This window comes from Desulfosarcina variabilis str. Montpellier (assembly GCF_048565275.1).
Taxonomy (GTDB): Bacteria; Desulfobacterota; Desulfobacteria; order Desulfobacterales; family Desulfosarcinaceae; genus Desulfosarcina; species Desulfosarcina variabilis.
Map to the genome: position 1 here is coordinate 6514838 of NZ_CP159846.1, position 57416 is coordinate 6572253.

Annotated in this window: 61 protein-coding genes and 1 tRNA gene (2 of these 62 running past the window's edge); 20 read left to right on the forward strand and 42 right to left on the reverse strand. The window is 53.9% G+C overall.

Features of this window, described 5'->3' with window-relative positions:
* Window positions 1–677, forward strand: the final stretch of a protein-coding gene (locus Dvar_RS29510; RefSeq protein ID WP_419656710.1) for an ASKHA domain-containing protein. Its footprint begins 901 nt before the window's first position; the window shows 677 of its 1578 coding nt (coding positions 902–1578); its start codon lies beyond the left edge, outside the window; its stop codon occupies window positions 675–677.
* A gap of 106 nt (window positions 678–783) precedes the next feature.
* On the opposite strand, the gene Dvar_RS29515 is transcribed toward Dvar_RS29510, so the two are convergent.
* On the reverse strand, window positions 784–927 hold the full coding sequence (locus Dvar_RS29515) for a hypothetical protein (protein WP_419656711.1): 144 nt from the start codon (window positions 925–927) through the stop codon (window positions 784–786).
* A 139-nt stretch (window positions 928–1066) separates the two neighbouring features.
* Between Dvar_RS29515 and Dvar_RS29520 the strand changes: the two genes are divergently transcribed.
* From Dvar_RS29520 to Dvar_RS29550, 7 genes are all read left to right on the forward strand, one after another.
* Window positions 1067–1513, forward strand: a complete 447-nt coding sequence (locus tag Dvar_RS29520; RefSeq protein ID WP_419656712.1) for a cytochrome c3 family protein — start codon at window positions 1067–1069, stop codon at window positions 1511–1513.
* Window positions 1514–1589: 76 nt separating this feature from the next.
* Window positions 1590–2882 carry a 4Fe-4S dicluster domain-containing protein gene (locus tag Dvar_RS29525; protein WP_419656713.1) on the forward strand — a complete coding sequence of 431 codons (1293 nt, stop codon included), beginning with the start codon at window positions 1590–1592 and terminating at the stop codon, window positions 2880–2882.
* The gene (locus tag Dvar_RS29530) at window positions 2872–3834 is read left to right on the forward strand and encodes an RnfABCDGE type electron transport complex subunit D (protein ID WP_419656714.1); all 963 of its coding nucleotides are present in this window, start codon (window positions 2872–2874) and stop codon (window positions 3832–3834) included. The genes Dvar_RS29525 and Dvar_RS29530 overlap by 11 nt, the downstream gene beginning before the upstream one ends.
* Before the next feature lies 1 nt (window position 3835).
* Window positions 3836–4429: an RnfABCDGE type electron transport complex subunit G gene (gene rnfG / locus Dvar_RS29535; RefSeq protein WP_419656715.1), complete on the forward strand. Its 594-nt coding sequence runs from the start codon at window positions 3836–3838 to the stop codon at window positions 4427–4429.
* Between the two features lie 15 nt (window positions 4430–4444).
* A complete protein-coding gene (gene rsxE / locus Dvar_RS29540) occupies window positions 4445–5068 on the forward strand; it encodes an electron transport complex subunit RsxE (RefSeq protein ID WP_419656716.1) in 624 nt (207 codons plus the stop codon).
* 18 nt (window positions 5069–5086) lie between these two features.
* On the forward strand, window positions 5087–5659 hold the full coding sequence (locus tag Dvar_RS29545; RefSeq protein ID WP_419656717.1) for an electron transport complex protein RnfA: 573 nt from the start codon (window positions 5087–5089) through the stop codon (window positions 5657–5659).
* Between the two features lie 174 nt (window positions 5660–5833).
* On the forward strand, window positions 5834–7960 hold the full coding sequence (locus Dvar_RS29550; RefSeq protein WP_419656718.1) for an FAD-dependent oxidoreductase: 2127 nt from the start codon (window positions 5834–5836) through the stop codon (window positions 7958–7960).
* 75 nt (window positions 7961–8035) lie between these two features.
* Here the strand turns inward: Dvar_RS29550 and Dvar_RS29555 are convergent, their stop codons facing one another.
* The 16 genes from Dvar_RS29555 to Dvar_RS29630 form a co-directional block, all read right to left on the reverse strand.
* Window positions 8036–8863, reverse strand: a complete 828-nt coding sequence (locus tag Dvar_RS29555; protein ID WP_419656719.1) for an MBL fold metallo-hydrolase — start codon at window positions 8861–8863, stop codon at window positions 8036–8038.
* 28 nt (window positions 8864–8891) lie between these two features.
* A complete protein-coding gene (locus tag Dvar_RS29560; RefSeq protein WP_419656720.1) occupies window positions 8892–9620 on the reverse strand; it encodes an amino acid ABC transporter ATP-binding protein in 729 nt (242 codons plus the stop codon).
* Window positions 9617–10279, reverse strand: a complete 663-nt coding sequence (locus tag Dvar_RS29565; protein WP_419656721.1) for an amino acid ABC transporter permease — start codon at window positions 10277–10279, stop codon at window positions 9617–9619. The genes Dvar_RS29560 and Dvar_RS29565 overlap by 4 nt, the downstream gene beginning before the upstream one ends.
* A complete protein-coding gene (locus Dvar_RS29570) occupies window positions 10276–11007 on the reverse strand; it encodes an amino acid ABC transporter permease (protein WP_419656722.1) in 732 nt (243 codons plus the stop codon). The genes Dvar_RS29565 and Dvar_RS29570 overlap by 4 nt, the downstream gene beginning before the upstream one ends.
* 53 nt (window positions 11008–11060) lie before the next feature.
* Window positions 11061–11942 (reverse strand): transporter substrate-binding domain-containing protein, encoded by an 882-nt coding sequence (locus Dvar_RS29575; RefSeq protein WP_419656723.1) that lies wholly within the window; start codon window positions 11940–11942, stop codon window positions 11061–11063.
* 168 nt (window positions 11943–12110) lie between these two features.
* Window positions 12111–13091 (reverse strand): RluA family pseudouridine synthase, encoded by a 981-nt coding sequence (locus Dvar_RS29580; RefSeq protein WP_419656724.1) that lies wholly within the window; start codon window positions 13089–13091, stop codon window positions 12111–12113.
* 21 nt (window positions 13092–13112) lie between these two features.
* A complete protein-coding gene (locus Dvar_RS29585; RefSeq protein ID WP_419656725.1) occupies window positions 13113–13661 on the reverse strand; it encodes a CarD family transcriptional regulator in 549 nt (182 codons plus the stop codon).
* A 270-nt stretch (window positions 13662–13931) separates the two neighbouring features.
* Window positions 13932–15929 (reverse strand): sodium-translocating pyrophosphatase, encoded by a 1998-nt coding sequence (locus Dvar_RS29590; RefSeq protein WP_419656726.1) that lies wholly within the window; start codon window positions 15927–15929, stop codon window positions 13932–13934.
* A gap of 35 nt (window positions 15930–15964) precedes the next feature.
* Window positions 15965–16555, reverse strand: coding sequence for an aminoacyl-tRNA hydrolase (pth, locus tag Dvar_RS29595; RefSeq protein WP_419656727.1), 591 nt, complete (start codon window positions 16553–16555; stop codon window positions 15965–15967).
* A gap of 117 nt (window positions 16556–16672) precedes the next feature.
* Window positions 16673–17314 carry a 50S ribosomal protein L25/general stress protein Ctc gene (locus tag Dvar_RS29600; protein ID WP_419656728.1) on the reverse strand — a complete coding sequence of 214 codons (642 nt, stop codon included), beginning with the start codon at window positions 17312–17314 and terminating at the stop codon, window positions 16673–16675.
* 32 nt (window positions 17315–17346) lie between these two features.
* Entirely contained in the window at window positions 17347–18297 is a 951-nt protein-coding gene (locus tag Dvar_RS29605; protein ID WP_419656729.1) for a ribose-phosphate diphosphokinase, read from the reverse strand.
* 29 nt (window positions 18298–18326) lie between these two features.
* A tRNA-Gln gene (locus Dvar_RS29610) sits at window positions 18327–18402 on the reverse strand.
* 35 nt (window positions 18403–18437) lie between these two features.
* Window positions 18438–19313 (reverse strand): 4-(cytidine 5'-diphospho)-2-C-methyl-D-erythritol kinase, encoded by an 876-nt coding sequence (ispE, locus tag Dvar_RS29615; protein WP_419656730.1) that lies wholly within the window; start codon window positions 19311–19313, stop codon window positions 18438–18440.
* A 23-nt stretch (window positions 19314–19336) separates the two neighbouring features.
* Window positions 19337–19633, reverse strand: a complete 297-nt coding sequence (locus Dvar_RS29620) for a DUF1844 domain-containing protein (protein WP_419656731.1) — start codon at window positions 19631–19633, stop codon at window positions 19337–19339.
* Between the two features lie 72 nt (window positions 19634–19705).
* Window positions 19706–21286: a phosphoglycerate dehydrogenase gene (gene serA, locus Dvar_RS29625; RefSeq protein ID WP_419656732.1), complete on the reverse strand. Its 1581-nt coding sequence runs from the start codon at window positions 21284–21286 to the stop codon at window positions 19706–19708.
* A 247-nt stretch (window positions 21287–21533) separates the two neighbouring features.
* Window positions 21534–21923 (reverse strand): hypothetical protein, encoded by a 390-nt coding sequence (locus Dvar_RS29630; protein ID WP_419656733.1) that lies wholly within the window; start codon window positions 21921–21923, stop codon window positions 21534–21536.
* Between the two features lie 250 nt (window positions 21924–22173).
* Between Dvar_RS29630 and rpsF the strand changes: the two genes are divergently transcribed.
* From rpsF to Dvar_RS29670, 8 genes are all read left to right on the forward strand, one after another.
* On the forward strand, window positions 22174–22608 hold the full coding sequence (rpsF, locus tag Dvar_RS29635) for a 30S ribosomal protein S6 (protein ID WP_419656734.1): 435 nt from the start codon (window positions 22174–22176) through the stop codon (window positions 22606–22608).
* A gap of 3 nt (window positions 22609–22611) precedes the next feature.
* The gene (gene rpsR, locus Dvar_RS29640; protein WP_419656735.1) at window positions 22612–22875 is read left to right on the forward strand and encodes a 30S ribosomal protein S18; all 264 of its coding nucleotides are present in this window, start codon (window positions 22612–22614) and stop codon (window positions 22873–22875) included.
* Window positions 22876–22927: 52 nt separating this feature from the next.
* A complete protein-coding gene (locus Dvar_RS29645) occupies window positions 22928–23899 on the forward strand; it encodes a YybS family protein (RefSeq protein WP_419656736.1) in 972 nt (323 codons plus the stop codon).
* A 30-nt stretch (window positions 23900–23929) separates the two neighbouring features.
* The gene (gene rplI, locus Dvar_RS29650) at window positions 23930–24379 is read left to right on the forward strand and encodes a 50S ribosomal protein L9 (protein WP_419656737.1); all 450 of its coding nucleotides are present in this window, start codon (window positions 23930–23932) and stop codon (window positions 24377–24379) included.
* 73 nt (window positions 24380–24452) lie between these two features.
* Complete coding sequence (gene dnaB, locus Dvar_RS29655; protein ID WP_419656738.1) at window positions 24453–25814, forward strand: replicative DNA helicase; 1362 nt, start codon at window positions 24453–24455, stop codon at window positions 25812–25814.
* Window positions 25811–27436 (forward strand): GTPase HflX, encoded by a 1626-nt coding sequence (gene hflX, locus Dvar_RS29660; RefSeq protein ID WP_419656739.1) that lies wholly within the window; start codon window positions 25811–25813, stop codon window positions 27434–27436. Before dnaB ends, hflX begins: the two co-directional genes overlap by 4 nt.
* 112 nt (window positions 27437–27548) lie before the next feature.
* Window positions 27549–28322, forward strand: coding sequence for an inositol monophosphatase family protein (locus Dvar_RS29665; protein WP_419656740.1), 774 nt, complete (start codon window positions 27549–27551; stop codon window positions 28320–28322).
* 3 nt (window positions 28323–28325) lie between these two features.
* A complete protein-coding gene (locus Dvar_RS29670) occupies window positions 28326–28523 on the forward strand; it encodes a hypothetical protein (protein WP_419656741.1) in 198 nt (65 codons plus the stop codon).
* 53 nt (window positions 28524–28576) lie between these two features.
* Here Dvar_RS29670 and Dvar_RS29675 read toward each other — a convergent pair whose 3' ends face one another.
* Together Dvar_RS29675 and dnaA are read right to left on the reverse strand one after the other, a co-directional pair.
* Window positions 28577–29986 (reverse strand): FAD-binding oxidoreductase, encoded by a 1410-nt coding sequence (locus Dvar_RS29675; protein ID WP_419656742.1) that lies wholly within the window; start codon window positions 29984–29986, stop codon window positions 28577–28579.
* Window positions 29987–30002: 16 nt separating this feature from the next.
* Entirely contained in the window at window positions 30003–31361 is a 1359-nt protein-coding gene (gene dnaA, locus Dvar_RS29680) for a chromosomal replication initiator protein DnaA (protein ID WP_419656743.1), read from the reverse strand.
* A gap of 608 nt (window positions 31362–31969) precedes the next feature.
* Between dnaA and pdxA the strand changes: the two genes are divergently transcribed.
* Together pdxA and uvrA are read left to right on the forward strand one after the other, a co-directional pair.
* Window positions 31970–33001, forward strand: coding sequence for a 4-hydroxythreonine-4-phosphate dehydrogenase PdxA (gene pdxA, locus Dvar_RS29685; protein ID WP_419656744.1), 1032 nt, complete (start codon window positions 31970–31972; stop codon window positions 32999–33001).
* Between the two features lie 141 nt (window positions 33002–33142).
* On the forward strand, window positions 33143–35977 hold the full coding sequence (gene uvrA, locus Dvar_RS29690) for an excinuclease ABC subunit UvrA (RefSeq protein ID WP_419656745.1): 2835 nt from the start codon (window positions 33143–33145) through the stop codon (window positions 35975–35977).
* 72 nt (window positions 35978–36049) lie between these two features.
* Here the strand turns inward: uvrA and atpE are convergent, their stop codons facing one another.
* The 17 genes from atpE to Dvar_RS29775 all read right to left on the reverse strand — a co-directional run bounded on the left by atpE (window position 36050) and on the right by Dvar_RS29775 (window position 48195).
* The gene (gene atpE / locus Dvar_RS29695) at window positions 36050–36331 is read right to left on the reverse strand and encodes an ATP synthase F0 subunit C (protein ID WP_419656746.1); all 282 of its coding nucleotides are present in this window, start codon (window positions 36329–36331) and stop codon (window positions 36050–36052) included.
* A gap of 122 nt (window positions 36332–36453) precedes the next feature.
* Window positions 36454–37143: a F0F1 ATP synthase subunit A gene (atpB, locus tag Dvar_RS29700; RefSeq protein ID WP_419656747.1), complete on the reverse strand. Its 690-nt coding sequence runs from the start codon at window positions 37141–37143 to the stop codon at window positions 36454–36456.
* Between the two features lie 2 nt (window positions 37144–37145).
* Window positions 37146–37562, reverse strand: a complete 417-nt coding sequence (locus Dvar_RS29705; RefSeq protein ID WP_419656748.1) for an ATP synthase subunit I — start codon at window positions 37560–37562, stop codon at window positions 37146–37148.
* Complete coding sequence (locus tag Dvar_RS29710; protein WP_419656749.1) at window positions 37559–37777, reverse strand: AtpZ/AtpI family protein; 219 nt, start codon at window positions 37775–37777, stop codon at window positions 37559–37561. The genes Dvar_RS29705 and Dvar_RS29710 overlap by 4 nt, the downstream gene beginning before the upstream one ends.
* Window positions 37778–37896: 119 nt before the next feature.
* Entirely contained in the window at window positions 37897–38694 is a 798-nt protein-coding gene (locus Dvar_RS29715) for a dihydroorotate dehydrogenase electron transfer subunit (RefSeq protein WP_419656750.1), read from the reverse strand.
* 13 nt (window positions 38695–38707) lie between these two features.
* A complete protein-coding gene (locus Dvar_RS29720; protein WP_419656751.1) occupies window positions 38708–39484 on the reverse strand; it encodes a polyphenol oxidase family protein in 777 nt (258 codons plus the stop codon).
* A gap of 15 nt (window positions 39485–39499) precedes the next feature.
* On the reverse strand, window positions 39500–40273 hold the full coding sequence (locus Dvar_RS29725; RefSeq protein ID WP_419656752.1) for a double zinc ribbon domain-containing protein: 774 nt from the start codon (window positions 40271–40273) through the stop codon (window positions 39500–39502).
* Between the two features lie 28 nt (window positions 40274–40301).
* Window positions 40302–41546 (reverse strand): isocitrate dehydrogenase (NADP(+)), encoded by a 1245-nt coding sequence (icd, locus tag Dvar_RS29730; RefSeq protein ID WP_419664176.1) that lies wholly within the window; start codon window positions 41544–41546, stop codon window positions 40302–40304.
* A gap of 201 nt (window positions 41547–41747) precedes the next feature.
* The gene (gene rlmB, locus Dvar_RS29735; RefSeq protein ID WP_419656753.1) at window positions 41748–42533 is read right to left on the reverse strand and encodes a 23S rRNA (guanosine(2251)-2'-O)-methyltransferase RlmB; all 786 of its coding nucleotides are present in this window, start codon (window positions 42531–42533) and stop codon (window positions 41748–41750) included.
* A gap of 1 nt (window position 42534) precedes the next feature.
* A complete protein-coding gene (gene gmk / locus Dvar_RS29740; protein WP_419656754.1) occupies window positions 42535–43125 on the reverse strand; it encodes a guanylate kinase in 591 nt (196 codons plus the stop codon).
* 18 nt (window positions 43126–43143) lie between these two features.
* Window positions 43144–43401, reverse strand: coding sequence for a DUF370 domain-containing protein (locus tag Dvar_RS29745; RefSeq protein ID WP_419656755.1), 258 nt, complete (start codon window positions 43399–43401; stop codon window positions 43144–43146).
* A gap of 15 nt (window positions 43402–43416) precedes the next feature.
* The gene (locus Dvar_RS29750) at window positions 43417–44298 is read right to left on the reverse strand and encodes a YicC/YloC family endoribonuclease (RefSeq protein ID WP_419656756.1); all 882 of its coding nucleotides are present in this window, start codon (window positions 44296–44298) and stop codon (window positions 43417–43419) included.
* A 34-nt stretch (window positions 44299–44332) separates the two neighbouring features.
* On the reverse strand, window positions 44333–44890 hold the full coding sequence (locus tag Dvar_RS29755) for a DUF4416 family protein (protein WP_419656757.1): 558 nt from the start codon (window positions 44888–44890) through the stop codon (window positions 44333–44335).
* Window positions 44891–44894: 4 nt separating this feature from the next.
* Window positions 44895–45065, reverse strand: a complete 171-nt coding sequence (locus Dvar_RS29760) for a Trm112 family protein (protein ID WP_419656758.1) — start codon at window positions 45063–45065, stop codon at window positions 44895–44897.
* Window positions 45066–45085: 20 nt separating this feature from the next.
* Window positions 45086–46567: a bifunctional D-glycero-beta-D-manno-heptose-7-phosphate kinase/D-glycero-beta-D-manno-heptose 1-phosphate adenylyltransferase HldE gene (gene hldE, locus Dvar_RS29765; protein ID WP_419656759.1), complete on the reverse strand. Its 1482-nt coding sequence runs from the start codon at window positions 46565–46567 to the stop codon at window positions 45086–45088.
* The gene (locus Dvar_RS29770; protein WP_419656760.1) at window positions 46567–47139 is read right to left on the reverse strand and encodes a D-sedoheptulose-7-phosphate isomerase; all 573 of its coding nucleotides are present in this window, start codon (window positions 47137–47139) and stop codon (window positions 46567–46569) included. The genes hldE and Dvar_RS29770 overlap by 1 nt, the downstream gene beginning before the upstream one ends.
* 102 nt (window positions 47140–47241) lie before the next feature.
* On the reverse strand, window positions 47242–48195 hold the full coding sequence (locus Dvar_RS29775) for a hypothetical protein (protein WP_419656761.1): 954 nt from the start codon (window positions 48193–48195) through the stop codon (window positions 47242–47244).
* 391 nt (window positions 48196–48586) lie between these two features.
* Here Dvar_RS29775 and Dvar_RS29780 point away from each other — a divergent pair, with 391 nt between their 5' ends.
* Window positions 48587–50338, forward strand: coding sequence for an ABC transporter ATP-binding protein (locus tag Dvar_RS29780; RefSeq protein ID WP_419656762.1), 1752 nt, complete (start codon window positions 48587–48589; stop codon window positions 50336–50338).
* Between the two features lie 51 nt (window positions 50339–50389).
* Here the strand turns inward: Dvar_RS29780 and Dvar_RS29785 are convergent, their stop codons facing one another.
* Window positions 50390–51565, reverse strand: a complete 1176-nt coding sequence (locus Dvar_RS29785) for a glycosyltransferase family 4 protein (protein ID WP_419656763.1) — start codon at window positions 51563–51565, stop codon at window positions 50390–50392.
* A 442-nt stretch (window positions 51566–52007) separates the two neighbouring features.
* Window positions 52008–53168, reverse strand: coding sequence for a glycosyltransferase family 4 protein (locus Dvar_RS29790; protein WP_419656764.1), 1161 nt, complete (start codon window positions 53166–53168; stop codon window positions 52008–52010).
* 200 nt (window positions 53169–53368) lie between these two features.
* Here Dvar_RS29790 and Dvar_RS29795 point away from each other — a divergent pair, with 200 nt between their 5' ends.
* Window positions 53369–54547 (forward strand): glycosyltransferase, encoded by a 1179-nt coding sequence (locus Dvar_RS29795; RefSeq protein WP_419656765.1) that lies wholly within the window; start codon window positions 53369–53371, stop codon window positions 54545–54547.
* A 58-nt stretch (window positions 54548–54605) separates the two neighbouring features.
* Here the strand turns inward: Dvar_RS29795 and Dvar_RS29800 are convergent, their stop codons facing one another.
* The 4 genes in view from Dvar_RS29800 to Dvar_RS29815 are tightly spaced (at most 45 nt apart) and all read right to left on the reverse strand, a layout consistent with a single transcriptional unit that may run on beyond the window.
* Entirely contained in the window at window positions 54606–55424 is an 819-nt protein-coding gene (locus Dvar_RS29800; RefSeq protein WP_419656766.1) for a glycosyltransferase family 2 protein, read from the reverse strand.
* Between the two features lie 5 nt (window positions 55425–55429).
* The gene (gene waaF / locus Dvar_RS29805; protein ID WP_419656767.1) at window positions 55430–56542 is read right to left on the reverse strand and encodes a lipopolysaccharide heptosyltransferase II; all 1113 of its coding nucleotides are present in this window, start codon (window positions 56540–56542) and stop codon (window positions 55430–55432) included.
* A complete protein-coding gene (locus tag Dvar_RS29810) occupies window positions 56539–56817 on the reverse strand; it encodes a glycosyltransferase family 9 protein (protein ID WP_419656768.1) in 279 nt (92 codons plus the stop codon). Before Dvar_RS29810 ends, waaF begins: the two co-directional genes overlap by 4 nt.
* A 45-nt stretch (window positions 56818–56862) precedes the next feature.
* Window positions 56863–57416, reverse strand: partial view of a lysophospholipid acyltransferase family protein gene (locus Dvar_RS29815; RefSeq protein WP_419656769.1) — the 3' portion only. The gene runs 367 nt beyond the window's last position; only the last 554 of its 921 coding nucleotides appear in the window; its start codon lies off the right edge, out of view; the stop codon is at window positions 56863–56865.

The following is a 57416-nucleotide window of genomic DNA, read 5'->3' on the forward strand; positions in this document are numbered from 1 at the left end:
TCATCGACCGGATTACCATTGACCCCAAGTCACTTCATTTTGACATCCACACCATTGCGGATCAGCCGGCAAGGGGGATCTGCGGCTCCGGCGTGATTGACCTGGCGGCCGCCCTGTTTCGGTCGGCCATGATCGACATCCGTGGCAAACTGCTGCCTGAACGCTGCGGCGAGCGGTTTTCAATGCGCAACGGTTTAGGCCATCTGACCATCGTCCCGGCCGACCAGTCGGGGACCGGCCTGGACCTGTGCATCACCCAGGCCGACCTGGACAGCCTGATCCGCTCCAAAGCCGCCATGTATACGATCCTGGAAACCATCACGGGTACGGTCGGCATGCAACAATCGGATCTGGAAACATTTTTCGTTGCCGGCACCTTCGGTGCCTATATCGATCCGAAATCCGCCATCACCATCGGCATGATTCCGGACCTGGCCCTGGATTGCTACCAAAGTCTGGGGAACAGCTCACTGGGCGGCACCACCCGGGTATTGACCGATCCCGGATGCGTTGAGCGCGTACGACATATTCGCGATAGCATCACCTATCTGGAATTAAACGTAAACCAGGATTTTATGAACCGCTTTTCCGCGGCCAAATTTCTGCCCCATACGGATACCCGCCGGTTCCCGTCCGTTCAGGTACCGGGCAATGGGTCGGCCACCAATCCCCCGTAGCCTGATAAACACATTCCAGGGCCTCTGGCCCGTTCCTGAAAAGATGGCCGTTCTGGCGGCTCTCAATCGAACTTAGCTACAGACAAGTAGCATTGGACGAGTCCCTTCAGCATAAAACCGGTATCTGCGCGGGCCAGGTTTGATCAATTGTGAGCAGACAATACCGTGCATTGACAAGGACAACGGCCACGCTTGATCGGCCAAGCGCTGTCAGCGCAGCAATGTTCTCATCGTCCGATCCTGTACTCATTTTTTTTCCGGTTAGGTTTCAAGCGGTTGCGGACGATCGAAATAAAACCTTGAAAGGAATTGTGCATTATGATAGTCGAAGTTCTGACTTTTTTACACCCACATTTTTTACAACCCAACCTACAAAGGATCGAGACCATATGACGTCTAAGAAACAGCTGTTGTTTGCTTACGGTCTGGCAATCCACCTGTTACTCGTCGGTATCATCTGTTATGCCGCCTTTCCGGCCCGAGCGCCCGACCAGCCCTTACGAAAAATGTATCAAACCAATGCAGGAAAAGTTCTTTTTGATCACTTCACGCACACGGATGCATCCGGTTATGGTGCAAGCTGTTTTGACTGTCATCACCATCCCAGTGATGATGACAGTGCGCTGATCGCCTGTGGTGAATGTCATCAAGCACCGGCAGAAGACGGGTCCAAACCGGAACGCTGTCTCGATTGCCATGATGAGAGCGACATCGAAGAAACCCAAATATCCTCTCGTGCGGATGCGTTTCACAATCAGTGCATCGGGTGCCACGAGGAATTCGAGAAAGGACCGCAATCCAGTTCGGATGACTGCTCCCTTTGCCATGTGCTTTAAGGCTTGACGCAATTGGGGTTATGATTCTGTATCGAAACTTTCAACTCTTACCGCGGACCTAAAAAAAGGTTGAGCTATGCGAAAACGATCATTCTTTGGTCTGACCAAACCGTGCTTTAACTATGAATTGGCCACCGATGTGTCCGATATGTCTGCCCAGCCGGTGACGATCCCGACACCGGAGACGGTCACCTTGTACATCAAGAAAGAGCTGAAGCAGACCAGTAGTAGCTTAAAGGTTGGTACACCGGTGAAAACCGGGCAACGATTGGTGCTGAGTGAAGACGATGACGTTAGCACCATTTCATCGGTAACGGGGACCATCTGCGCAATCGCCCCGTTTCTGGCCGATTATGGCCAAAAATGGACTGCCATCACCATCAAAACCGACCCCCAGGACGATATTGACGAGGCGTTTGCCGAGGCCGCCAAGGCGCCGTCTCTGGAAACCCTGAGCAATTTTCTTTCCGCCTGTCCGGGTGAACCTGATATCGGTCCCTTGGTGGATGAACGCAATCCCGTGCATACCATCATTATTTACGGTGGAAACTCCGATCTTCTCATTGATACCAGCCTGTATATTCTCAAAACCAAAGTTGACACAATCAATGCTGGAATCGAAGTGCTGAGAAAAGCCACGGGGATCGAGGAGATTGTTATCGCTGTCCCGGAAGAAAGTGTACAAAACTACTCCGGCCATCTAGACGCCAAGATTCAGCCCTTTTCTTCCCAGTATCCATATGCTCAGCCATTGATGATTCTACAGAATCTGACCGGACGCTTGCCGGATGAAAGAGGAACGGGGTCCATGGGCATCCATTTCATTCGTGCCGAAGCCGTGGCCAGCATCGGCCAGGCATTTTCAGAAGGCATCCTGCCGGTGCAAAAAACCATCACCGTGATTGGTAAGGACGGTGCCAAGCATCTGGCCCGGGCACGGATGGGCACGTCGGCAGGCCTTCTGCTGAGCACCTTCGGTATCGAGGTCAATGACCAGGACAAGATCATTTTCGGTGGTCCCATGACCGGCAACGCAATCTACAGTGAAACATTGCCCATTGGACCGGATACCGATGCCATCATGGTTCAGGATAAAAGCGTGATTCCGTATTACAGTGACTATCCGTGCATCAACTGCGGTGACTGTGTCAGCATCTGTCCGGCCAACGTGCCGGTAAATCTTCTGGTTCGCTTTCTGGAAGCCGGGCAGTACACCGAAGGCGCGGATCTTTATGATCTGTATTCTTGCATTGAGTGCGGACTATGCAGCTACGTGTGTGTTTCCCGCATTCCGATTTTTCAGCATATCAAACTGGCAAAGTACGAACTAGGCCGGATGCTATCTGCGGAGGAAATGAATGAACAGTAAGAAAACGTTAATTGTTTCTCACGCACCGTTCTGGCATGACGGCAGTGGGATTCCCGAGCGAAGTTACCACACCATCATTGCCGCCCTTCCCGCTGCTGCCGTAGGCATCGCCCATTATGGTGCCCCCGCGTTGGGTGTCATCAGCCTGGCCATGGCAACGGCAATCCTATGGGAACTGCTTCTCAATTACGCCAGCAAGCGCCCCTTTACCATAGGCAATGGTAACGCCGCGTTGGTTGGTTTGCTGCTGGCCATGGTCATGCCCGCATCGACACCGTGGTGGGTCGTGGTTGTCGGCACATTCCTGGCGATTGTCATTGGCATGCAGATCTTCGGTGGCATCGGTGCCAATCCATTCAATCCGGTGGCGCTTGCCATGGCGATTCTGATGATCTCTTATACGGCGCATCTGGACGTCGATGCCGGATTGGTCAATTTCCCGCTGGATTTTCCCTCTTCAACCAGTCCCATCGGTGCACTCAAGGCTTTTGGGCCGGCCGCCATCGAAAACCTTAGTGCAGTGGATCTGTTCATGGGACGTCAGGTCGGCGGAATCGGATCCGGTTGCGGCCTGGCCATCGTCATCGGTGGCGTTTACCTGATGATCCGGGGATTTATCCGTTGGGAAGTCAGTGTCTCCTTTGTTGTTGGACTTTTTGTAACCGCTCTGCTTTTCAACATGGCCGACCCCACGCGATTCGCTTCCCCGGTGTTTCATTTACTCACCGGTTACACGCTGATCGGCGCGTTTTTTCTGGCGACGGAAAGCACCACTTCACCGGTCAACTTCATTCCCATGCTGATCTACGGTGCACTGGGCGGGGTCATGACAGTTCTAATCCGCAACATTGGTGTCTACGTGGATGGCGTATTCTTCGCAATTCTTCTGATCAATCTGATAAATCCGCTGGTCGACAAGATCAGACCCAAGGCGATTGGAAAGGTAGCGTAACATGGGTGAAATGATCAAAATGGTGGTTGTTCTGACCGTATTGAGCATTATTTCGGGCGGAGGGCTCTCTTGGTTGAAGGACTTCACCGAACCAAAAATCGAGAACCAAGTGATGAACCTGGTCAAAGGACCGGCCATCCGCGCCATGCTCAAAGAGGCCGAAAATGATCCTGTGGAAGACCGCTTCAAAATCAAAGACGGCGAGGAAGAGCGCACGGTGTTTGTCGGTGTTTTTGGCGGCAATGCGGATACGGTTGTCCTGGAATCCGAGGCCGCCGGCTTTGCCGACAAAGTGGGAATGGTCGTGGCCATCAACATGGCCGACGAAACCCTAAGGGGCATGGCCGTGACCACCCACAAGGAAACACCGGGGCTGGGTGCCAACGCCAAGTCGGACCCCAGTTTTGCCGCTCAGTTCGTGGGCAAACCGGCTAAGGCTCCGATCCAGGTCTCCAAGGACGGTGGTAGCATCAGCGCCTTGAGCGGTGCAACGATTACTTCCCGTGCCGTATGTGTTGGGGTCACGAAAGCCATTGAGAAGTACAAGGATCTGAAGCCACAGCTGGAAGAACAAATCAAAGCCATGGGCAAATAAAGGAGTTTACCAAAAATGGCCAAATCGATTGCTTCGGAGTTTACCAAAGGCCTCTGGAAGGAGATCCCACCATTCCGTCTGGTCCTCGGCCTGTGTCCGGTACTGGGTGTTACCACTTCCATGAAAAACGGTATTGGTATGGGTCTGGCGACGACCTTTGTCCTGCTCTGCTCCAATATTCTCGTTTCTCTGCTAAGAAAGGTAATCCCCGCCAAGGTACGTATCGCCTGTTTCATTATCATCATTGCCACCTTTGTTATTGTTGTTGAACAGATGATGGCGGCATTTGCGTACACGCTATTTATGGACCTCGGCGTTTTTATTCCGCTGATCGTGGTTAACTGTATCGTGCTGGGACGGGCCGAGGCGTTTGCTTCCAAAAACGGCATCGTCTATTCTGCTGCCGATGGACTGGGAATCGGGATCGGGTTTACCTGTTCACTGGCAGTGTTGGGGGCGGTGCGCGAACTTCTTGGGACGGGCGGACTGGCCGGTGATGTTTTCGGTTTCCTGCCTTACAGCATTCCCAATATTTTTGGTGCATCATACGAGCCCTTTGTTTTTGCCGTTCAGGCACCAGGCGCATTTGTGGCCCTTGGATTGCTTCTGTGCCTGATGAATCTTATCCCAAGCAAATAGCGATAAAGGAAGCGTGTTATGGATTATATTGAACTCATCATTGCCTGCATCTTTGTTAACAACATTTTGCTGGCCCAGTTTTTGGGGAACTGTCCTTTTCTCGGCACTTCCAAAAAAATGGAAACAGCCGTTGGTATGGCCATGGCGGTTATTTTCGTCCTCGTAATGGCCGGTGTGATGACATGGCTGATCTTTAACTATCTGCTTCTGCCATACAAACTGGTTTATTTGCGAACGATTGCCTTTATTCTGGTGATCGCCTCACTGGTACAGTTTGTAGAAATGTTCCTCAAAAAGAGTATCCCGGCCCTGTATGCCGGTCTGGGTATCTTTTTGCCCCTGATCACCACAAACTGCGCCGTATTTGGTGTGTGCGTGCTTAATATCGACAAAGAGTTCAACTTCATGCAGGCGCTGGTGGCGTCATTTGGTTATGCGGCTGGTTTTGGTCTGGCGCTGATTCTTTTTGCCGGTCTGCGGGAACGTATCTTGCTGGCACGGGTTCCCAAACCCTTGCAGGATACATCCATCGCCCTGATTACGGCAGGCGCCATCTCGATGAGTTTCTACGCCTTTAGAGGAATGGTGTAATTCACACCATGGCCGTTCGCTGGCCTGCTGAGTAGAATACGCAAATAGTGGAAACGCTCAGACTAAAAACCGTTTGACGGGCGCAATGCCGCTCCAAACGGTTTTTTTTTAAATAAAATTGATTTTAAACAGTGTTCGTTTAACATTGACTGATCTTGATTCAAGGAGGTTTTTGTGACCATCGCCATTCTCGTTATGCTTTGCATTGGCGCAGCCTGTGGTATTATCCTCAGTGTTGCTTCCAAGGTATTTTACGTTTATGAGGATCCCCGGATCAGCCAAGTGGAGTACTTCCTTGCCGGTGCCAACTGTGGTGGATGTGGCTATGCCGGGTGCAGCGCCGCTGCCGTGGCCATTGTCGAAGGAAAAGCCAAACCGGGTATTTGCGTGGCTGCCGATTCAGAAGCAGCGGTCAATATCGCCGGTGTGATGGGTGTCGATCCGGGTACCGCCGAGCCGGTAAAATCGCTTAATCCCTGTAGTGGCGGGGATCGGGCCGAAGACAAGTTCATCTATAACGGCGCCATGACCTGCTCGGCCATGACCGCCCTGTATGGTGGTAAGCGAGTTTGTTCCATTGGATGCCTGGGCATGGGCGACTGCATCAAGACCTGCCTGTTCGATGCCATCCATATGGGGCCGCAAGGATTTCCGGTAATTGATGAATTCAAGTGTGTCGGCTGTGGCGCCTGCGCCGCCGCCTGTCCCAAGGATCTGCTCTCGGTTAAAACCATGAGCGAACGGCTGCTGGAATTCAATACGGATGATGGTGCCCTGGCTCCCTGCCAGCAGACCTGCCCGGCCGAGATCGATATTCCCCGATACATCCGCCTGATCAAGGAAGGCGATTATGAGGGCGCCGTCAACACCATTCGTGAACGCAACCCCCTGCTGCTATCCTGCGGCCGGGTCTGTCCGCATCCGTGTGAGAATTTTTGCCGGCGGGCCATTGAAGACGACGAAGCGGTTTCCATCAACCAACTCAAGCGCTTTGTGGCCGACTATGAGATGAACAGCGGCAGCCGTTTTCCGATCCCCTGCGCCCCGGATACGGGAAAACGCGTGGCCATCATCGGCGGCGGGCCGGCCGGCGTGAGCTGTGCTTATTTCTTGCGGCGTCTGGGACATCATCCGACCATTTACGAGAATATGTCCAAGCTGGGCGGCATCACCCGCTACGGCATTCCCGAGTACCGGTTGCCCGACAAAGTCCTCGATTGGGAAATCGAGGGAATTCTGAACCTTGGCATCGACGTTCACTACAACACCCAGGTGGGACGGGATTTCACCATCAAAAGTCTGCGTGACGAGGGCTATGAGGCCATTTTCATGGGCATCGGCGCCTGGAAGGATTACAAGCTGGGAATCGAGGGTGAAGATCTGAACGGCGTCTCGCAGGGGATCAACTTCCTGTCCAGTGTGGCTGATTCCCCGGACAAGCGCGTCCCCATCGGTAAACGCGCGGCGGTTGTGGGCGGTGGGAACTCGGCCATCGACTGTGTGCGAACCCTTCTGCGTCTGGGTTGCGAAAAAGTCTACCTGGTCTACCGCCGAACCCGTAAAGAAATGCCGGCCAATGAAGTTGAAATCGTGGCCGCCGAGCATGAAGGCATCAACTTTCAATTTCTGGCCGCCCCCACGCGCGTTATCGATGATGGTCAGGGCAATGTCAAAGGCCTTGAGTACCTGCAGATGGAACTGGGCGAACCAGATGCCTCCGGACGTCGCCGGCCGGTACCCATCGAGGGCTCGGAAACCATCCTGGATGTGGACATGGTCATCTCCGCCATCAGCCAGCAGCCTGACATCGGTTTTATGGAGACGGAGCCAGAGAAAGAAGACATTACCATTACCCGCTGGAATACGTTCGATAACGACCCGGAGACATTGCAGTGCAGTGCCCCCTACCTGTTCACCGGCGGGGATGTGGCCACGGGTCCGTCGCTGGTCGTCAGTGCCATTGGCGGCGGTCGCCGGGCGGCCCGATCGATTCACCAGTACATCACCGATCAGGAAATCAAAGGCTCACCCAACTCCCTGCAAAGCAAACGGCACATCCCCGAGTCCATCTTCGACAGCGTGCCCGGCGTGGAAAAAACCAAACGCACGCCCATGCCCGAGCTACCGGTCAAGGATCGCATTGACAGCATGATCGAAGTGGATCAGGTGATCAGCGAAGCCGATGCCAAATATGAAGCGGGCCGGTGTCTCAACTGTTGCCGGGTCTGCTACAATCCGGATGTCATCCAGATTTCACCGAGCCTGGAGGATGCCGGTTCGAAAAGTAAAAGCGCCGCTTAATTTCTTCAAAGCCTAATAAAAAAACGCTGCCATGGTAGATACGCCCGTGGCAGCGTTTTTTTTCGGCTCATCGTCTCATTCAATGGTTAGCATATCGCCAGTACATAGTTTCTCAATTTGAAATGCCTGGTAAAAGCGTGCCAGGGCAGGCAGTGCCGTGCAATGCATGGGGTATAGACGGACTTGCTGCTGGTCCTCAAAATAAGCGATGGTTTTGTCGAGCACCACGGAATCGTCAAGCAGGTGAAAGCCCCCCAACACGGTATGCAGCCGATGCTCACCGGTGACTTGTTTGGCGTATTCGCAGATGTTGCAGATGCCGGCATGGGAGCAGCCGGAGACAACGACCAGCCCCGTATCCGTCCCAATGGCCAGCGCGGTGTCGTCGGGTAAAAAATCAGGCTGCAGTTTTTCATCCTGCATGAAGGAGAACGCCGTCTGCTGCGCTTCAAAGTCGTTTTGTCTGGGGATTTCACCGAGAAACCAGATGTTATCGGCAATCTGATAAGGTGCAGTCTGCTCTATCAGATGGAACATGTCTTTTGCCCAGTCGCGGCCAAAGGCCACGCCGTTGAATTCACCGGTCGGTTTTCGTCGATCAACAAACACCCCCGGATGACAGATCAGTTTGGGACGGATTCCCGATTCAGCCAGGGCCAGCAGGCCGTCTGCGTGATCCCAGTGGCCATGGCTGAGGACGATCCACTCGGTACGCTTCAGATCAATGCCGGCCAGACGGGCATTTTCAAGTACCACCGCCGACGGCCCGGCATCCAGCAAAATCGTCATTTCCGCCTCGATAAACACGGCCAGGCCATGCTGGCCTGAAAACGTTTTGTCGCGAAATCCCATCCGGGCCTGGTCTTCACACAATAGGGTCATACGAATCGATTCATTTTTCATTTGCTTTCCCCTTAATTTAAAAAAACGGCTAACCGAGGATTCGGCTGAAGAACTGTTTTGCCCGCGCATGTCTGGGGTGGGTAAAAAAATGACTGGCGCTGCCCTTCTCTAAAATACGGCCCTGGTCCATAAATACGATTTCATCGGCCACTTGGCGGGCAAAGCCCATTTCGTGAGTGACGACAATCATGGTCATGTCTGCCTTGGCAAGGTCAATCATTACATCGAGTACCTCATGGATCATCTCGGGATCAAGGGCAGAGGTGGGTTCGTCGAAAAGCATCACTTGCGGCTGCATGGCCAGGGCCCGGGCAATGGCCACGCGTTGCTGCTGACCGCCGGACAGCTGATTGGGATAACGCGCCGCATACGGCAACATCCCCACCCGCTCCAACAACTGCCGTGCATGGTCTTGGGCTGCTTGACGGCTCTTCTTCAGCACCTTGACAGGCGCCAGGGTGATGTTTTCCAAAACAGTCATATGGGGATAGAGTTCAAAATGCTGAAAAACCATCCCAATACCTGCCCGAAGGCGGTGAATGTCCGTTTCCGGCGACTGCACACAAACCCCGTCAACCCGGATCTCACCTTCCTGAAAATGCTCCAGCCCGTTGATACATCGCAAAAGCGTACTTTTTCCTGATCCGCTGCTGCCGCAAATCACCAATCGCTGGCCGCGCTTAAGGGTTGCATTGACCCCGCACAAGGCCGGCACCCCATTTTTATACCATAAACTCAGGTTGCGGATCTCGATCATGTTCTCACCCTATTGCGGTTCGGCTGTTCCAACCGATGGCTGACCAGACTTCCCAGCGAACAAAAACAAAAATAGACCAGCCCGGCAAACAGATAAAGCTCAAGTGACCGGGCCTCCCGCGCATCCACCAGATTCACACGCCTTAAAAATTCACGCAATCCGATCACATAGGCCAGGGAGGTATCCTGGAAAATGACCACCGCGTGGGTGACCAGCGCCGGCACCATATTGGAAAACGCCTGGGGCAAAACAACAAAGCGCATGATTTGGGTCGGGGTCAGTCCGCTGGCGGCAGCGGCATGTTGCTGGCCCATGGGCACCGACTGAATGCCGGACCGAATAATCTCCGCCAGATAGGCGGCTTCGTAGACGATAAAGGCAACCGTGGCTGCGGCAAATTCATTCATGCTGCGGCCGACCACGACCGGCGCCAGAAAATAAAGCCAGAAAATGACCAGAATCAGCGGTAACCCGCGAAAGAAATGGATGTAAACGGTCGCCGGATAGTAAATCCAAGCCCGCCTGGATATGCGCATCGCGGCAAGCACGACGCCTAAAAAAAAGCCGCCGACGATGGCCAGCCCGGCCAGTTGAAACGTCAGTAAGAGTCCGCCCGCCATAAAGGGCAGGTTGCGGATGACGACCTCAATGTCGCTCACATCGCCCCCCTGCCCACTCGGCCGCCAATCCGCAGTCGTTTCTCGACCCACCCCATGATTAAAATCACGCATCCGGATAAGACCAGGTAAACCACTGAAGCCGCCGTGGTCGTCTCCAATCCATGCCAGGTAAACGAGTCGATATAGTAAGCTGCGTGAGTCGTCTCCATCACGCAAATGGTCATGGTCAGGGCTGAGTTTTTAAAGCAAGTCAGAAATTCAGTCGTAAAAGATGGCAAGATAATACGCAACGCATGCGGAACAATCACAAAGCGGTACACCTGCACGGTTCTGAGCCCGGTAGCGTATGCGGCGCTATATTGCCCTTTTGGAATCGAGAGAAACCCAGCCCTGAACTGCTCTGCCACCCGTGAGGCCGTGTAGGTTCCAAGGCCCATAACACCGGCATAGTAAGCATAGTCGCCCACGTTGTCATAGAGCCATTGCTGCAGCGTTTCGGAAAGCAATAGGGGGGCGGCAAAGTACCAGAAAAACAGATGCACCAGCAAAGGGGTGTTGCGAAATATCTGAACGTAAAGCGTGCCTGCCAGGCGCCATCCCCGGTGGGGCACAACGCGCAACACGCCGATGATGATGCCGATGATAACGGCCATACACCAGGCGCAAAGAGAAAGGTGAATGGTCGTCCAGATGCCGCCGAGCAGCATCGCACCATATGGGGCGTGCCATAACAGGCCCCAGTCAAAATTGTAATTGAGCAAACCCAAAGCGACGGTTCTTCTTGTTCATGTAAAAAAAGCGCAAGTTGGAAAGGTGGTCATCAATCCGGATAACTAAGCGCCTTGAGCAGCGTCTGGTATTCGGTGCTCATGGCCAGGGGAACTTCTCCCTGCTCACCGAACCATTTGTCGTATATGGTTTGAAAACGTCCGCTTTTAATGGTGCGAATCAGGGTGGCATTCACAAAGTCGCGCCACGGTCCCTGGTTGGGCGGCAGCAATAGGCCGTAGGGTTCATATGTCAGGTATCGACCGACGATTTTCCAGTCTTGCGGATTTTTGGCTTTGGCCTGCATACCGGCCAGGATGCTGGCATCAGTGAAATAGGCATGGATCTTCCCCTGCCCAAGTCCTAAAAAGCCCTTGTTGTGCTCTTCAAAAAGCACTTTCTGACAGACAGGAGAAATGATGCCCGCCTTCATGGCCCGTTCGATACCTTTAATGTTGGCTGTACTGCCACTGCCCATACCTACGCGTTTGCCGGCCAGATCCGGAAAATCGGCAATGGGGCTGTCCTTGGGTACCAGCAGGCGGGTACCGGTTAAAAAATAAGGCAAGCTGAAATCAATTACCTCCTCCCGAGCCAGGGTAATCGTCGTTGAACCAATGCCGATATCCACCGTGCCATTGGCAACCAAAGGAATGCGGGTTTTGGGATTCATCGGTTTTTTGATGAGTTCAATGGACTTGCCCAATTTTTGTTCCAGGGCTTGATGAATTTCTTCTCCCAGATCAAGTCCAAAGCCAACCCATTTTCCACCTTCGTCCATGAACCCGAAAGGGACTGAGCCTTCTCGAAATGCCATGGTGACTTTTCCGGTTTGCTCAATTTTCTGCAAAATGTCCCGGGCCAGAGCAGTTCCGCTGTAAATGATAAGCTGCAACATGACGATGAGAACAACAACAATCGATCGGCTACGCATTTTTCTCTCCTTTTACCTGTCTCCAGATCCTATTTGAGCATATACACACTTTGAACCATTGATTTGTAATAGAAGTGGAAAGAATAAATCAAATTGATAATCTCAATCGAACCACAAGATCAGATTATGCATATCGATAATGAATGGGAGCGGTGAAGAAAAGTGGCCTTATCGTTGAAGCGGTTGTTCTCTGAAGCGATCGATCAGCTCGGTCATGTCTTCGGGAAGCGGCGCTTCAATGTTCAGCACGTTTCCATTGACCGGGTGTGCAAACTGCAGTTTCCAGGCATGCAGCATCTGGCGTGTGATCGCTTCGGTAAGAATGGCCATGTCAGGGTTTAGCTGCGCCAGACGCTTTCGATCTCCACGCCGGCAATAGACGGGGTCGCCAATTAGCGGATGTCCAATGGCCGTGCAGTGAACGCGGATCTGGTGGGTGCGACCGGTTCGGATGTCGAGTTCCAGCAAGCTGGCGCCGTTGTACCGCTCACGAACCTGCCAGAAGGTCAGGGCCGTGCGGGGTGTCCGTGTGTTCACAGACATTTTTTTGCGGTCCTGGGGATGCCGGCCGATGGGAAGTTCGACGCTGCCACGATCCATCGTCGGCACGCCGAAAACCAATGCCAGATAATGTTTACGGATCAGGCGCGATTTAAACTGGTTTGACAGGTGGTGAATAGCAAGGTCGGTCTTGGCGACTACCAGTGCACCAGAGGTATCTTTATCCAAACGGTGAACGATTCCCGGTCGCAAACTGCCGCATATACCGGCCAGATCCGAACAATGATGCATCAACGCGTTGACCAGGGTTCCCTGGGCATGACCGGGGGCGGGGTGAACAACCATGCCGGGCGCCTTGTTGACCACCAGGATCTCATCATCCTCGTAAAGAATATCGATTTGAATATCTTGCGCTTGGACATTCGTCTCTTCCGGTGGATCAATCGTTCCGGTGACATGTTCCCCGGCCTTGAGCACATAGCCGGGCTTCTTGACCACACCATTGACAGTAACTTTTTGTTTACGAATCAATGAAGCGGCAAATGAACGGGAGCAATGCTCGACGTTGTCGGCCACCCCCCAGTCCAATCGACTACCGGCGTGGGCGGAATCAACGATAAAGGTAAAAGACGTTGGCAGGTCAGACATGGAAACAAAGGCTTATTTTACTTAAGCCTCGTCTTCGGATTTGAACAGGTCCTCGATCTCCTTGATAACGGCCTTTTCGCTTTTATTTTTTGCGGTGGACAGTTCCTTGACCAGCAGATTCTGGGCGGTATCGTATAATTTGCGTTCGCCAAACGAGAGATCTTTGGTGTTCTTTAAAAGAGAAAGATCCCGAAACACCTCGGCAACTTCAAACAGAGAGCCGGTTTTGATCTTTTCCATATACTCCCGATATCGCCGGTTCCAGGTTTGATTATCGATGGGCTGCTCATGGCGGGAACTCATCACCTCGAAAATTTTCGGGATATCCTTCTTCTGGATTACATCTCTGAGCCCGACGGATTCGACATTCCAGGTGGGAATCATGATCACCATGGCATTTTCAATGATCTTCATGATGTAAAAATCGTGTTCTTCTCCATTAACGACTTTGGTTTCAATGGCTTCAATGCGACCGACGCCGTGAGCCGGATAAACGGCAAGATCACCGACCTTGAATCGCTTTTGTGCTGTTGAACCTTTTGAGCCGTCCTTAACCGATTTATCTGCCATGTGAGTACCAAAAATCAAAAGGTTAGACCACTATGAGCGGGCTGTTCTCCCGATGCCGCGATCATGATTACAGGCGCAACGTTTCCCATTCAATTCCGCTTTAAAATGCTCCAATCGCCTGCCAGTCGGAGCAAAGAATAACCATACGGAATAGCAAAATATACCATTGCAACGGTCAATAATCAATAAAAAAAGGATTGGCGCCAATCGGCGCCAATCCTAATTATGAATTCCTCATATTGCGGACGAGTCCGCGCTATGTGGCAATGACTACATCAGGAACGGAACCATCAGCAGAGCCACAACGTTGAGGATTTTGATCATCGGGTTGACGGCGGGGCCGGCGGTATCCTTGTAGGGGTCGCCGACGGTGTCACCGGTAACGGCGGCTTTGTGAGCGTCAGAGCCCTTGCCACCCAGGTGTCCGTCTTCGATGTATTTTTTGGCGTTGTCCCAAGCGGCACCACCAGTGGTCATGGACAGGGCCACGAACACACCAGTAACGATGGAACCGATGAGCAGTCCACCCAGAGCGATTTTGCCCAGCAGGAAGCCGACCAGCAGCGGAGCGACAACCGGCAGCAGTGCGGGAACCAGCATCTCTTTGAGGGCGAACTTGGTGACGATGTCAACACATGCACCGTAATCCGGTTTTGCAGTACCTTCCATGATGCCCGGGATTTCGCGGAACTGACGGCGAACTTCCTCGACCACGGCGCCACCGGCGTTACCAACAGCTTTCATGGCGATGGAAGCGAACAGGTAGGGCAGCAGACCGCCGATGAACAGGCCGATAATAACATTGACGTCGGACAGATCGAACTTGATCGCCTTCTCGGCACCATGCATCTGGAACTCGATCACGTAGGCAGCGAACAGAACCAGCGCGGCCAGACCGGCGGAACCGATGGCGTAACCCTTGGTAACGGCCTTGGTGGTGTTACCGACTGCATCCAGGGGATCGGTGACAGCGCGGACGCTCTCATCCATCTCAGCCATTTCGGCGATACCACCGGCATTGTCGGTGATGGGGCCGTAAGCATCAATGGCGATAACCATACCGGTCATGGAGAGCATGGACATAGCGGCCATGGCGATGCCGTACAGGCCGGCAAAGTTGTAAGCCAAAAGAATGGACAGACAAATGGCCAGAACCGGAGCAGCAGTGGCCTGCATGGAGACGGCCAGACCGGCGATGATGTTGGTGCCATGTCCGGTGGTGGAGGCTTCGGCAATGCTTTTCACAGGGCTGTAAATACCGGTATAGTACTCTGTGATGATAACGATAACCACGGTCAGTATCAGGCCGATCAGGGAGCAGTAGTAAATCTGCATAGCGGTGATGTCACCCAGGTCAGTCATGAACTTGTTGCAGGCATAGTAAAAAGCGACGGCAGCCAGAATGGCGGAGCCAAACATGCCTTTGTAAAGGGCGCCCATGATGTAGCCGCCGCTGCCCAGACGGACAAAGAAAACGGCGATCATCGAGGCGATGATGGAGATGGCGCCGAGGATCAGCGGGAACTCAGTGGCCATTTGGATCTTGGGAAACAGCAGATGGCCGATCAACATGGCGGCCACAGCGGTAACAGCGTAGGTCTCGAACAGGTCAGCGGCCATACCGGCGCAGTCACCGACGTTGTCACCCACGTTATCGGCAATGGTGGCCGGGTTACGGGGATCGTCCTCGGGGATACCGGCTTCGACCTTACCCACCAGGTCTGCGCCAACGTCGGCGCCCTTGGTGAAGATACCGCCGCCCAGACGGGCAAAGATAGAGATCAGGCTGCCACCAAAACCGAGAGCGACCAGGGCAATAACATCATGGGTAGCGGTGTAGTAACCAGCCACTGAAGTCAGGGCCAGGCCGGCAACGATCATACCGGTAACAGAGCCGCCTTTGAAAGCCATGGCCAGACCTGCTGACATGCCTTTTTTGGCAGCTTCAGCCGTACGCACATTGGCCAGTACGGAAACCCGCATGCCGATGTAACCAGCCATAAAAGAAGCCACGGCGCCAATTAAAAAACCCATAGCGGTTTTGGCGCCCATGGTAAAAAAGATAACGGCAAAAATGATGATACCTGCGATGCCCATGCTTTTCAGCTGACGGTTCAGGTAAGCGATGGCGCCTTCCTGAATAGCACCGGCAATGGCTTGCATTTTTTCGTCACCGGCCGGAGCGCCTTTAACGATGCCTGCAAGGATAATCGAGAAGAGAACACCAGCAACACCGACAAATGTGCATACGAGCGGTATGTTGTTCATTACACCTTCCATTCTTTCCTCCATTCCGAGTTGGGTTAAATCCTGATTTTCCGATTAAACCGATTCATAGCTTCCTTTGCGCCGTTGCAAAGGATCACTTCCACAGCCTCGAGAGCCTGTGCCAGATAACGTTCCAGCGCCGGATATTGATTGTCATCAAATTCGCCGAGAACGTGATCTACCACCCCAATGCCAGCTTCGGGCCGCCCGACGCCCATTCGCACCCTTACAAATCCATCGGTCCCCAGGGCGTCAATCAGAGACCTTAGTCCATTGTGTCCGCCATCCCCCCCTTTCTTTTTGATTTTCACTCTTTCATAAGCAAGGTCAATGTCATCGTGGATGACGACCATATCCTCGCAGTAGACCCCATATGTGCGGATGATGTTAGTTACCGGTTCACCGGAACGGTTCATGTAAGCCATTGGCTTGGCCGCCAACACCTGGATACCGGCAATTTCCCCGCTGAACAGCTGTGCGTTCAACCGGTTGCCGAGATCGTTTAGCCCATATTGCCGGACCAATCGATCAACAACCATGAATCCGATATTGTGACGCGTCTTGGCATATACCGGCCCAGGGTTACCCAGGCCGATAATCAAATGCTTTCGTTTATCTGGCATCATATCGATGGCCGCTATTTCAGTCCTAAGAACCCACGGCCATCCGATTTAGTCGTCAGGTTTGCCGGCGCCCGATGCGCCGCGATTACAAAACTCGAGAAAAGAACACGAAATGAATAACTACTCGCTGGCTGATTCTTCAGTAGCCTCAGCCCCTTCGCTGACTTCACCTTCTTCACCTTCTTCACCCTCTTCTTCTTCAGCCGCTTCGGCTTTTGTACTGAGGATGGTCAAGATGGTGAAATTTACATCTGCAGGCACTTCGATATTTTCATCTAGTTGAAGTTCTTCAACGTGAAAGGAATCACCGATATCAAGGTCAGTGATATCAATGGAAATATTCTCGGGGATCTGATCAGGCAGGCAAAGGACTTCCAGTTCTCTGCGAATGATCTGCAGCATGCCCCCCATCTCAATACCTTTGCATATCCCCGTGGTGGTTACGGGAACCATTACTTTGATTTTCTGATCCATGGATACTTCGTAAAGGTCCAGGTGAAGCAGTTTCTGGGAAACCGGATGCCGCTGCACCTCTTTAATCATCACATTGCAACCTTTTCCGCCTCCCTCAACTTCCAGTTTCAAGAGTTTCTGGGCCACGGCCCCAGACTTGAAAATCGGGTCCAGGTCTAACTTCTCAATGCTTAATTTTACCGGATCTGCCTTCGGACCATACAAAATAGCCGGCACTTTTCCTTCCCGCCGCAATTCTCTGGCAGGACCGTTTCCCACGCGTTCACGTGGGGTTGCTTTTAGGTTCATTATTTCCAACGATCTGTTCCTCCTTGAAATTATTACACAAACAGAGATGTTACCGAATCCCCAGTGTAACTTCGAATAATGGCTTCCCCGACCAGATTGGAAATGGAAAGCACTTTGATTTTATCGCAAGCCGCTGCTTTTTCATTAAGGGGAATGGTATCCGTGCAAACGATACTGGTAATAGGCGACGCGTTGATACGATCGACAGCGGGACCCGAAAGCACCGGATGGGCACAACAGGCATGAACTTCTCGGGCACCTTTCTCCATAATGGCATTGACCGCTTCAGTCAGCGTTCCGGCGGTATCGATCATGTCATCTTGAATGATTACCGTTTTATTGGTCACATCGCCGATGACCGCCATGGCTTGGGCCTTGTTGGGTGCCGAGCGTCGTTTGTCCACGATTGCCAAACCGGCATTCATCCGTTTGGCAAATGCGCGGGCGCGTTCCACACCGCCGGCGTCAGGGGAAACGATAACCAGATCATTGTTGAAATTGGCTTTGATATACTCGAGCAACACGGGAGCAGCGTAGAGATTGTCAACCGGGATATTAAAAAAGCCCTGTATCTGACCGGCATGAAGATCCATCGTGATCACGCGAGTGGCACCGGACGTGGTCAACAAATCCGCCACCAGTTTGGCGCTGATGGGAACACGGGGGGCAACTTTTTTATCCTGACGCGCATAGCCGTAGTAGGGTATCACGGCGGTAATTCGACGCGCCGATGCCCGCTTGAGGGCGTCGATCATAAGCAACAGTTCAACAAGGTTGTCATTCACTGGATGGCAAGTGGATTGAATGACGAACACATCCTTGGTCCGTACATTTTCGTCAATTTCAATCTGGATTTCACCGTCACTGAACCGTTTGATAATCGCACCGCACAGGGGTTTGTCCAAATACTGGCTAATCTTATCTGATAGATCAGGGTTGGAATTGCCTGAAAATATGCAGAAATTATTTTCTTTTGGTGACACTTTTGAAATGCTACTCCTGTTTGTAAATGTGGCTGGGGCGGGAGGATTCGAACCTCCGAATGCAGGAACCAAAATCCTGTGTCTTAGCCACTTGACGACGCCCCAGTAAAACGAATTATCCGATGATCCAAGCTATCTGTTTAGTTTGTCAAAAGATTGGCCACAATAACCGTCCATGCCTGGTTTTGAGACCTGCTGCACAAGGTTTGATAAGCGATGTCAGCTTGCTCAGCGTCGAGGAACAGTCCGAATACCGTTGAACCACTGCCTGACATCATGGCACCCGCTGCGCCGTTTGCTAAAAGCAATCCTTTTATCTTGCTGATAACCGGAAGCGCGCGCTGCGTGACGGGTTCCAGATCATTGACCAGGTGCTTGTCAATATTGAAAAACCGGCCATCAAAGTGAAAATTACTAAGTTTTTTTTCGTCTTTTGTCAATCTTAAATTCAGATTTTTGTATACCCAGGCAGTGGATACCGAAGCATTGGGATAAACCAGTACCGCTGTATAGGGAAACAGGTCGGAAAAGGCTTCCAAGCGATCGCCAATTCCCTTGGCGACGGCAGGACCGCCGCGGATAAAAAAAGGGATGTCAGCACCGATTCGCGCCCCGACGCGCTGAAGCTCAGCGGTAGACAAAGGGGCACCCCAATGACCGTTGAGCGCCTTTAAAACCGCGGCAGCATCACTGCTTCCGCCCCCCAACCCGGCCCCGACGGGGATCTGTTTTTGAATATCAATCTGTACCCCGGTATCACCGGCCGGCGGCTCGGCAAAGGCGGCGTTGAAAAAGTGCGCCGCCGCGCGCACGACCAAATTGGTCGAATCTTCCGGCACATCTGGATGCGTACAGGAAACGGATATCTCCGGTTGGCCGAACGTCAACGTCAATGTATCGTACAATCCCACCGGACACATCAGCGAATGCAGATCATGATACCCATCGGGCCGTTTACCGATGATGCGTAGAAACAGATTGATTTTCGCCGGCGCCTTGATGACGAGCGGATCCATGGCAAATTTTGTCTTGCGCCTTTCTATTGCTTTTCTTTCACATAGAGAATCCGCAGGTCATATAAAATATTCTTGATCATTGCGGCTTCGTCGGCAGTCAGGTTGCCGCGCGTCTTTTCTTCAAGCATGGAAATCACATCGATGGTCTGCTTGGCCAACGGCAGATTCTTGGTATTTTGACCGGTCATTGGGTCTTCCATCATTCCCAACTGTACCAGTGCAGAAGAATTGAGGGAAAAAATGAATGTTGCGAAATTGATGGCCGGAAGCGGTGCCTCGGTTTTATCCGCCCGTTGATCCTGCTGCTTTTCATCTGTCATGGACAAAACTCCTCGAAACGATGGGATCCAGATTCGGCGCCGGTGGCTGCTGATATCAGCCGATCCGGCAGTTTAAAACTCCAGCGGCGTGACCGTCTTGACAAGCGACAGTTGCCGCATTTCCTCCACCACATCCTCAGGAATCGGCGTATCGGTCGTCAGAAAAATGATGTTGCGATCCCCCTCTTCTTCCTGCCCCACCTGCATTCTGCCAATATTGATATTGTGGCGTCCCAGGGTTGTACCGATTTCACCAATGGAACCGGGTTTGTCGATATTTTGAATCAGCGCCATGTGACCGTGGGGGATCATCTCCAGACGAAATTTATCGATTTTGACGATCCGTGGATCTTTTCTGCCGAAGATCGTACCGGAGGCCACACTGCTCATTTCGGTGGTAATGGCCCGCACCGTAATCTGATTGACATAATAATCGGATTCGGCGCTGTTGGTTTCCGTTACTTTGATCCCCCGCTGCTGAGCCATCACCTGGGCGTTGACATAGTTCACGTCATCCTTGACCACGGGCGTAAGAATTCCCTTGAGCACCGCCGTGGACACAGGCGACAAATCGAGATCTTTAAAGTCACCATGGAACTCAACCACCACTTCTTTGATGGGACCTCGCACCAGCTGCGCCTGAAGGCATCCCATACGTTCCGCCAGGGTCAGGTAGGGACCGACTTTTTCCAGCACCTCGCCGGTCACCGACGGCATGTTCACCGCATTTACGACCGTGCCTGCGGTAAGAAAATCGATAATTTGGCGGGCAACCGCTACAGCCACATTGGTCTGGGCTTCACGGGTGGATGCACCTAAATGGGGGGTACAGATCACATGCTCGTGAACAACCAGGGGCGATTGCCCCGGTGGTTCGGTTTCAAACACATCCAGCGCAGCCCCGGCAACAATACCGGATTCAAGGGCATCCAGCAGATCCGCCTCGTTAACGATCCCTCCCCGGGCGCAGTTGATGACCATCACCCCGGGTTTCATTTTTTCAAAGGCCGCCTTGTTGATCATACCGATGGTGTTTTTCAATTTTGGAACATGCACGGTGATGTAATCGGACCGCTCGTATAAGGTATCCAGATCCACACTATCGAAACCGGCTTTTTCAATCTGTTCGGGGGTGACGTATGGGTCATGAATGATCACATTCATTTTCAGCCCACGGGCCCGGTCCGCAACAATGGCGCCGATTTTACCAAAACCGATGATCCCCAGTACTTTATTGTATAGTTCCCGCCCTTGAAGTTTTTTCTTTTCCCAGCGGCCTTCGCGCAGGGTTGCCGTTCCTGTAGGGATATTGCGCGTCAAGGCCAGCATCATGGCAACGGCATGCTCTGCCGTGGTGACCACGTTACCGGTGGGCGTATTCATCACCACCACCCCCTGCTGGGTAGCGGCCGGAATATCCACGTTGTCCAAACCGATGCCGGCCCTGCCCACCACTTTCAGCCGTGTTGCCGCCTGAAGCAGATCGGCCGTCACTTTGGTAGCACTGCGAATGACCAGGGCATCATAATCGGCGATGATCGCTTTCAGCTCCTCGGCATCCAAGCCGGTGTTAACATCCACATCAATACCAGGCGCTTCTTCGAACATGCGGATTCCATCTTCACCTAGATTGTCGCTGACCAGCACTTTCATTGATGCCACCCTTTACTTTTTTCATGGTTGATGGTTCATTTACATCCACGATTTTTTTGCCATCCGTACTAAAAAAGACGCATAGATTTTATTTTTTACGATAGCGGGAAATCACCCGATTCAACGAGAGGTAAAAACACACAACTGAATAAGACACAGTCATTTGCCGGCGCATATTAGTTAAAACCGAGCCAACATTCAACCCATAATTTGGAAAGGTGAGTCGTTTTCTTTTTGTCTCGGCAATTTAGATATAGTCGGAAATGGCGTTTTGCTCGTTTTCAAGAATGGGGCGCCAGGTAATCGTGTAAGTAATGTCGGTATCCCGGTAATAAGGGTCAAACACGGCGACGAACAGTTGATCCGGTAGGTCAGGAAACGCTTCGATCCATATCAAATCGTCGACGTTGATATCAAAATCGCTGCAAATGCGTTTTCCCAGGCTTTCGGCGCAACTTGCCTTGAAAATGCCACCAGAATTGCGGACGGCCAGCACCGCATATCGGCGGATATGGGGATGGGATGGATCACCCGATGAGAAGTCGATGATTTTGACTTGCCAAGCGCAAGCATAGGCCGGGCTCGATCCTGGATCTTCTTTACGTGACAACGTATACGTCCCGTCAAATAAAAGCATCGTTATGTTCCTCCATCGGTCTTCATTGCGCCCAGTGTAAAAGATCCAGGAGGCATGGGCAACCGTTTTGTCGTGATTCATATCGAAACAACGTTTTTCCCAACGCGGCTTGCCAGGAACAATTCGACGAAAGGCTTGACGCCTCATTACAATTAATGGTATTAGATTTGATTTTTGTTGACTGTATTTGGAGTCAACGATCCTTGCTCCGGCCAAGGGGCCGGGGCTATTTAACCCACAAGGAGGTTTTATGAGACGGTATGAAACGATTGTCATTATTGACCCAGACTTATCGAAGGAGGCGGAAGCGCCGATCCTCGACCGGGTCAACGATCTGATCCCCCAATTTAGCGGGACCCTGATCGAAACTGATGACTGGGGCATCAGAAAGCTGGCCTATGACATCAAAAAGAAAAACCGGGGTCATTATGTAAGGTTTGACTTTTGTGGTGATGGGGCATTGGTTCAGGAAATGGAACGTTTTTTCAAAATCGACGATAAAGTCATGAAGTTCATGACGGTCCTTTTGGATGAAGACGCCGATTTGGATGCCATCCAGGCTGAGATGGCCGAAAAAGCGTCAAGCGGTGATCAGGCCGAAGCAGAGGCAACGGAAGAAAAAGCCGAGACATCCGATGCATCCGAAGATGACAGCGAACCTGAAAAAACTGAAGAAAAGGAGTAACCCATGGCCTTTGCAAAGCCCCGCCCGAGAAGAAAGAAAAGAAGAATATTTCATCGCCGCAAAGTTTGTCGCTTCTGTGCGGATCAAAGCCTGGTAATTGATTACAAAGACCCCAAATCACTGAAATACTTTATTACCGAACGGGGAAAAATTATCCCCAGGCGTATTTCGGGTACCTGCGCCAAGCATCAGCGGGCCCTGACCCATGCCATTAAACGGGCGCGCACCATCGCCCTGTTGCCCTACGCAGGAAGCTTCGACCTTTAGGCCGTCAAGGCACCACGGCGTTGTTGGCATGCCCTAACTTTTGGAGAAATGGATGGCCCTGTTGCCATTGCAAAATCTAATATCGAAAGATATCGCCACAGGGGTAATGGCCGTTTTGGCCATTTTCTCTCTATCGGTGTTTTTACCCATTGTTGGGTTTATTTTCTCCTTGTTTATTCCTTTGCCCATTGTTTTTTATCGGGCGAAACTGGGCAGGCGACCTGGGGCGGCCGTTGTGCTGATTGCCGTTGCGTTGATGGCCCTTGTTTTCGGTGGCTTTTCCATTGACCTGCTTTTTTTTGCAGGACTCATGCTGCTGGGCTTTGTCATGGGGGAAATGTTCGAAAAGCCGCTATCCGTTGAGATGACCATTGGTGCCACCAGTGCGATTGTGCTAGGCGCCGGCCTGGTCGGTGTTTTGCTTTACAGCATTGCCAGTCAAACGGGTATGATGGCGCTGGTGTCGGCCTATGTGGCAACCAATTTGGAGTTGTCGCTCAAGCTTTACGAAGGCCTTGGCATTCCCCAGGAAAGCATTGACGCCATCGCCAACGCATCGGAGCGCATCCAATATGTGCTGGTACGGATCATGCCCTCGATCATGGCGGCATCCACCCTGTTTGTGGCCTGGATCAATTTGATTGTCGTTCGGCCGTTGATGCTTCGCAAGGAGCTGGCCTTTCCCGATTTTGGTTGTCTCAATCACTGGCGTGCACCGGATCCATTAATTTGGGGCGTCATCGCCTGTGGTGTGATCATGCTTACACCGGCAACGGGAATTCGGCTGCTCGGTATCAACGGCCTTTTGGTACTGCTGACGGTCTATTTCATGCAGGGCATTGCCATTTTGTCGTTTTATTTCGAAAAAAAGGGCCTGCCGCGTTTCGTCAGGGTGGTCTTGTACACGATGATCGCTTTTCAACAATTATTTCTGTTGGTCGTCATCGGCATCGGTCTATTTGATATGTGGGTCAATTTCAGGAAAATTGACACCAACAAGCACAAAACAGACCTGCCCTCTTAACGCGCAAGGCAGGTTTTTGGAGGATCATAAATGAAAGTCATACTAAAAGAAACCATCAGTTCATTAGGCATTATCGGCAGTGAAGTCAGCGTGGCCGATGGGTATGCCCGCAACTACCTGTTGCCCCAGGGCAAGGCGGTGCCGGCAACCCCCCAGCAGCGCAAGCTGTTGGAACAGGAAAAAGCAAAATTTGAACTTCAGATCGCCAAGGAAAAAGAGTTCGCCCAGGAAATGGCCAGCCGCCTTGAAGCCGTTTCCGTAACCATTGCATCCAAGGTTCACGAAGCGGATAAACTCTACGGCTCCATAAAGGTCCGCGATATCATCGATGCCCTGAAAAAGCAGGAAATCGAGGTGGAAAAACGGATGGTGTTGCTGACTGAACCCATTAAAACCATCGGCATCTTCAAAGTGCCGATCCGTGTGTATCAAGGGGTCAAACCGGAGATCACCGTGGAAGTCGTTCCCGAAGAAGCCTAATCGAAAACAAGCTGCCGGGAGTCGGCCACCCCCACTTGAAAAGACTCCCGGCGCTTTTTTTAAGAAATCGTCCATGCCCGATAGCCATCCCAAGGCGTCCCAAGGCCAGTTTGCCAACAAACTTCCTCCGCAAAGCATCGAGGCGGAGGAATCGATCCTCAGCGCCGTTTTACTCGACAACAATGCCCTGATCGATATTGTCGAGATTCTTTCCGCTGACGATTTTTACAAGACGGCCCATCAAATCATATTCACGGCCATCGAAGCGTTGTATGCCAAAAGTGAACCCGTGGATCTGGTCACCTTGTCCAATATTCTGCGGGAAATGGACAGCCTGGAAAAAATCGGGGGGGCCGCGTACCTGGCCCGCCTGGTGGATACCGTTCCCATGGCGGTCAATGCCCGTCACTATGCGCGCATCATCCGTGACAAATCCCTGTTACGGCGTCTTGTGGAGCGGTCCAACGCCATCACCCAGCGATGTTTTGAAGATAGCGGCAACGTCGATGCCATTGTCGAGTTTGCCCAAAGCGCAATCTTTGAAATTTCCGAGGACAAACCGTCCCAGGCCTTTGCCCCGATCAGCAAAATCATCGAGACCAATATCGATGCGCTGGAAGAGCGGCAAGGCAACCGCTCTCTGGTGACCGGGGTAACAACGGGGTTTTCAAAGCTCGATTCGCTGACATCCGGTTTTCAGAACTCCGACCTGATCATTCTGGCCGCCCGTCCGGCCATGGGAAAGACCGCATTTGCCTTGAATATGGCCAGAAATGCCGCCATCGAAGGCGGGGTCCCGGTGGCCATTTTCTCCCTTGAAATGTCCAAAGAGCAGCTGTCCATGCGCATGCTGTGTGCCGAAGCAAGAGTCGACTCATCGCGGATTCGCAGCGGTTTTTTAAACCAGGACGACTGGAATCGCATCACCGATGCTGCCGGCCGGCTCACCGAAGCCCCGATCTTTATCGATGACTCACCGGATATTTCAACCACCTCGATTCGAACCAAATCCATGCGCATGAAAATGGACAAGGGACTGGGGCTGATCATCATCGACTATCTTCAGCTCATGCGCGGCGATGCCAAAATTGAACGACGCGATCTGGAAATCTCGGATATTTCGCGTTCATTGAAAATCCTGGCCAAAGAACTCAATCTGCCGGTCATCGCGCTTTCCCAGCTCAACCGAAAATTGGAGGAGCGCAGCGACAAGCGGCCGCAGTTATCAGATCTCAGGGAATCGGGCGCGTTGGAGCAGGATGCCGACCTGGTGGCATTTATTTATCGCGATGAGGTGTACAATCGGGATGAGAACAATCCCCAACGGGGCACGGCCGAAATTATCCTGGCCAAACAGCGCAACGGCCCCACCGGCGTTGCCCCCCTGGCATTTCTAAAGTCTTATACCCGTTTCGAGAATCTGGCCACTGAATGAAATCTTTATCCGGCAGTCTTCTGGGACTCAAAACCAGTCAGATCAAGCGCCTGGAAAAGCTGGGTCATCGCCGCGTGCCCCCCCGGGCCATCGTTTCCCACGAGCTGTGCCGGGACATGTGCCGTCTGAGTAATGAAATCGGCCGTCAGATCGGCCTGCTCATCGACCGCACGGGCAAAATCGTACAAGTGCTGGCCGGAGAGGTCGATCGCATTCTCATTCCTGATCTTCGGGAATACCGTCTGGCACCGGACCGGTTGCGCGGACTGCGCTGTGTGCACACCCATCTGGACCTCACGCCCCTGACCCAGGACGATCTGACTGACCTGGCCCTGCTGCGCCTGGACCTGATGGCCGTGGTCACCACCCAATCCGACGGGACGCCGGGCAACGTGTACTGGGCCCATATCCTTCCCGGTGCCAGCGATACGGCCCCCTATCAGATCATGGACCCATTGCCGACTTTTCGCACCGACATCGGCTGCGCGGATCTGATTCAGGCCCTGGAAACCGAACTGTCCAGAAAAAAGGCGGATACCATCAGGCGCGAAGGCGCCGAACGGGCACTGCTGGTCAGTGTTTTCAGCGGCCCCCGCAAGGTGGCCATGGACTCGTTGGATGAACTCATGGAGTTGACCCGCACCGCCTCGATCGACATCATCGATACCATTTTGCAGCAACGCAAGAAAGCCGACCCGCGGTTTTTGATGGGCAGCGGCAAACTGGATGAACTGTCCATCACGGCGCTGCATCGGGGAGCCACCCTGATCATTTTTGACCAGGAGCTCAACCCCTCCCAGATTCGATCCATAGCCGACCGCATCGAAATCAAAGTCATTGATCGAACCCAGCTGATCCTGGACATCTTTGCCCAGCGGGCCAAGAGCCGGGAGGGCAAACTCCAAGTGGAACTGGCCCAGCTGAAATACATTCTTCCCCGACTGGTGACCAAAGACACGGCCATGTCCCGACTGACCGGCGGGATCGGCGGCCGCGGCCCTGGCGAAACCCGTCTGGAGATCAACCGCCGGCGGGCACGGGAGCGAATCCGGCGTCTGGAAAGCGCCATTGCCACCGTGCAAAAGAACCGTTTTCAACAACGTCGCCAACGGAGCAAAAAAGGGCTGCCGATTCTATCCATTATCGGATACACCAATGCCGGAAAATCCACCCTGCTCAATCAGCTGACCCAAAGCCGGGTGCTGGCCGAGGACAAGCTTTTCGCCACCCTGGATCCATCCAGCCGGCGAATGCGCTTTCCGCGTGATGTTGAAGTGATCATCACCGACACGGTGGGATTTATCCGCGATCTGCCCAAAGAGCTGATGGCCGCCTTCAAGGCCACCCTGGAAGAGCTTGAAAATGCCGACCTGCTGCTGCATGTGATCGACATCAGCAACCCTCGCCATCAGGCACAGATCCGCTCCGTGGAATCCATTCTTGATGAACTGGGCCTGCATTCCATCCCCACCATTCGGGTGCTCAATAAGATCGATCAGGTGCCGCCCGACGTTTTGGAAAGCCTGACCCAACGGCTTGACGGCATTCCGGTCAGTGCCCTGGATCGGTCAACCTTCAGCCCCCTGATCAGTGAATTGCAAAAGGCCGTGGAGCACCTCTGATCACCCTCCCAAATAAACAAACAAAATAATAATATTAGACAGTTATGAATCGTTCTGACAATTGCAGTTGACAGGATGATACAAAAATTTGTAAACGTATTCTCTTATGGACATGGAACGTATCAAAAATGTCGGCATCGCGGCAGCATCCAAGGGCGGTAAAATCCTGCGGGATCATTACGGCCGGCTGCGGTCTGTGCGTAAAAAAGGGACCATCGATCTGGTAACCGATGCGGACGTGCAATCGGAAGCGGCCATCATCGAGACCATCACCAAGGCCTTTCCCGATCATGCCATTTTGGCCGAGGAAAGTGGTGATCACCAAGGCCGTGGCGGACGCTGGATTATCGACCCGCTGGATGGGACGACCAACTTTGCCCATGGGCTGCGCCAGTTCTGCGTGTCCATCGCTTTTGCCAGCGATGATGAGATCCTGGTCGGCATTGTCCTGGCGCCTTTGTTAGACGAGCTGTTCATCGGCATCAGGGGCCAAGGCGCAGCGCTTAACGGGACGCCCATCGCCGTCTCATCGACCCGGACCTTGGTCGACAGTTTGCTGGTCACGGGATTTCCTTACGATCATCATACTATTTTTGATGCGTTGATGCGCCGTTTTAGCGACTGTTTGAAGGCCACTCAGGGCGTACGTCGCTTGGGGGCTGCGGCCCTGGATCTTTGTTATGTGGCCAGCGGTCGTTTTGATGGATTTTGGGAGCAGCATCTCAACCCCTGGGATACGGCGGCTGGATATGTCTTGGCCAGCGAAGCGGGTGCCCGAACCACGGATTTCTCAAACGCGCCCTACTCTATTTTTGAAAAAGAAATTGTGTGTACCAATGGCATCATTCATGACGAACTGATTCATTTACTCGAGCATAAGGATTAGCCCATGACATCGGAGCAGGATGTGGAATTGTTTCTGGATCAATATGTTGGCTGTTTTGGGGGGTTTCGTAAGGATGATCCAATCTGTCAAAAGCGCTGCGCCCTTAATTTACGCTGCGCTATTGAGCAGGAACGCAACGAACGCTTTGAAATCCTGGAAGAGTTGGTTGCTGCCGATGGAATGATGATCAAGGTCAATTAGCATTGGGCCATTGCTCCAAGGATGGTTATTGGCCAACCGCCCGCACCTTTCCTTTAGGCCGGCATCTGTGAGGGGGGCACCCATTCGGGGAAGATTTTCCCTGGGTTCAAGAGCCCCAATGGATCGAAGGCCGTTTTAATGCGCCGCATCAACTGGATCGAGTCGGAACTCAACTCTTTTTTCAGGTACGGCGCTTTTGTAATGCCAACCCCATGTTCACCTGATATTGTCCCGCCTAGCTGCAACGTGTAGTCAAACAGCGCGTCCACTGCCGCATGGGCCTTTTTCACAGCCGTCGGATCGGACTTATCCAGCATGATATTAAAATGAATATTTCCATCGCCGGCGTGGCCGAAGGCCACCATAATCAGTCCGGTTTGCTGCCTCAATTCATCGATCTTGGTCACCAGGTCTGGAATCCGGTTTCGCGGAACCACAATGTCTTCATTGATTTTGTGGGGTGCCAGCTTAAAAAGCGCGGGTGACAGGGCTTTTCGTGCCTGCCAGAGTTGCGCGGCCTGGGCTTCGTCATCGGCGATGGAAACAACACGCGCCCCCATACGGCGGCTTTCCGCTTCCAAATTCCTGGCAATGGCTTTGATGTCGGACTTGTTTCCATCGACTTCCATCAACAGCAACGCCCCGGCATCCACAGGCAGTCCTAAATGCAGGTAGTCTTCCGCCAGGCCGATGGCGGTGTGGTCCATGAATTCAATGGTTCGGGGAACATGGGGATGGCGAACAAATTGGGCCACGGCCCTGGCGGCACGGTCCATGCTCTCAAAGGCCGCGGTGAGGGTCATCACGGATTCAGGCAACGGCAAAAGCCTGACCGTTGCTTCGGTAATCATGGCCAGGGTTCCTTCGGAGCCCACGATCAGACGCGTGAGATCGTAGCCAACCACCCCTTTGGCGGTTTCTACACCGGTACGGACGATCTCGCCGGTGGGCAACACCACTTCCAGTCCCCGCACGTAATCCCGGGTGACCCCGTATTTTACGGCTTTGGGACCGCCGGCACATTCAGCCAGATTCCCGCCCATGGTGGAAAAAGCGGCACTGGACGGATCCGGCGGATAAAAGAGACCAAGCTTTTTGACATGATCTTGAAATACAGCGGTGATCACACCGGGCTGGATACGGGCTATCAAATTTTCCTGGTCGACCGACAGGATGCGGTTCATCCGGTTAAAAACAACGACCATCCCCCCCTTGACGGGCAGGGCGCCACCGGTCATCCCTGAACCGCCCCCCCGGGGAATCACCGGAATCCGGTAATCCGCCGCGGCTTGCATGATCCCGGCGACCTCGGCAGTGGTAGCGGGAAAGACCACCACATCAGGCAGATAAACGGCAGCCGTGCCGTCATAGGCGTAACATAAACGATCTTCCTTGTGCACCGAAAGGTGGGATTGACCAACAATGCCCTGCAATTGGTCTAAAAAATCGTGTGAGATATCCATGGATGTCCTGAACCAATCAGGATTTGCCTTTTTCCAATCGATCCGAAAGAAATTCCACATGCTTTTGCATCGGACCGTTTTCCTTAACCCCTTTTTCGACAACTTTCAGGGCGTGAAGCGCTGTGGCATGATAGCGGTTAAAGCTTCTGCTGATGACTTGCAGGGAATGATCGGTATAACGCCGGGAGAGGTACATGGCCACCTGTCGCGGGCGGACAATGGCCTGCCGCCGGGAACGAGAAGTGAGATCGGTCAGGGTGACGTTATAGTATCTGCACACCAGGCGCTTGATCGAATCCAGTGTGATATTTGCCCGTGACGTGATCATGTTTTCGACCACGCTCCGGGCAAGCGCGATATCCGCCTCCGCACTAAGCAGCGAGGCTTTGGCGGTGACCCCGATCAAACCGCTTTTCAGTTGGCGGACATCCTCCATCAGTTCTGATGCCAAATATTGAAAAACCTCTTCTGAGAGGGTGTACCCCTCGGACAAAGCCGCCTGTTTTAAAATCCGCAACCGGGTTTTATAGTCCGGCGTATCGATTTTTGTAATCAGGCCGCAACACAGCCGGGACTTCAAATTCTCATTAAGCTTGGGAATTTCCGATGGTGGATAACAACTGGAGTAAATGATTTTCTTGTTGGCGTTCATCAATGACTCCAGTGTATTCGAAAGCTCTTCCTGGGTGCCTTTTTTACCGCTTAAAAAATGGACATTTTCCAGCAGCAACACATCACAATTCTTGCGGTATTTCTCTTTGAACCCATGAATGTTGCTATTGCGGTAGGATTCGGTCATCTCACTCATAAAATCTTCCGCCGTGATGTAATACACCCGCTGAGTGGGAAAGGCACTGAGAATATGATGTCCCACGGCTTGAGAAAGATGGCTTTTGCCAAGGCCGGTCTTGGAATGCAGGTAAAGGGCGTTCTGATGCCTCTGGTTTTGGGCAGCCAGGGACAAGGCGGCAGAATAGGCAAAGTCGCTGTTTTTTCCAACAACAAATTGATCGAAGGTATAGTCCCCGCGCAGTAATTGCCCGCTGGTGGATGGCGGATCGATTTCCGGCAGTTTAAGTTGTTGTTGTTGTTGTTGTTGCTGTTGCTGACTGGCCTGCGTCTTCTTTCCGGGTTGAGAATTACCGACTTCGTATCGGATCGTCAGTTTTTTGCCCGCCGCCCGGAAAATACTCTTTTCCAGCAAATGGCCATAATGCTCGATTACCCGTTTTCTGGAAAAAAGGTTTGGGCAGGTTAAGACAAGGGTGTCACCGTCGTTTTCCTGGAATTGGATTGGATCGATCCACATGCGGTAACAGTGGCCAGGAATTTCTTCCTTAATTAAAGATTTTACAGAGGCCCAAATTCCGTCCATTTATTAAATAAATCCCCTTCAACAATCTTACGAATGCAAACGCTTTATGGCTACATTCAACCGTTGGTTTAAAAATGGGTTATTTTGGTCAAATACCTGAGGTTATCAGAAAGGCTGTCGCCAGAATCCGCGACTGGTCAAATATTTACAGATGAGGCCGCCAAGAGTCAATATCAAAGAATGCGGGTTACTGTTTTTGTTAACACGATTCTAACATTACATGATATTTTCTTTTATTTCAGATACTTTTCCTTTATCTACCAAGCAACTACTTTGAAATACAAGGCTTTTTCATCCTCGTCTTTATCCATAAGCATTTTAATGGGATCTGAAGGTATGCACCATATCCGGCCAAACTGTCAAGCTCCGTTTTTCTGCGATTTTTTCGATTTTGCTCGTATTTCTATTTTTTTCATTTTTGTTAAGGTTTTCTCAGGGGGATCACCAAATCGCCGCGGATGCTACATATCACTACTGCCATTGACAAGCAATATCACACTGGATCGCCGTGTTTTTCCACACCACGAAATGGATTTACAAACCGAGCAGGGCTGAGTATGATAATAACTCAGTTTTTATCAGACACATCAATCCCAGGTCAGTAACCAATGAAAGATTTACACTTACCGCTTGTGGCGATCACCATGGGTGATCCGGTGGGGATCGGCCCTGAAATCATCTCCAAAGCCCTTTGCGATCCGCGAATTAAAAACTGTTGCCAGCCGGTTGTCTACGGGGATGCCAGGCGTCTGAAAGCGGGCGCCTTGTTAGCTCCTATGGACCGAGCCGTTGAAGAAATTGCCTCAATCCATGATGCCCGCTGCGATGCACACACCCTATGCGTGGTCAACCCCCATCCAGTGGATACGGACAATCTAGCGTGGGGGCACCCCAGTGCCGCCTCGGGAGCGGCAATGGCCGCCTATCTCGAAGCGGCCATCGACGATGCACTGGCCGGTCGCATCTCAGCCATTGCCACCGGCCCCATCAATAAATACGCGTTAAAAATGGCCAATATCCATTTTAACGGGCATACGGAAATTCTGGCGCATCGGACCGGCACGCAAAAATACGCCATGATGCTGGCCGGCCCGCGACTCAAGGTGGTCCTGGCCACGATCCATATCCGACTCAAGCAGGTCTCTAAAGCCCTTTCGGAGGAAATGATCACCACCGTTATCGCCCTGACCGATGCGGCGCTGAAGACCCGCTTCGGCCTTGCCTCTCCACGCATCGCCGTCGCCGGCCTCAATCCCCACGCCGGGGAGTCCGGCCTGTTCGGTGATGAGGAAACACGCGTGATTGCCCCGGCCATTGAATCCAGTGCCTCGCAAGGTATATTGGCCAGTGGCCCGCATCCGCCGGACACCATCTTCTACAGGGCGTCCCAAGGAGAATTTGATGCCGTGGTGGCCATGTATCATGATCAGGGGCTGGGACCATTTAAAATGGTCCACTTCGATGACGGCGTCAATACAACCCTGGGACTGCCTATCATTCGCACGTCCGTCGATCATGGGACGGCCTATGACATTGCCGGCAAAGGCATTGCCTCGGCTGAAAGCATGGTGGCGGCCATCACCATGGCGGCCGGTCAGGCTAGGTGCCTGAACCGGCAAAAAGACCAGGCAAGCATTTGATCAGATATCTTTAGCGCAATAAAAAGATTAGTGTTAAGTGTAAAGTTTTAAGTGTTAAGTGAATGTATTCTATCTTTTTTTACAAAATCAGATCCGATCCGCCACTTAACACTTTAAACTTAACACTTAACATACTCATTGGTGAACCCAATCGATACAATTGTCATTCAAGGTGCCAGGCAGCACAATCTCAAAGACATCAGCCTCGACTTGCCCCGCAACCAGTTGGTGGTCATCACCGGGCTGTCCGGATCCGGCAAAACCACGCTGGCCTTTGATACGCTTTACGCCGAGGGTCAGCGCCGCTATGTCGAATCCCTGTCAACCTATGCCCGGCAGTTTCTGGAGCGATTGCAAAAACCCGATGTGGATCTGATCGAAGGCCTGTCACCGGCCATTGCCATCGAACAAAAAACCGCCATTCACAATCCGCGTTCGACGGTGGGAACCGTAACCGAAATTTATGATTTCATCCGCCTGCTCTATGCCAGGGCCGGCACGGCCCATTGCTACCAATGCGGCCGTCCCATCGTTTCCCAAACCATCGACGAAATGGTCGAAGCGGTCATGCAGCAGCCCGATGGGGCTCGGCTGATGGTGTTGGCCCCGATTGCCGTACCGTCTTCCGGCAGCACCAAAGAACTTCTCAAGCGCCTGCGCAAGGACGGTTTCGCCCGCATTCGCGTCAAGGGGAAAATCCGTGATCTGGAAACCGTCACGGATCTGCCGGCACCGCCGCCCCAGGTGATCGAAGTCGTGATCGACCGGTTGATCCTCGGTGAGAAAATTCGTAACCGTCTGGCCGACTCCATGGAACTGGCCATCGCCCGGTCCGAGGGACGCGTGGAAGTGGTGTTTATCGGCAAAACCATGGATGAGGTCAAATTGTGCCTGCGCTTCAGCGAAAAAGCCACCTGCCTGCGTTGCGGGATCAGCTATCCGGAGCTGTCACCAGCCAGTTTCTCATTCAATTCTCCCCATGGCGCCTGCCCGGACTGTGACGGGCTGGGCGTTAAGCGCGGATTTTCTCCCCAAAAAATTGTCCCCAACCCCGAGCTCAGCCTGAGAGAAGGCGCGGTAAAGGTTTGGGCCCATCGCCAATCCGTGGCCTTTGGTGATTTCCTGGAGGACCTGACCGCCTTTTACGGCGTGGATATCTATACCCCGTACCAGGATCTGCCCGACACATTCAAAACCGCATTGATGTATGGCTCTAATGACCAGGCGATTCCTTTCACCAGCCAGGAATCCGGTGGCCAAGGCAAGGTTCTGCGACCGTTTGAAGGCATTATCCCCCAATTGAAAAAGCAGTACGCGGATGCCTCATCGAGTGCGGACAAACGATCTTTAAGCGACTATCTGGCCGACACGGTCTGTGACACCTGCAAGGGCTCACGCTTGCGCATTGAAAGCCGCCACATTAAAATCAACCATTTTTCCATTGCCGATTTGACCGCCCAATCCATCGGCGCGTTAAAGGACTTTTTCACCGCTTTTCGGCCCGACGGCCAGCGGGGCCTGATCTCGGCCAAAATTGTCGCCGAAATTACCACGCGCCTTTCATTTCTGGCAGACGTAGGGCTCTCATATCTGACCCTGGACCGGCCCGCCCATACCCTTTCCGGTGGTGAAAGCCAGCGCATCCGGCTAGCCACCCAGATCGGATCAAAACTGACCGGCGTGCTCTACGTGCTCGATGAGCCCAGCATCGGGCTTCATCAGCGTGACAACCAACGCCTGCTGGCCACGCTGACCCATATGCGCGACATGGGCAATTCGGTTCTGGTGGTGGAGCATGATGAAGACACCATTCTTGCCGCCGACCACGTGGTGGACATGGGCCCCGGCGCCGGCATCGACGGCGGCCATGTGGTCTTCCAGGGCGCACCCGCGGCAATGCTCAAGGATGCGCAATCGCTGACCGGCAAGTACCTGTCCGGCCGGCTGAGCATTGCCGTACCGAATAGGCGCCGGCCGATCAATCGCGGAGCAATCCGCGTCCATGGCGCCTGCCAGAATAACCTGAAAAACATTGATGTCGCGTTTCCGCTGGGCGTATTGACCTGCGTCACCGGGGTGTCCGGATCAGGCAAGTCCACCTTGGTTCTGGAAACCCTCTATCGGGCCACCCTGCGTCATTTGCAGCGGCTCCATCTGGCCGCTGGGGCACACACGGGTATCACCGGCCTGGAGCACATCAACAAGGTCATCGATATCGACCAGTCCCCCATCGGCAAAACCCCCCGCTCCAATCCCGGCACCTACACCGGCGTGCTGGCGCCGATCCGGGAACTGTTCAGCCGCACCCCCGAGGCGCGCATGCGAGGGTACAAACCCGGCCGCTTCAGCTTCAACATTCGCGGGGGTCGCTGTGAAGCCTGCGAAGGGGACGGCATCATTCGCATTGAGATGCATTTTCTGCCGGATGTCTATGTCCCCTGCGACATCTGCAAGGGCAAGCGCTACAACCGGGAGACATTGGAAATCCATTACAAGGGCAAAACCATCGCCGATGTCCTGGCCATGACCGTCAACCAGGGCCTGGCCATGTTTCAGAACATCGAGGTGATCCGTTCCAAACTGCAGACCCTGGCCGATGTCGGGCTGGGGTACGTTCCCATGGGCCAATCGGCCACCACCCTTTCAGGCGGTGAAGCCCAGCGCATCAAACTGGCCCGTGAACTGAGCAAGCGGGCCACGGGAAATACGCTCTACATCCTGGATGAACCCACCACCGGACTGCACCCGGACGACATCCGCAAACTGCTGGACGTCCTGGGCCGCCTGGTGGATGCCGGCAACACCGTGGTGGTCATCGAGCACAATCTGGATGTGATCAAAACCGCCGATTACGTCATTGATCTGGGACCCGAAGGGGGCGAGGCCGGTGGCCGGGTGGTGGCGGCCGGCACGCCGGAGCAGATCTGCCGGGCACCCGAATCCCATACGGGCCGCTACTTAAAAAAGGTCATTTAAAATAGGTACTGCTGCGATAAAAAAAAAGGCCGCTGCTGACGCAGCGGCCTTTTTTATGGGCGGAACTAAAAATCAATGCGCGAACAGTCCAGCGATCGCGGCTGCCTGCGGATGCGCGTAGATCAGGATCAGGGCGACAACGAGTGCGTAAATACACAGAGACTCGATCATGGCCAGACCGATCAGCATGGTCACGGTGACTTTACCAGAAGATTCGGGATTGCGAGCGATACCTTCAACGGCGGACTTGAGGCCCATGCCCTGTCCAATACCACAACCGAAGGCTGCGATGGCAATACCAAAACCAGCTGCTGTCACACACGCGATGAAGAACTGCAATGCTTGAGCTTCCATATCCTTAACTACCTCCTATTAAAAGATTGTTAATTAGGGCTTCTTCCAGTTACCCCAAACCAGTTAAACAATAGTTGACGCGGCTGATGTGGCGTCAACGCTATTCCAGCAGATTGCATCCATCAATGGGCGTGTTCCATGGCGCCGGAGAAGTAAATGATGGAAAGCAGAAAGAAAACAAATCCCTGTACAAAGGCCACGAAGATACCCAGGGCCATGATCGGCAGCGGTGCGAAAAAGGCGCCGGCCAGACCGAAAAGGATGGCCAAAACGATTTCGTGTCCCATCATGTTTCCGAAAAGACGGAAGGAGAGGGAGAGAATACGTGCCAGATGCCCGATGATTTCAATGACGAAAATCAACGGTGCCATCCACCATACCGGCCCCATGAAGTGTTTGACATACTTGACACCGTGATACTTGACGCCGATGACATGAGTAAACACGACAACCACCAGTGCACAAGACATGGTCGTGTTGAGGTTGGCGGTGGGCGGGAAAAAACCGGGAACGATTCCAATCAGGTTGCCGATAAAAATGTAAAGAAAAATCGTCGCCCCGAGGGGAAACAGCCAGCGGGCCTCTTCACCAGCAGTCTCGACCATGAATTCTTCAATTCCCGAGACAATGACTTCGAACAGGTTCTGGGCTTTTCCCGGAATCAGGGAGATGGTTTTCGTGGCCAGGGCTCCAGCAATGATCAGAATCGCCATGAGAACCCAGGAGTAGACCACATGGGTATAGGTGTGGGCGAAATGCCCCAGCCCGATCGCTTCAAAAATCTTGACGAAAAATAGATAGGGATGCTCCATCCTTAAACCGCCTCCTTGAAAATTAGTTTTTTAAGCTCAACCATGGTGGCCAGGGTGATGCTGGCCACCACAACGGATAGACCGATAAACAAGCCAATGGGATTCACCACCTGTTGGCGGATGAGAAAAAAAATAATCACACCGCTGATGATAAAACGGATGTAATATTTAACCAAAACCGCGTTGGGTGAAGCCAACCGCTTGGGCTGAAGTGCCTTTTTCAGAGTCCTGGCCAATAAATGAAAATTGACGGTCACGATCAGACCGCCAAAAATCAGCCCGCGGGCAAAAGATGGGGAAGTCGCCAGAAGTCCCAGCAGGCTGATCGATACCAGCAACACCCAGTTGGACCGCGTAACAAAGGTAAGCAAACGCTGTTGAATATTTACTGTGGGTGTTTTTTGATCAGTACAGGTCACAGTTTACGACTCTTTTTGATTGCCAGGCCAATGTTGCGGTATCCGGCGACGATCCCCAACCCTAAAAAAATCAGTGTCAACCAGGGGCTTGTGCCAAAACGTCGATCCAGATACACCCCAATCGCCAGTCCGATAAAGATGGCAAAAGATAGCGAGAGCCCCACACTCGAATAGTAGGCCAGTTCTCGCATCGACTTTCTTGTTTCTTTTTTCATGGGATTCGACCTTTTTCCGAAGGTTTAATAACATTCGGATCAGGTCTTGATCAGAATGTGTGCATCTACCACAGCCGTTTTTTGAAGTCAATCTCAAATTGGATATATATCGGTTTCTGTTACCATTCCAGTCGATGGGCATCGAAAACCGGTCCGTCCATGCACACATGCCGGTAGCGCGCATCGTCACCTTTCACCTTGACCGCGCACCCCAGGCAGGCGCCCATCCCGCAAGCCATCATGGCCTCGATGGAAACCTGACAGGCAACGCCATGAGTTTGGGCAATGGCGGTCACCGCTTTGAGCATGGGCAGCGGTCCGCAGGCACAGACCAGGTCGGCAGGGCCGCGTGCCAGGGCCCGCTCAAGGCTTTGGGTGACCACCCCGTGATGCCCCTGGCTGCCGTCATCGGTGGAGATGTCCAGCAAGAATCCGGGCAGGTCGAATTCACTGATACATACAAGATCGTCCTTGGTCCGGCCGCCGACAAACACCACGCATCGATCCAGGGCCCCGTCCTGGTCCAGCATCGACTGCGCCAGAAACCGGATCGGTGGGACCCCCACCCCGCCGGCAACAAGGATCAGATGACGGCAGGTATCGGGTACCAGAAAGGCATTGCCCAGGGGGCCGATGACGGAAAGCCGCTCGCCGGTCTGACACACCGACAGTTGCCGCGTCCCCTTGCCCACGACTTTGTAGAGAATTTCAATGCCGGTCACTCGCCCCTTGTCCCGGATCAGGCCCAGCAGGGAAAAGGGCCGACGCAGCAGGGGATTGACCCGGTCGCCAATGCGCAGCATGATGAACTGTCCGGGTTTGGCGGTATCGAATCCGCGGTCGCAGGTCAGCCCCAGGCGATAATAACCGGGCGCCGCCGGCTGGTTCCAGAGGATGGTGGTGTTTTGGACAATCATTGTGATTCGTTCCTTATTTCATCATGCCGATCAGCGCGACAAACCGTCCTGTTTGTTGCCGGGCACGGTAGGAGTAAAACAGATGCGGATTGCAGCGCGTACAGATGCCGGCGTTGTAAATACGGGCGTTGCCAAGACCGGCGGCGATCAGTTGATGCTGACTGATGCGCCAGAAGTCGAAGTGGTGCGCTGCCACGCGAAACGGCCACAGGGACGGCGGGATTTCATCATTGTAGTTGACGAACTCGGCACAGCAAGGTCCCAATGACGGTCCAATGGCGGCCACCATATCACCGGGATCGCAGCCCCATTGGTCGACCATGCGCTTTACGGTCAAGCCGAGGATGTCGGCCGTACTGCCCCGCCATCCGCAATGCACGTTGGCCACCACGCGCCGACGGGGATCGACAATCATTACCGCCTGGCAGTCGGCAGTCTGGATCAGCAAAAAAATGCCCGGCACATCCGTAATCATGGCATCGGCGGATCCGGGCAGGACCGTTATCGTCTGCGGGCCAGGCAACACCTCACCGGTGATGACATGGATGGACGTTCCGTGATTCTGGCGGGCATACAGATGCACACCACCGCAGGTCAATGTCTGTAAACGCTTCCGGTTGGCCATAACGGACCGCGGGGCATCCCCGACGCCGTCGCTCAAATTAAACCCTGCATAGGGCCAGGCGCTCTCCCCCCCCTGACGGGTGGTCACCGCATGCCAGAGCCCTGGACAGCGATTCAGCGCCTCGAACTGGAAGTATAGATGATTCTGATGGGTTATCAAATGCACGGAAGCACCTTTGCGTCAAACCGCCCGAGCCAGCGTCAAGACATCCACCCGGCGGGCACCATCGTTGATAAGGGTCCGCGCACACGCATCGGCCGTGGCCCCCGTGGTCAGAACATCATCCACCAGCAACACTCGCCGGCCGGCACTTTGTCCGGGACGGCGGACGGAAAAGGCCCTGCGGATATTGATCTGCCGCTGACGCCGGTCCAGTCCGGTCTGGGGCGTTGTCGCCCGATGGCGGACCAATAGATCACGCACGATCACCGCCTCACCGGAAAGTTGCCAGCCGGCAATCAGCAGATAGGACTGGTTGAATCCCCGGCGCCGAAAGCGTTTGCGGTGCAAGGGAACCGGTGCGATCAGATCAATATCGCCAGGGTGCCAGTACTGCCGAAAGGTTTGCCATAACAGACCGCCCAGTGGTGCGGCCAGTTGCACCATGGCGTTGAACTTCAAGGCCTGGATGGCGCTGCGCAGGCTCTGATCATAGATGCCGGTCGCCCGGGCCCGGGTAAATGCGCCGGGCGTTTGCAAACAATGGCCGCACAGGTGATCCGCACCTTCACGGCTACCAAAAACAACGCCGCAGCGGGTGCACAACGGTGAGGTCACGGCCGTGTATTGCCGGCGGCAATGGGGGCAGAAATACGGCGCCAGGGCAGTGGCCGGATCTGCGGCCGTTGCCCTATTGATTGTCCCCCGGTGGAAAAGAAGCCCGCAACCCAGGCATTTACCCGGGAAAAGGGCTTCGACCAGACTGGCCAGCCAGCGCTGGACTTCCATTGGCATGGATGGTTGGCCCAAGCGCACAGGCGCGTTATTTCATCTGCTGGGCGATGGCCTCGGCAAACACCGAGCACTTGACTTCCTCGGCACCGTCAATCTGGCGGGCCAGATCATAGGTCACCCGGAGGGCCTTGATAGCCGCCTGAATCGCGTCGCGCACAGCCTTGCCGGCCTCCTTCCAGCCCATGTAGTCGAGCATCATGGCACCGGAAAGAATCAATGAGCCGGGATTGACCTTGTCCATACCGGTGTATTTGGGGGCCGTGCCGTGGGTGGCTTCGAACACCGCGCAGGTATCGCCGATATTGGCCCCCGGCGCCATGCCCAATCCGCCCACCTGCGCGGCCAGAGCATCGGAAATATAGTCGCCGTTGAGATTCGGTGTGGCGATCACCCCGTATTCGTCGGGCCTGAGCAGCACCTGCTGGAACAGCATATCGGCAATCCGATCCTTGATGACCACTTTGCCCGCAGGAATGTTGCCGTCGTATTGATCGTAGAGCTGGCTTTCCGTGATCGTCTGATCACCAAAGCGCTCCTTGGCCACTTCATAACCCCAGGTGGCAAAGGCCCCTTCGGTAAATTTCATGATGTTGCCCTTGTGCATCAGGGTCACGCTGGGAAATCCGTTGTCCAGGGCATGCGTGATGGCGCTGGCCACCAGTCGCTTGGTATTGCCCGGACTGATGGGTTTGACGCCAATACCGGACAACGGCGGCAGGGCTACGCCCATCTTGGATTTGAAAAAGTCGGCCACGGCCTCGGCCTCATCCGTTCCTGAGGCCCACTCGATCCCCGCGTAGAGGTCCTCGGTGTTCTCGCGAAACACCACCATGTTGATTTTCTCAGGATTCTTCATGGGGCTGGGAACCGTTTCGATGTAGCGCACCGGACGCACGCACGCATACAAATCCAGTTTTTGGCGAATGGCCACGTTGAGGCTGCGGATGCCCTTGCCGATGGGGGTGGTCAAGGGGCCTTTGATGGCCACAATATGGTCTTGGATGGTTTTCAGCGCTTCATCGGGCAGATAATTGCCGGTCTGGGCGTACCCCTTTTCTCCCACGGGCAACTCCAGCCAGTCGATCTTGCGCGTCCCGCCATATTGGCTTTTCACGGCAGCCTCAATCACCAGCTGACTCGCCCGCCAGATATCGGGCCCGATTCCATCGCCTTCGATAAACGGAATAATCGGACAATCAGGCACATTGAGGCTGCCGTCGCTATTTTTGGTTATTTTTTCTGGGTTTGCCATGGATCGAACCTCCTGCGAAATCTATCTTTTATTGTAGGTCTATCGCACCGAATCTTCGTTGTCGTTGTCGTAATCGTCTTTTCCGTTTTTCGATTACGAAAACGATAACCGCTTCGCTGACAACGATAACGATTCACAAACGCAGAGCCTCATCGTTTTGCTGCAGCTCCGTCTCCTTCTTACTCAAACTGTTTCTTTGGTCAGCGGTGGCGTTTGAATCTGTCATTGTCCGTCCCCACCCCGCTGCCGAAAGGCCTCGTAAAGCACGACGGCAGCCGCCGCCGATGCGTTAAGCGAGTCCACGCGCCCTTTCAAGGGAATCGAGATCAGGTAGTCGCAATGCTGCCGGACCAGGGGGCGAATGCCTTTTTCCTCACCGCCCACCACCAACGCCAGGGGGCCTTTTAAATCCGCCTCAAAAACGGATTGGCTGGCCTGCGCCGCCAGCCCCGCCACCCATATGCCCTGTTTTTTCAACCACTGGATGCTACCGGCCAGGTTGGTCACCCGGCACAGCCGCGTATGTTCCAGGGCACCGGCGGACGCCTTGGAAACCGCCGGTGTCGCGCCAGCGGCACGATCCTTGGGGATCACCAGGCCGCTTGCCCCCGCACAATGGGCCGAACGGACGATGGCCCCCAGATTGTTGGGATCCTTGATGCTGTCCAAAAGCATCAACAGACACTGTTTTCGCTCGGCATCATTGCGGCCAACGATGGACGCGAGTTCATCCGTGGGCAAGGCCGACACCACGGCAGCCACCCCCTGGTGCTGGTCCGTGCCGCAGGCCGCCCGAAGCTGTTGCACGGTAACAACGTTAAGGGGAATCTGCTGCTGCTCGGCCAGGTGGGCCAGCTGTGCCTGACGATCGGAAAGGTTCCGGCGATCCACCATCAGCTGATGAATGGTCCGTCGCCGGGCGATCAACGCCTCCATTACCGGATGAAACCCGTACAGGTACTCCCGGGTGTTGAAAGACGGTCCCTGTCGCCTGGCACGCGCGGCCATATCAATCCGCCCCGCCCTTTAAAATGGCAATAAAATGTTCAATGGCAACGTCCAACGCATCGTTGACCACCACATGTTGATACCAATCTTTGCTGGCGATCTCGCTGGCGGCATTTTTCAACCGCTTTTCGATCACGCTGGCGGCGTCCTGCCCACGGGCAACCAGACGCTCGCGCAGCACGTCCATGGACGGGGCCATGATAAAGATGGTCACCGCAGAAGGATAACGCTTGAGAATTTGCCGGGCTCCTTGGACATCAATGTCCAAAAGCACATCTTGCCCCAGTTCCAGATGCCGGTCGATAAACCGGGCCGAGGTGCCATAATAATGATCGTGAACCTTGGCCCACTCCGCCCACTGTTCATCCTCAATGCCCTGGCGAAACTGGGCCTCACTCAGGAAAAAGTAGTCCTGGCCTTCTTGTTCGCCGGGCCGGGGAGCACGGGTGGTGGAGCTGATCGAATAAACCAGTTCGGGTAGATGGGCGCGCGCAGCTTTGCACAAGGTGGTTTTACCGGCGCCCGAAGGGGCCGACACCACGAACAAACGACCGCTGGAAGATGAAGATGGAGTAGTCGGATCGAAAGGCATCGTGTCTGTCCTCAATAACTATGATTTTTCCGCGTTGAGGTCCTCAAACCGCTGAGCAATGGTTTCAAATTGAATGGCGGACAGAACCACATGATTGCTGTCCATAATAATCACGGCGCGGGTACGGCGACCCTGGGTGGCATCCACAAGCAGCTGTTTTTCACGTGCTTCATCCTTTAGGCGCTTCATGGGTGAAGAACTAGGTGAAACAATGGCCACCACACGTTCGGCCACCACCGTGTTACCGAAACCGATGTTGAGCAGTTTTTTTTGCATGCCTTTCCCTTTTTTTTATTCCACATTTTGGATTTGTTCACGCAATTTTTCCAGCTCCGATTTTACGGCCACGATGGTGTGAGCCATGGTTGCCTTGCCGCATTTGGACCCCATGGTGTTGAACTCACGGTTGAATTCCTGGAGCAGAAAATTAAGCGGTCGGCCGGCCGGTCGATCGTCGTCCATCAATGCCTTGAACTGCTTGATATGACTTCGGGCCCGCACAATCTCCTCGGAAATATCGCTTCGATCGGCCAATAGTGCCGCCTCCTGGGCGATGCGGGCCTGATCGATCTCGACCATCCCATGGGTCAGTGCTTCGATACGTTCCACCAGCCGCTGCCGGTAAAGGTCGGGGACTTGGGCGGCCTGATCGCTAATCTGTTCCAGCATCGCCTCGATGGCATCCAGGCGCATGGCAAAATCCTGCGCCAGATTGGCACCCTCGGTGCATCGCATGGTATTCAAATCGCTTAGCGCCGTCTGTAAACAGGGCTGCACCTGTCGCCACACCTGATCCGCATCCTTTTCCGCTTCCACGGCCTGGATGATCCCTCCGCTGGCAAGGACCATCTCAAGGCGTATCGGCTCTGCGATTCCCAAAGCCTTGTTCAGGGCCACCAGCGTTTCATGATAGGCTCGGGCACGAGGCAGGTTGGCCTCGAATTGGTTGCCGGCCTCGGAATCATCCTGGATATGCACCCGGATTTCAATGCGTCCACGGGCAACACTATCGGCAATAAAGGTTTTGATCCGCTCTTCGAGCATCTCGTAACCGTGGGTCAATTTCAGGGCCACATCCAGATGCCGGCTGTTGTACGACCGCACCTCGACACGAATCGTAAACGGTGCACACTGATGTTCGGTCCGGGCATAGGCAGTCATGCTTTTGATCATACAAACTCCCATTTGTTAACGATCGTCCATCGAATCACGCAGGCGATGATGGGTCCGATCGATTCTTCGTTTTTTTCAACTCTACCATATACTTATTTCGAACCAGGGTTAAAAAGTCAATCAGACGGCGATCGGCATAGTCGGGATAGGTCCATGGCAGGGTGCGAAATGCCCCTTTCTGGTAAATCAGGGTTAGGTCCGCATAGACCCCCTCACCGATGTAAATCCGATGGGTGAAGTTCTTGCCCGTGGCCAGGACCAACCGTTCGGGCAACAGGTATCCCGGATCGATATTGACCTGACGCCCACCGCCGCGTTGATATTTTATCTCCAGTTCGTTGGTGATATGTTTGACGGCAACCAATCGGGTTTGCTGGACATGCTTTCGGAACACCATCAGCCGGCGATACAATGGTGCGCCCATTTCCTTTTCATAGTAGCTGGTAAAATCGAATTTCAACCAGGGACTAATGGTTTCCACCGGCCCCAGGCGCATGCTCAGATCCCGGGCAACGTCCGCGGCCAGTGACTTTTCTTTGAGAAAAAAACCCACGATGAGCTTGGCTGGTTTGGGGGGCTGGGGAATGCTCATGAATCTATTCCAAAGGTTTGGCCTCTTCTATCAACATAATGGGAATATCGTCCCGAATTTCGTATACCAATCGACAGGCTTCACAAACCAAGCCGTCTTTTTTCTCGTTCAGGTGGATTTCTCCCTTGCACTGCGGGCAGGCAAGGATATCCAACAGTTCCTGGTTGATTGCCATCGTTCGCTCCTTTTTTTGTTTCAGTGTCCCTGTTCACCCAATTTTCGGGCAATGGCGGTGGTGCTGTGGCCTTCCAGGATGTCGACCAGGCAGACCTTTCCGCCGTAAGCCTCCACGGTTTGCCTGCCCACCACATCTTCAATGCGGTAGTCGGCCCCTTTCACCAGAATGTCCGGCCGAAGCTGGTCGATCAGATGCAACGGCGTATCCTCGTCAAAAAAAACCACCATATCGACATCCTCAAGAGCGCTTAAAATAGCAGCGCGGTCCGCCCCCCGCAGGATCGGACGCTGGGGTCCTTTCAGGCGCCGAATGGAGGCATCCGTGTTCAACCCCACAATCAAGCGATCACCCAGATGGCGCGCCTGATGCAAAAGGCTGACATGGCCGGGATGCAATAAATCAAAACATCCGTTGGTAAATACGATCCGCTGCTCTGTCTGGCGCCACCGTGAAAGCCGGGCCGCGGCCTCCTGAAGGTCGGCCACCTTCCACAAGCCGGAGGCCTGCGACGGTTGCCGGGACGCGTCAAGATCCCGTTCCAGTTCGGTCCAGCGTACCGGTTGGGTGCCCACTTTGCCCACCACGATACCGGCGGCGGTATTGGCCACACCCGCCGCATCGACAAACGGCAGCCCTGCGGCAACGCAAGCGGCCATGGTGGCGATAACGGTGTCGCCGGCACCGGACACATCGAACACTTCCCTGGCCTGGGCGGCGATCATGACCGGATTGAAGTCATCCCCGAAAAGGGCCATGCCTCGCGGCCCGCGTGTGACCAGCAGCCAGGCAAGGGCCAAGTCTCGGCGACAATCCCGGGCCAGAGCAATCAAATCGGCTTCATTGGCAAGCCCTTTGCCGACGGCCAATTCCAGTTCCGCGGTATTGGGGGTGATGCAGCTCGCCCCCTGGTAACGCTGCCAATCGACCCCTTTGGGATCGACAAACACCGGAATCCCCGCCTTGGCGCACATCTTGATGACGGCCTGCACAAAACGCTGGTCATGGAACATGCCTTTGCCATAGTCCGAAAGCACCACCGCCTGGACGGACGGCAAGCGATCGTGGATGACGCTCAGCATACGACCGGCCGTCGCTTCATCGATGGGCCGGCCATCCTCTTCATCAAGCCGTACCACCTGCTGCTTGTCCGCCATAATGCGCGTCTTGGTGATGGTGGCCCGGCCGGTATCATCCAGGCCATGATCCGTGATCCCAAACTCGTCCAAGAGACCGCCCAGCCGATCTGCGGCCGCATCCCGTCCGACCAGCCCAAGCAGGTCCACCCGGCATCCCAGTCCGGAAAGGTTGGCGGCAACATTGCCGCTACCGCCCAAGGCATAGGTTTTCTCGTTGACCTTGACGATGGGCACGGGGGCTTCCGGTGAAATGCGGCGAACCTTGCCCCAATAATAGCAGTCCAGCATCAGGTCCCCCACCACCAGTACCGTGGTGCGGGCCAGGCGCGGTCCCAAATCAGGATAGCGGACAGCGGTTGTCATTACCGATCCTTTTCGCGGGCAAGCAAACCGTTTTCAATCTGCCATGCCCAATAGTGCAGGATAAAAATATGGGCCTCCTGAATCCTTGCCGTTACCGAATCGTCCACAATGATCGCCTTATCCACCAGATCCTTCAGCGTCCCGCCGTCCCGGCCCAGCAGACCGACACTTTGCATGCCGAGGTCACGGGCGCACTCCACGGCGCGGACCACATTGGGCGACTGGCCTGAGGTGGAAATCCCCACCAACACATCACCGGGCCGACCGAGTCCGTCGACCTGGCGGGCAAACACCTCCGGGTAGCCATAATCGTTGCCCACGGCAGTCAGAATTGACGTATCCGTGGACAGGGCGATCGCCGGATAGGCCCGCCGATCCCGTTCAAAGCGGCCGATAATCTCAGCGGCAAAATGTTGGGCATCACCGGCACTGCCACCGTTGCCGCAAATCAGCAGTTTTCCACCGCCGAGCAGGCAATTCAGAAGCGTGGCGCCGGTTTTCTCAATCGCCTCATCAAGGAATCTCAAGCGCTCAAGGCAACGAATATGATCGTCGATCATGGTTTTCAGCATTGGTTTTGTCTTTCCCAATTGGATGCATAATCAGATTCAACAAACCGTAAAAGTGACGCTAATTAGCACATTTATGGCGGTTTTGCAGCCCTTTTCTTGTGGTCACCCCAGACCTTTGGCAGCTTCGTAAATCGCCACGGCAAGCAGCGGAATCATGATTTCATGATGACCGGTAATCGCAATTCCCCGGCCGCCAAGAAGCACGGGCCGCTGAACCACGTTGACACCGGGACGATAATGCTGAAGCATGTCAAAATTGGCCGTGGTGATGTCGCGCACCGGGTGTCCCAGGTTACGGGCCACGGCCAGGGCCTTTAACAACACCTCCGGCATAATCACCGCACTGCCAAGGTTCAGGACCACCCCACCGCCGCCCAGATTTGCGACGCTGGCGGCAAATATTCGAAAATCCCGCAAGGATGCCTCGCCGATTGCCGCACCGCTGGCGGTGGGGTGCTGGTGGACAATATCGGTGCCCATGGCCACATGCAGGGTGTAGGGAATCTTTAACTTGTAGGCATGAGCGATCAATGCCCGCCCAACATGCGGAGAATTTTCTTCGAGCAGCATCGCGCCCACCGCTTCGCCAAAGCCCTCCTTGCCGGCCGCAGCGCGCCTGGCCGCATCATTGACGAGCAGGGCGGTATCGGCAGCCATGCCAAATGATCCGTCGCCAAGCTGTGCCGCCACATCCTCCGATGTGTGGCCGAAACGGGCCAGTTCCGTATCGTGAATGGCCGCCGCCCCATTGGAGGCCAGATGGGTAATGAACCCGTCGGCGGCCAGCCCGGCCAGCACCGGCGCACAGCCGGTTTTGATCACATGGCCGCCGAGCATGACAATGACCGGCTTGCGGTTTTGTCTGGCCTGAGCCACAGCGCCGGCCACAGCCTTGAGGTCATCGGCCTTCAAGACACAGGGAAGCGCCGCCAGCCATTCGGATAGTCGCATCCCGGCTCGCATGGGCTTGCCTTCAAGTGCCGTGGTAACCTTGGAGGCCCGCGTTGATGCCTGATAGGTGGTTAAGGAGGTTAGATCGATTTCTTCGTAGGGCACGCACTTCTTCCTTTTAGGTATAAGTTAATGAACTTTTTTGTTATAACCCGCCATGAACAAAATTGGCAATGCCTAAGGCTGGATACAGCAATTGTAATTATGCCATGTCGAATTTTTCGATTACGATTACGAGAACCGCATAGCTTAAGCACGACCGACGGGCATCGGCGTTTTTTCGTGCTCGTGCTCGTAATCGTAATCGAGCATCATTTTTTACTATCGATCGATGAAATTCCTGCCGAACACCTTCAAAATTACAATTGCTGCCCTGGCATCCTGTCCATTTACAAACCCTGCGTCATACGCTACAATTTGTACATAAATTCAATATACATGTCATTGGGTTAATCCCCTTCCATCGTCTATTCTCATAGAAAACAAGGAAATCACGTTGAGGACAATTGTTAAATTCAGCCTCAAGGACAGGCATCGCCACATCCTGACCTTGATCAAGAAAAACAGCGGCCGCCTGATCATGGCCGCCATATGCAGTTTGATGATATCGGCGGCCACCACCGCCATGGGGTATCTGATTAAACCGGTCATCGATGACATTTTCGTCAATCGTGACACCACCGGTCTGATCGTCCTACCGCTGGTGGTGATCGTGGTTTTTCTGGTCAACGGGTTGGGGCGCTACGGCCAGGAGTATTTCATGAACTATGTGGGCGAGGATATCATCCGCCGCCTGCGCAACCGGCTTTACGACCGCATTCAGGATCTTTCCCTGGCCTTTTTTCAAAAGGAACGCACCGGCACCCTCATGTCACGGATCACCAATGATGTGAATATCCTCAAATCCATGGTGAGTACCGCGGTCACCAGTTCCATGCGCGATATCGCCTCTATCGTCGGCCTGACGGCGGTTATTTTCTATCAGAACTGGCGCATGGCGATTCTGGCCTTTTTTGTTCTGCCCCTGGCCTTCTGGCCGATTTTTATCCTGGGCCAAAAAGTCCGGCGGGTGAGCACCGGATGCCAGGAGGCCATGGCCGATTTATCCGCCTTTTTGCACGAGACCTTTGCCGGCAACAAGATCGTCAAGGCGTTCGTCATGGAGAACCACGAAAAACAGCGCTTCTTCAATCAGACCCAGCGACTTTTCAACCTGGAAATCAAGGGGGTCAAAGTTCGCGCCCTCTCCGGACCGATCATGGAATTTTTTGGCGGGCTGGGCATCGCCTTTGTTATCTGGTACGGAGGCTCCGAAGTGATCGCCGGCAAAACCACGCCGGGCACCTTCATGAGCTTTCTGGCCTGCGTCCTGCTCCTTTACGATCCGGTGAGAAAATTGAGCAACCTGAACAACACCATTCAGCAGGGCATGGCCGCAGCGGATCGTGTATTCGACATCATTGAAACACCGATTGATATCAAGGACCCCGACGAGCCGCGATCCATTGCCTCGACCTCCCATGACCTGCGGTTTGAGAACGTCCACTTCACCTATGGTGATCAGGAAGTACTCAAAGGCATTGATCTGACAGTTGAGCAAGGCCAGGTACTGGCCCTGGTGGGCATGAGCGGCGGCGGCAAAAGCACCCTGGCCAACCTGATTCCGCGTTTTTTCGATGTTACCGACGGCTGCGTCCGGATCGACGGCATGGATATTCGCGAATTTACCGTTGCCGACCTGCGTCGCCAGATTTCCATCGTCACCCAGGAGCCCATCCTGTTTAACGAGACCGTCCGCAACAATATTGCCTATGGCAGTGTCAACGCCAGCGATGATCGTCTCGTCCAGGCCGCCAAAGACGCATTTGCCCACGATTTCATCGAGCGTTTCCCCAATGGGTACGACACGATGATCGGCGAGTTGGGCAGCCGGCTTTCCGGCGGGGAAAAACAGCGCCTTTGCATTGCGCGGGCATTGATCAAGGATGCCCCCATCCTGATTCTGGATGAAGCCACCTCTTCACTGGACTCCGAGGCCGAAGCCGTGGTTCAAAAGGCCCTTGAAAATCTTATGCACGGACGCACCACGATCGTGATCGCCCACCGGCTGTCCACCATTTCCGGGGCCGACCGGATTGCCGTGATTGTAGGCGGAAAAATCGTCGAAGAAGGCACGCACACACAGTTGCTGTCCCATAGGGGTGAGTACTACAACCTGTACACAACCCAATATGCCGGCGGGAAATGACAGCATTAATATATCCACCGCCCGATTCGGCCCGATCTTTTTTTTTAATGTTTAACGGTGTTGACGGTGATCGCAATCGATTAAACACGGTGCAGCGGAGGTTTGTCTTTCTGCGGAGACAACCCGGTGGTAAAGGCCGAGAATTCTGTCTCCCATCCGATCCATCGTGTGCTGCCGGGATACAAAAGTAAAGGCGTTTGCGCTGAGCCTTGCTGCCCGTTCTGGATGGTTCAAAAGGGTTTGCATGGCCTGTGCAAGGCCATCTGATCGGCCTGGCGCAACAAGCAGTCCGGTCACGCCGTCTTCAACAATATCCGGGATACCGCCCGCCCGGGTACCGATCACCGGACATCCGGCAATCATTGCCTGAAGCAGTACCTGGGGAATGCCTTCGTTTTTGGTGCTTGCCAGGACATTGAGGTCAAAGGCCCTGAAATAAGGCCAGGGGTCCTTTTTGAAACCGACTAAATGGACCCTGCCCGTAAGTCCCAGCCGTTCACATTGCTGCCTGAGTGGTTCCATTTCCGACCCATCGCCGACAAATACCAGATGATGGTGCCCAAACGCCCTACAGATGTCGGCAAATCCGTCAATGATCAACCGGTGCCCCTTCCAGTCCCCCAACCTGGCCACGCTACCCAAAAAACGTGCGTCCGGGGGCAGGTGAAGTTCTTCCTGCAGGCGCTGTCTGGCAGCCTCCCGATCCATCAATGTAGCCGGCGGCGTAATCCCGCTGGCAACGGTGAGCACCTTGTCCGGTGCCACCGCCAGATCCTCGACGATTTGCCGCGTTGTGCAATTGGAAGTTGTGAAAACGTAGTGGCTGAGATAACGATACATGAGTTTGTTATGCCAGGAGGGGGATACCGGGTGGCTATGGTGCCGGGATCGGATGACACAGGGGATGCCAAGCCCCAGGGCAGCCAGAAGGCCAACTTTTGCATCCATATTGCCATGGGTGTTGAAGACTTGCGGAGTCATTTTTTTCAGCCATGACCGCAATTGAATCATATCGCCAGGTGCCGTCAGGATGCTGAAGGTCATGGGTCGTACTTCCAGTCCGGCCACCTTGGCCTTTGAATAGATCCGGGATTTTTTTGGTGCAATCAATATCGATCGGTGCCCTCTTTTTTTCATCCACAGGCATTCACCAAACACCCGCATTTCCTGCCCTCCCCAGCTGCGGTGGCTCTCTGTATGCACGATAACCAAAGATCGATTGCTCATGATGACACGTCTCCTGTTTTATTGTCATCCGCCAGGCGGACAATAAATGAGTAAACACTGTCATTTCGAAAAAGGAGAGGATCACCCGCTGCATTGACTGCGAAGCGCTACAAGATCTGCAGAAGCCAGAAAAAATGAAAGGAAACAGAAAGATTCAACGTTAACAAAGAAAGGATGGTAAGACCAGACCAGCAAAGGGGAGCACGTACTTTATTTTATGGCATCTCTCCTTTTTTGTATGTGTCCCAACAGGAATGAAAGCGTTAAGAAATAGATGCAAAGGCTGTATAACCAAAAATGCAGCCTTTTGAATAATTTCATGCGTAACCGGCAGATTGTCAAGCCAAATATCTGTCTGGCCATATTCATCGCCGGCAACAATCATAACGCAAGTAAGGGTTGAATAAGTCATGTATCTTGTTCTTCATGTTAAGCCTGGACCCTAACCCGCTTTGCTCAACGGACCTATTGTTCGCTGGCCGTCGGCCAAAGAAAAACGTTTTTGGTATTGATCGAGGATTCGATCAACCATCACCGTCATGGTATAGTTCTCGGAAGCCATTTTTTGAGCACGCATCGCGAGCTCGGCGGCCGACGCCGGGTCCTTCAGTATCATCTGCATGGCGCGTGCCAGGGCTACTGAATCCGCCGGTTCGACAAGATATCCGGTGTTGCCGTGGTCGATGACTTCAGGGATACCGCCAGCCCATGTACCAATCACCGGGCAACCGGCATACATGGCCTGGGGCAGCACCTGTGAAGTGGCCTCATTTTTGGTGCTGGCCAGAATATTGATATCAAAGGCCCTGAAAAATGGCCATGGATCCTCACGGAATCCAGCAAAATGAATTCTGTCCGCCAGCCCGTGGTCTCGCGCGCGTTCTATCAGTGCCTGCATTTGGGCGCCATCCCCGACAATCATCAGGTGATGATGGGGAAACTGACCGCAGATCGCTTTAAAAGCATCGATCAGAAAACGATGGCCCTTCCATTCACTGAGCATGGCCACACTGCCGATAAACCGTGTATCCGGATCCAGATCAAATTCCTTTTGGAGCCGATGCATGGCATCTGGTTTGGAAATCATTTTGCCCGGCGGAACGAATCCGCTGCTCACGGTCACCACTTTTGAAGGGTCAACGGCCAGGTCGTTTACAATCTGATCAGAAATGCACTGTGCGGAGGTGAATATATAGTCGCTCAGCTTGCGATACAGCAATTTATTGTACCAGGAAGGCGTGACCGGATGACTGTGGTGCCGGGACCGGATCACACACGGAACCTTCAGCCCCGCAGCGGCCAACAGCCCCACTTTGGCATCCATGTTTCCGTGGGTATTGAGCACATCGGGCGCATAGGATTTAAGCCATCCCCGGAGCCGAATCAGGTCGCCCAGGGCCGTCAGATTGGTGAAGGACATGGGCAGCACATCCAGGCCGGCCGCTTTTGCTTTTGGATAGATTTGCGATTTTTTAGATGCGATCAATATCGCCCGGTGGCCCTTTTTTTTCATCCACAAACATTCCGTAATTACCCGAATTTCCTGCCCTCCCCAACTGCGATGGCTCTCTGTATGAATGATAGTCAGTGGTCGCTTGCCCATCGGATAGTGCCTCCCTTAACTTGTTTGTGTTGCTTTTACAGCGCTGTTCGATGCCGCCCATTTGGCGATCATTTACTAATGATGCATCATGGCGCTGTCGTCTTTACATAAAACCGGCGATGGTGTAAAGCTTCGATCATTTTAAAGCGATCTATGAGGAAAGGCTGCCACTGGCAGCTGGAGAGGATTTCGTGCAAAGGATGACCAATAGACACCCATCAGGCAACCGTCGATTGCTCGTGGTCGACCCCCGCATGGAAGGCCATCATCCCGGCTGGCTACGGTTCATTACCGAAGATTTGCTGTCTGCCGATTACAACCCCGTGCTAGCCGTGGACCTGAGGCCCCAGTCGCGCACGATCGTCGAAGACCACCTTGGCGATCTGATCGATCAGGTCACATTGATCCCTATCCTCGACAACCGGGGTCACCCCCGAAACGGTAGTCTGGCGGCGTCAATCCTGCTCGGACTCGAAGAATCAGGAGCACCGCGCGCTTTTCTCTGCGAGTTTGACGAACTGGCCTCGGCCGCCTTTCGTCGTGCCGCCGTTGGTTTATATCCGCCTTTATTACTGCAGGGTCGTATGGGCGGTATTTACCACCGGCCACGCTTCACCGACGCCCCCTGGTGGTCGCCGAATCGAATGCTCAAGGCGGCCGGATTTCGCCGGTTCATGGAGGCCGACTGGATCCGTCCGCTGCTGTTGCTTGACGAATACCTGACCCAGGATTTCAAAGAGCAATTCCCGGACAAACCGATATTTTTTCTTCCCGACCCTTGTCCGGATGACTTCGACGGCGATTCTGATCAGGCACGGGCTGCGCTTGGCGTTCCGCCTGACCACAGAGTATTTCTCTTTTTCGGCGTCGGTGCCAGGCGAAAAGGGCTCCATCTGGCCGTCGAGGCGATGCTGCAGCTAAAGGTCAAGAATACGTTTTTGTTGATTGCCGGCAGGCAGAATCCCCCACCGCGGGTCAAGCGAGGCATCGAACAGTTGGTAGGAGAAAAGCGCGCCCTGCTCCTGGACCGGTATGTCTCGAGCAGCGAAGAGAAGTCGTGCTTTCAAGCCGCCGATGTGGTCCTGCTGCCCTACCTGAACCACTTTGGAGCCAGCGGCATTCTTTCACGGGCCATGGCCACGGGCAAACCCGTGATCGCCTCCGATGAACAGCTGGTGGGAAAGCTTGTGAAGGACAATGACCTTGGCTGGTACTTTCCGTCAGGCAATGTTCGTGCGCTGGCCGGATGCCTTGCCAAGGCAACGGATATGGATGAGGACATGCGTCAGCACTTCAAAACCAAGACCGCAGCATACGCCAGTCGATACTCACGTAAAAATTACCGGAAAGCGCTGCTTCAATCCCTATCAGCAGAATAATGCCGTTAGCGGTTTCTTTTTGGAAATCATCATTGAAAACTTCAGTCCCTCTGACATTTTATGAGGCATCGGTTGCTTTGCAGTCGACCTTCTCCACCTGCCGGGCTTTTCCGTGGCGCCACAACTCCCAGAGCTTTGCGTATTTCAGGTATGATCCGCCGGCATTGGTGGTCGAAATCATGAAGCCGTCAAACCCTTCCAGGATTCCCAATTCCAGAAAATAGGATCGCAGAAACGTCCACAGGCCATGCGAAATCGATGTCCACCACCGGGCCCGTCGACCGTCGTTTTTCATCTGCTGGGCGGCAAGCGTTGAATAGTTCTGCATTTTCTCAATCAGGCCAGCGTAGTTTCGGAAGCTGTAGTGTTCGATGACCACATCCAGTTGTCTGACGCCGCCATCGGCGACCCATTGCTCATGCACCAGATTTTCACTGAACTTGCCGCGGCTGCGATCGACCAGCCGGACCACACGATCCGGCCACCACCCGCAGCGTTTGAACCATCGCCCGTGAAAGATATTTCTTCTCATGAAGCCATAGGCGGCAATATCCACCGGCGGATCAGCCAATAATCCGACAATGGCCTTCGCGGTCTGGCCGGGAATGCATTCATCCGCGTCCAGGATCATCACCCAATCGTTGGCGCAGTTGTCCACGGCAAACTGTTTTTGTCTGGCGTAGCCCATCCACGGCCTAGACAGCACCCGGTATCCATATGACTGGGCAATGGCCAGGGTGTCGTCCTGACTGGCCGAATCAACAACCACAACAACGTCGTCAGCAAAATCCAGGCTGCCCAGGCAGATCGGGATTCGGTCCGCCTCGTCCTTGGCGATGACGGCTACCGACAGCCTGTATTTTTGAGAATCAGGCATCCCCATCACTCCATCATTTGAAAGCCGGTTCCAGCCCGACGGTTAGGGATAAAAGAAACGCGGTTCCCAATATCAAGGTGGTCGACCACCGCCGCCAAAACCATTTCCACGGTAATGTCGCGCATGCACTGGCACTGGTGCATGTCGCACTGGCGCTTGAAACAGGGACTGCAGGGCGGTGCCGTGCGCACCACCGTATGCCCCTGGCCGTACGGTCCGGTGCGCCATGGTGCCGTGGGGCCAAAAAGGGCCACCACCCGTGTATCCACGGCAGCGGCCAGATGCATGGGGCCGGTATCGGTGGTCACCAGAAGGGCGGCCTGCTGGTACAAGGCCGCCAGCATGGTCAGTGTTGTGCGACCCGAAAAATCGGCCGCCTTTTCAGTCATCTTGGCACGGATGTCGGCGATGGTTTCACGATCCCCGGGGCCACCGGTAAAGACCACATCCAGCCCGTACTCCCTCACCAACCGGTCGGCCAGGGCCGCAAACCGATCGTTAAACCAGAGCTTGGTTTCCCAAAGCGCCACGGGGTTGATGGCCACCAGAAGGCGCGACCCGTCGATACCGTTCTCGTCCAGAATGGATTTGACCTGCCGGCGATCCCTTTCGGACACGGGCACATCGTACACCACGGATGAGGTTTCGATGCTGATGGCCTTAAGCAGCATCAATCCGCGGGTCAGGGCATGCACCTCCATGTCCATAGGTGGGATGCGCTCATTCAATAAGAGGTAGCTGTGCTCCTGATGCTGCATGCCGCGATCAAAACCGATCTTGCGTTTGCCCCTGGCCAGCCACACCAAAACCGCACTTTTTAGCAGGGCTTGAAAATCAATGATGATATCATAATCGGTGTCGCGCAGCGCATGCCAAAATCGGCGGATGTCGGCCAGCACCTGCCCTCGCCCAGGGCCCTTTAGCTCGCGTATCCAGCGTTTGCGGTGGGATACGATCACCCGGTCCAGGGCCCGGTGGCCGATGACCAGATCGGCGGCCGCTGTTTCCACCAGCCAGGTGATGTGCGCCTTGGGATAATGCGCACGAATGGCGTTCAATGCCGGCAGCGTATGGATCACATCTCCAATGGCGCTGAGTTTGACGATGAGAATATTCAAAGCAGGCCCTCTACCGCGTCGGCCACCATGTCCAACCTGATGGTCCCGACTCCACCGGCATGACGGCCACCCGCATCGTAATTTACAATTTCGTCCACATGGGGACTATGGGCAAACACCGGTGCGACCCAGGGTTTGGCCAGCATACTAATGTGGGCGTCCGGGAAATTGCGCCGGATGGCCCGCACCGCCGGCGTGGTCATGATCGCGTCACCAATCCAGTTGGTCGATCGAATCAACAGCCGCTTGATCGCTTTGCGCGCTTTCAAATTCATGGACAATCCGAGTTTCTCTTCTTATAACCGATAACCGATGAATAACTACTTCCGTGGCCATTCGCAAAAAGCCTTCTTCTTCCATCGCCGGTGAACCCAGAACCACTGCTCGGGATGCCTGCGAATCCCCTGTTCAACGGCCTTGCTGTAGTTCAAGGAGTTGGCCTCGATGTCCTTGGTCTTGTCACCGGTGACCACCAGCGGAATCTCCGGTCCGAACACGGCCCGGAATCCGGTTTTCTCACGATACAAAAAACATGACAACACCGGACTGCGGCTTTTCAGGGCAATCAATGCCATGCCTTTGCTGGTACAGGTCCGGTGGCCGAAAAAGTCGACCCAGACCCCGTCATACCAATCCACGCTCTGATCCATGAGGATGGCTACAACCTCTTTTTTCTTCAATGCCCGGACGATCCGGATCATGGCGTGGCTGGTGGGAATCAGGCGGGCGCCGAATCTGCTACGCAGCCACTCAAAAAACAAATTCAGGGGAGTAAAATCCATGGGGCGATAGACGACATAGATGGGAATTCTGGCGCGATCGGCAACAATGGACAAAAGCTCCCAGTTGCCCAGATGACCGGTGACGACCAACA

What these genes read in the sequence shown, in the direction of transcription:
- Dvar_RS29555 (WP_419656719.1), bottom strand. Translation starts at nt 8,863, where the DNA reads ATGAAAAATGAATCGATTCGTATGACCCTATTGTGTGAAGACCAGGCC.
- Dvar_RS29590 (WP_419656726.1), bottom strand. Translation starts at nt 15,929, where the DNA reads ATGAACAACATACCGCTCGTATGCACATTTGTCGGTGTTGCTGGTGTT.
- Dvar_RS29600 (WP_419656728.1), bottom strand. Translation starts at nt 17,314, where the DNA reads ATGAACCTAAAAGCAACCCCACGTGAACGCGTGGGAAACGGTCCTGCC.
- Dvar_RS29725 (WP_419656752.1), bottom strand. Translation starts at nt 40,273, where the DNA reads ATGCCAATGGAAGTCCAGCGCTGGCTGGCCAGTCTGGTCGAAGCCCTT.
- Dvar_RS29710 (WP_419656749.1), bottom strand. Translation starts at nt 37,777, where the DNA reads ATGAAAAAAGAAACAAGAAAGTCGATGCGAGAACTGGCCTACTATTCG.
- Dvar_RS29620 (WP_419656731.1), bottom strand. Translation starts at nt 19,633, where the DNA reads ATGACAGATGAAAAGCAGCAGGATCAACGGGCGGATAAAACCGAGGCA.
- Dvar_RS29750 (WP_419656756.1), bottom strand. Translation starts at nt 44,298, where the DNA reads ATGATCAAAAGCATGACTGCCTATGCCCGGACCGAACATCAGTGTGCA.
- Dvar_RS29530 (WP_419656714.1), top strand. Translation starts at nt 2,872, where the DNA reads ATGAACAGTAAGAAAACGTTAATTGTTTCTCACGCACCGTTCTGGCAT.
- atpE (WP_419656746.1), bottom strand. Translation starts at nt 36,331, where the DNA reads ATGGAAGCTCAAGCATTGCAGTTCTTCATCGCGTGTGTGACAGCAGCT.
- rpsF (WP_419656734.1), top strand. Translation starts at nt 22,174, where the DNA reads ATGAGACGGTATGAAACGATTGTCATTATTGACCCAGACTTATCGAAG.
- ispE (WP_419656730.1), bottom strand. Translation starts at nt 19,313, where the DNA reads ATGGATCCGCTCGTCATCAAGGCGCCGGCGAAAATCAATCTGTTTCTA.
- hldE (WP_419656759.1), bottom strand. Translation starts at nt 46,567, where the DNA reads ATGACAACCGCTGTCCGCTATCCTGATTTGGGACCGCGCCTGGCCCGC.
- Dvar_RS29520 (WP_419656712.1), top strand. Translation starts at nt 1,067, where the DNA reads ATGACGTCTAAGAAACAGCTGTTGTTTGCTTACGGTCTGGCAATCCAC.
- rsxE (WP_419656716.1), top strand. Translation starts at nt 4,445, where the DNA reads ATGGCCAAATCGATTGCTTCGGAGTTTACCAAAGGCCTCTGGAAGGAG.
- hflX (WP_419656739.1), top strand. Translation starts at nt 25,811, where the DNA reads ATGAAATCTTTATCCGGCAGTCTTCTGGGACTCAAAACCAGTCAGATC.
- Dvar_RS29675 (WP_419656742.1), bottom strand. Translation starts at nt 29,986, where the DNA reads ATGGATATCTCACACGATTTTTTAGACCAATTGCAGGGCATTGTTGGT.
- Dvar_RS29580 (WP_419656724.1), bottom strand. Translation starts at nt 13,091, where the DNA reads ATGTCTGACCTGCCAACGTCTTTTACCTTTATCGTTGATTCCGCCCAC.
- Dvar_RS29545 (WP_419656717.1), top strand. Translation starts at nt 5,087, where the DNA reads ATGGATTATATTGAACTCATCATTGCCTGCATCTTTGTTAACAACATT.
- Dvar_RS29585 (WP_419656725.1), bottom strand. Translation starts at nt 13,661, where the DNA reads ATGGCAGATAAATCGGTTAAGGACGGCTCAAAAGGTTCAACAGCACAA.
- rpsR (WP_419656735.1), top strand. Translation starts at nt 22,612, where the DNA reads ATGGCCTTTGCAAAGCCCCGCCCGAGAAGAAAGAAAAGAAGAATATTT.
- Dvar_RS29755 (WP_419656757.1), bottom strand. Translation starts at nt 44,890, where the DNA reads ATGAGCATTCCCCAGCCCCCCAAACCAGCCAAGCTCATCGTGGGTTTT.
- Dvar_RS29790 (WP_419656764.1), bottom strand. Translation starts at nt 53,168, where the DNA reads ATGGGCAAGCGACCACTGACTATCATTCATACAGAGAGCCATCGCAGT.
- Dvar_RS29515 (WP_419656711.1), bottom strand. Translation starts at nt 927, where the DNA reads ATGAGTACAGGATCGGACGATGAGAACATTGCTGCGCTGACAGCGCTT.
- Dvar_RS29525 (WP_419656713.1), top strand. Translation starts at nt 1,590, where the DNA reads ATGCGAAAACGATCATTCTTTGGTCTGACCAAACCGTGCTTTAACTAT.
- atpB (WP_419656747.1), bottom strand. Translation starts at nt 37,143, where the DNA reads ATGGAGCATCCCTATCTATTTTTCGTCAAGATTTTTGAAGCGATCGGG.
- Dvar_RS29785 (WP_419656763.1), bottom strand. Translation starts at nt 51,565, where the DNA reads ATGAGCAATCGATCTTTGGTTATCGTGCATACAGAGAGCCACCGCAGC.
- Dvar_RS29670 (WP_419656741.1), top strand. Translation starts at nt 28,326, where the DNA reads ATGACATCGGAGCAGGATGTGGAATTGTTTCTGGATCAATATGTTGGC.
- rplI (WP_419656737.1), top strand. Translation starts at nt 23,930, where the DNA reads ATGAAAGTCATACTAAAAGAAACCATCAGTTCATTAGGCATTATCGGC.
- Dvar_RS29770 (WP_419656760.1), bottom strand. Translation starts at nt 47,139, where the DNA reads ATGCTGAAAACCATGATCGACGATCATATTCGTTGCCTTGAGCGCTTG.
- Dvar_RS29665 (WP_419656740.1), top strand. Translation starts at nt 27,549, where the DNA reads ATGGAACGTATCAAAAATGTCGGCATCGCGGCAGCATCCAAGGGCGGT.
- rnfG (WP_419656715.1), top strand. Translation starts at nt 3,836, where the DNA reads ATGGGTGAAATGATCAAAATGGTGGTTGTTCTGACCGTATTGAGCATT.
- Dvar_RS29745 (WP_419656755.1), bottom strand. Translation starts at nt 43,401, where the DNA reads ATGCAAAAAAAACTGCTCAACATCGGTTTCGGTAACACGGTGGTGGCC.
- pth (WP_419656727.1), bottom strand. Translation starts at nt 16,555, where the DNA reads ATGATGCCAGATAAACGAAAGCATTTGATTATCGGCCTGGGTAACCCT.
- Dvar_RS29645 (WP_419656736.1), top strand. Translation starts at nt 22,928, where the DNA reads ATGGCCCTGTTGCCATTGCAAAATCTAATATCGAAAGATATCGCCACA.
- rlmB (WP_419656753.1), bottom strand. Translation starts at nt 42,533, where the DNA reads ATGGCCGCGCGTGCCAGGCGACAGGGACCGTCTTTCAACACCCGGGAG.
- dnaB (WP_419656738.1), top strand. Translation starts at nt 24,453, where the DNA reads ATGCCCGATAGCCATCCCAAGGCGTCCCAAGGCCAGTTTGCCAACAAA.
- serA (WP_419656732.1), bottom strand. Translation starts at nt 21,286, where the DNA reads ATGAAAGTGCTGGTCAGCGACAATCTAGGTGAAGATGGAATCCGCATG.
- Dvar_RS29560 (WP_419656720.1), bottom strand. Translation starts at nt 9,620, where the DNA reads ATGATCGAGATCCGCAACCTGAGTTTATGGTATAAAAATGGGGTGCCG.
- Dvar_RS29800 (WP_419656766.1), bottom strand. Translation starts at nt 55,424, where the DNA reads ATGCCTGATTCTCAAAAATACAGGCTGTCGGTAGCCGTCATCGCCAAG.
- dnaA (WP_419656743.1), bottom strand. Translation starts at nt 31,361, where the DNA reads ATGGACGGAATTTGGGCCTCTGTAAAATCTTTAATTAAGGAAGAAATT.
- pdxA (WP_419656744.1), top strand. Translation starts at nt 31,970, where the DNA reads ATGAAAGATTTACACTTACCGCTTGTGGCGATCACCATGGGTGATCCG.
- Dvar_RS29795 (WP_419656765.1), top strand. Translation starts at nt 53,369, where the DNA reads ATGACCAATAGACACCCATCAGGCAACCGTCGATTGCTCGTGGTCGAC.
- Dvar_RS29760 (WP_419656758.1), bottom strand. Translation starts at nt 45,065, where the DNA reads ATGGCAATCAACCAGGAACTGTTGGATATCCTTGCCTGCCCGCAGTGC.
- Dvar_RS29630 (WP_419656733.1), bottom strand. Translation starts at nt 21,923, where the DNA reads ATGCTTTTATTTGACGGGACGTATACGTTGTCACGTAAAGAAGATCCA.
- Dvar_RS29810 (WP_419656768.1), bottom strand. Translation starts at nt 56,817, where the DNA reads ATGAATTTGAAAGCGCGCAAAGCGATCAAGCGGCTGTTGATTCGATCG.
- Dvar_RS29715 (WP_419656750.1), bottom strand. Translation starts at nt 38,694, where the DNA reads ATGATTGTCCAAAACACCACCATCCTCTGGAACCAGCCGGCGGCGCCC.
- gmk (WP_419656754.1), bottom strand. Translation starts at nt 43,125, where the DNA reads ATGCCTTTCGATCCGACTACTCCATCTTCATCTTCCAGCGGTCGTTTG.
- Dvar_RS29575 (WP_419656723.1), bottom strand. Translation starts at nt 11,942, where the DNA reads ATGCGTAGCCGATCGATTGTTGTTGTTCTCATCGTCATGTTGCAGCTT.